General features: G+C 55.9%; 53 protein-coding genes, 4 tRNA genes, 4 pseudogenes and 1 riboswitch (2 of these 62 running past the window's edge). Of the genes and pseudogenes, 29 read left to right on the top strand and 32 right to left on the bottom strand.

Annotation, left to right across the window (positions count from 1 at the left end; genetic code table 11):
* Together ACUTSU_RS07215 and ACUTSU_RS07210 are read left to right on the top strand one after the other, a co-directional pair.
* On the top strand, positions 1–1,106 hold the final stretch of the coding sequence (locus ACUTSU_RS07215) for a glucose/quinate/shikimate family membrane-bound PQQ-dependent dehydrogenase (RefSeq protein ID WP_445650420.1). Its footprint begins 1,270 nt before the window's first position; the window shows 1,106 of its 2,376 coding nt (coding positions 1,271–2,376); its start codon lies off the left edge, out of view; its stop codon occupies positions 1,104–1,106.
* A 292-nt stretch (positions 1,107–1,398) separates the two neighbouring features.
* Positions 1,399–1,593: a hypothetical protein gene (locus ACUTSU_RS07210; RefSeq protein ID WP_445650419.1), complete on the top strand. Its 195-nt coding sequence runs from the start codon at positions 1,399–1,401 to the stop codon at positions 1,591–1,593.
* On the opposite strand, the gene ACUTSU_RS07205 is transcribed toward ACUTSU_RS07210, so the two are convergent.
* From ACUTSU_RS07205 to ACUTSU_RS07195, 3 genes and pseudogenes are all read right to left on the bottom strand, one after another.
* Positions 1,594–1,794 (bottom strand): MFS transporter, encoded by a 201-nt coding sequence (locus tag ACUTSU_RS07205; RefSeq protein ID WP_445654014.1) that lies wholly within the window; start codon positions 1,792–1,794, stop codon positions 1,594–1,596. It abuts the gene before it with no gap.
* A pseudogene (locus ACUTSU_RS07200) lies at positions 1,771–2,238 on the bottom strand (MATE family efflux transporter); the annotation flags it as partial. The gene ACUTSU_RS07205 and the pseudogene ACUTSU_RS07200, both read right to left, overlap by 24 nt.
* Before the next feature lie 104 nt (positions 2,239–2,342).
* Positions 2,343–2,432, bottom strand: a tRNA-Ser gene (locus tag ACUTSU_RS07195).
* A gap of 92 nt (positions 2,433–2,524) precedes the next feature.
* Between ACUTSU_RS07195 and mtfA the strand changes: the two genes are divergently transcribed.
* Both mtfA and ACUTSU_RS07185 read left to right on the top strand, forming a co-directional pair.
* Positions 2,525–3,313, top strand: coding sequence for a DgsA anti-repressor MtfA (gene mtfA, locus ACUTSU_RS07190; RefSeq protein WP_445650418.1), 789 nt, complete (start codon positions 2,525–2,527; stop codon positions 3,311–3,313).
* Between the two features lie 102 nt (positions 3,314–3,415).
* A tRNA-Asn gene (locus ACUTSU_RS07185) sits at positions 3,416–3,491 on the top strand.
* 49 nt (positions 3,492–3,540) lie between these two features.
* On the opposite strand, the gene ACUTSU_RS07180 is transcribed toward ACUTSU_RS07185, so the two are convergent.
* Entirely contained in the window at positions 3,541–4,581 is a 1,041-nt protein-coding gene (locus tag ACUTSU_RS07180; protein ID WP_445650738.1) for a LacI family DNA-binding transcriptional regulator, read from the bottom strand.
* Between the two features lie 218 nt (positions 4,582–4,799).
* Between ACUTSU_RS07180 and ACUTSU_RS07175 the strand changes: the two genes are divergently transcribed.
* The 4 genes from ACUTSU_RS07175 to ACUTSU_RS07160 all read left to right on the top strand — a co-directional run bounded on the left by ACUTSU_RS07175 (position 4,800) and on the right by ACUTSU_RS07160 (position 10,032).
* Positions 4,800–5,828 carry an ABC transporter substrate-binding protein gene (locus ACUTSU_RS07175; RefSeq protein WP_445653961.1) on the top strand — a complete coding sequence of 343 codons (1,029 nt, stop codon included), beginning with the start codon at positions 4,800–4,802 and terminating at the stop codon, positions 5,826–5,828.
* A gap of 107 nt (positions 5,829–5,935) precedes the next feature.
* Positions 5,936–8,161: an ABC transporter permease gene (locus ACUTSU_RS07170; protein WP_445650416.1), complete on the top strand. Its 2,226-nt coding sequence runs from the start codon at positions 5,936–5,938 to the stop codon at positions 8,159–8,161.
* A complete protein-coding gene (locus ACUTSU_RS07165; protein ID WP_261094407.1) occupies positions 8,158–9,219 on the top strand; it encodes an ABC transporter ATP-binding protein in 1,062 nt (353 codons plus the stop codon). Before ACUTSU_RS07170 ends, ACUTSU_RS07165 begins: the two co-directional genes overlap by 4 nt.
* A gap of 24 nt (positions 9,220–9,243) precedes the next feature.
* Positions 9,244–10,032 carry an inositol monophosphatase family protein gene (locus tag ACUTSU_RS07160; RefSeq protein ID WP_261097972.1) on the top strand — a complete coding sequence of 263 codons (789 nt, stop codon included), beginning with the start codon at positions 9,244–9,246 and terminating at the stop codon, positions 10,030–10,032.
* 201 nt (positions 10,033–10,233) lie between these two features.
* Here the strand turns inward: ACUTSU_RS07160 and gap are convergent, their stop codons facing one another.
* From gap to ACUTSU_RS07145, 3 genes are all read right to left on the bottom strand, one after another.
* The gene (gene gap, locus ACUTSU_RS07155; RefSeq protein ID WP_012145839.1) at positions 10,234–11,244 is read right to left on the bottom strand and encodes a type I glyceraldehyde-3-phosphate dehydrogenase; all 1,011 of its coding nucleotides are present in this window, start codon (positions 11,242–11,244) and stop codon (positions 10,234–10,236) included.
* Between the two features lie 78 nt (positions 11,245–11,322).
* Complete coding sequence (locus ACUTSU_RS07150) at positions 11,323–12,297, bottom strand: GlxA family transcriptional regulator (RefSeq protein WP_445653960.1); 975 nt, start codon at positions 12,295–12,297, stop codon at positions 11,323–11,325.
* A 77-nt stretch (positions 12,298–12,374) separates the two neighbouring features.
* Positions 12,375–13,397 (bottom strand): LLM class flavin-dependent oxidoreductase, encoded by a 1,023-nt coding sequence (locus tag ACUTSU_RS07145; RefSeq protein ID WP_445650413.1) that lies wholly within the window; start codon positions 13,395–13,397, stop codon positions 12,375–12,377.
* Positions 13,398–13,567: 170 nt separating this feature from the next.
* Positions 13,568–13,670: riboswitch (TPP riboswitch) on the top strand.
* Positions 13,671–13,732: 62 nt separating this feature from the next.
* On the opposite strand from ACUTSU_RS07145, the gene ACUTSU_RS07140 reads away from it, so the two are divergent.
* The 6 genes from ACUTSU_RS07140 to ACUTSU_RS07115 all read left to right on the top strand — a co-directional run bounded on the left by ACUTSU_RS07140 (position 13,733) and on the right by ACUTSU_RS07115 (position 21,068).
* Positions 13,733–14,413, top strand: a complete 681-nt coding sequence (locus tag ACUTSU_RS07140; RefSeq protein ID WP_445650412.1) for a TenA family protein — start codon at positions 13,733–13,735, stop codon at positions 14,411–14,413.
* Positions 14,410–15,165, top strand: a complete 756-nt coding sequence (locus ACUTSU_RS07135; protein ID WP_445650411.1) for an ABC transporter ATP-binding protein — start codon at positions 14,410–14,412, stop codon at positions 15,163–15,165. The genes ACUTSU_RS07140 and ACUTSU_RS07135 overlap by 4 nt, the downstream gene beginning before the upstream one ends.
* The gene (locus ACUTSU_RS07130; RefSeq protein WP_445653959.1) at positions 15,162–15,932 is read left to right on the top strand and encodes an ABC transporter permease; all 771 of its coding nucleotides are present in this window, start codon (positions 15,162–15,164) and stop codon (positions 15,930–15,932) included. Before ACUTSU_RS07135 ends, ACUTSU_RS07130 begins: the two co-directional genes overlap by 4 nt.
* Before the next feature lie 13 nt (positions 15,933–15,945).
* Entirely contained in the window at positions 15,946–16,881 is a 936-nt protein-coding gene (locus tag ACUTSU_RS07125) for an ABC transporter substrate-binding protein (RefSeq protein ID WP_445653958.1), read from the top strand.
* Between the two features lie 271 nt (positions 16,882–17,152).
* Positions 17,153–19,456: a phosphatidylglycerol--membrane-oligosaccharide glycerophosphotransferase gene (gene opgB, locus ACUTSU_RS07120; protein WP_445653957.1), complete on the top strand. Its 2,304-nt coding sequence runs from the start codon at positions 17,153–17,155 to the stop codon at positions 19,454–19,456.
* Between the two features lie 151 nt (positions 19,457–19,607).
* On the top strand, positions 19,608–21,068 hold the full coding sequence (locus ACUTSU_RS07115; protein ID WP_445653956.1) for an AMP nucleosidase: 1,461 nt from the start codon (positions 19,608–19,610) through the stop codon (positions 21,066–21,068).
* A 57-nt stretch (positions 21,069–21,125) separates the two neighbouring features.
* Here the strand turns inward: ACUTSU_RS07115 and ACUTSU_RS07110 are convergent.
* The 3 genes and pseudogenes from ACUTSU_RS07110 to ACUTSU_RS07100 form a co-directional block, all read right to left on the bottom strand.
* Positions 21,126–21,263 (bottom strand): annotated as a pseudogene (locus ACUTSU_RS07110) (tyrosine-type recombinase/integrase); the annotation flags it as partial.
* Positions 21,264–21,377: 114 nt separating this feature from the next.
* A complete protein-coding gene (gene nac / locus ACUTSU_RS07105) occupies positions 21,378–22,301 on the bottom strand; it encodes a nitrogen assimilation transcriptional regulator NAC (RefSeq protein WP_445650406.1) in 924 nt (307 codons plus the stop codon).
* Between the two features lie 140 nt (positions 22,302–22,441).
* Positions 22,442–22,630 carry a hypothetical protein gene (locus ACUTSU_RS07100; protein ID WP_445653955.1) on the bottom strand — a complete coding sequence of 63 codons (189 nt, stop codon included), beginning with the start codon at positions 22,628–22,630 and terminating at the stop codon, positions 22,442–22,444.
* A 5-nt stretch (positions 22,631–22,635) separates the two neighbouring features.
* On the opposite strand from ACUTSU_RS07100, the gene ACUTSU_RS07095 reads away from it, so the two are divergent.
* A tRNA-Asn gene (locus ACUTSU_RS07095) sits at positions 22,636–22,711 on the top strand.
* Between the two features lie 66 nt (positions 22,712–22,777).
* Here ACUTSU_RS07095 and ACUTSU_RS07090 read toward each other — a convergent pair.
* From ACUTSU_RS07090 to ACUTSU_RS07075, 4 genes and pseudogenes are all read right to left on the bottom strand, one after another.
* On the bottom strand, positions 22,778–23,110 hold the full coding sequence (locus ACUTSU_RS07090; RefSeq protein WP_445653954.1) for a type II toxin-antitoxin system PemK/MazF family toxin: 333 nt from the start codon (positions 23,108–23,110) through the stop codon (positions 22,778–22,780).
* On the bottom strand, positions 23,111–23,368 hold the full coding sequence (locus tag ACUTSU_RS07085) for an AbrB/MazE/SpoVT family DNA-binding domain-containing protein (RefSeq protein ID WP_445650403.1): 258 nt from the start codon (positions 23,366–23,368) through the stop codon (positions 23,111–23,113).
* A 109-nt stretch (positions 23,369–23,477) separates the two neighbouring features.
* On the bottom strand, positions 23,478–23,681 hold the full coding sequence (locus ACUTSU_RS07080; protein ID WP_445653953.1) for a hypothetical protein: 204 nt from the start codon (positions 23,679–23,681) through the stop codon (positions 23,478–23,480).
* 265 nt (positions 23,682–23,946) lie between these two features.
* Positions 23,947–24,174, bottom strand: a pseudogene (locus ACUTSU_RS07075) (efflux RND transporter periplasmic adaptor subunit); the annotation flags it as partial.
* A 321-nt stretch (positions 24,175–24,495) separates the two neighbouring features.
* Here ACUTSU_RS07075 and ACUTSU_RS07070 point away from each other — a divergent pair.
* Complete coding sequence (locus ACUTSU_RS07070; RefSeq protein ID WP_445653952.1) at positions 24,496–26,934, top strand: penicillin acylase family protein; 2,439 nt, start codon at positions 24,496–24,498, stop codon at positions 26,932–26,934.
* 272 nt (positions 26,935–27,206) lie between these two features.
* On the opposite strand, the gene ACUTSU_RS07065 is transcribed toward ACUTSU_RS07070, so the two are convergent.
* The 4 genes from ACUTSU_RS07065 to ACUTSU_RS07050 form a co-directional block, all read right to left on the bottom strand.
* Positions 27,207–27,317 (bottom strand): hypothetical protein, encoded by a 111-nt coding sequence (locus ACUTSU_RS07065; RefSeq protein WP_445650737.1) that lies wholly within the window; start codon positions 27,315–27,317, stop codon positions 27,207–27,209.
* Entirely contained in the window at positions 27,284–27,409 is a 126-nt protein-coding gene (locus ACUTSU_RS07060) for a hypothetical protein (protein WP_445650400.1), read from the bottom strand. Before ACUTSU_RS07060 ends, ACUTSU_RS07065 begins: the two co-directional genes overlap by 34 nt.
* 153 nt (positions 27,410–27,562) lie before the next feature.
* Positions 27,563–28,150: a nitroreductase family protein gene (locus tag ACUTSU_RS07055; RefSeq protein ID WP_445653951.1), complete on the bottom strand. Its 588-nt coding sequence runs from the start codon at positions 28,148–28,150 to the stop codon at positions 27,563–27,565.
* Positions 28,151–28,237: 87 nt separating this feature from the next.
* On the bottom strand, positions 28,238–29,119 hold the full coding sequence (locus ACUTSU_RS07050; RefSeq protein WP_445650398.1) for a LysR substrate-binding domain-containing protein: 882 nt from the start codon (positions 29,117–29,119) through the stop codon (positions 28,238–28,240).
* 121 nt (positions 29,120–29,240) lie between these two features.
* On the opposite strand from ACUTSU_RS07050, the gene ACUTSU_RS07045 reads away from it, so the two are divergent.
* Together ACUTSU_RS07045 and ACUTSU_RS07040 are read left to right on the top strand one after the other, a co-directional pair.
* Positions 29,241–29,876: a flavodoxin family protein gene (locus ACUTSU_RS07045; protein WP_445650397.1), complete on the top strand. Its 636-nt coding sequence runs from the start codon at positions 29,241–29,243 to the stop codon at positions 29,874–29,876.
* Between the two features lie 100 nt (positions 29,877–29,976).
* Positions 29,977–30,180: a hypothetical protein gene (locus tag ACUTSU_RS07040; RefSeq protein ID WP_445650736.1), complete on the top strand. Its 204-nt coding sequence runs from the start codon at positions 29,977–29,979 to the stop codon at positions 30,178–30,180.
* Between the two features lie 17 nt (positions 30,181–30,197).
* On the opposite strand, the gene ACUTSU_RS07035 is transcribed toward ACUTSU_RS07040, so the two are convergent.
* Positions 30,198–30,827, bottom strand: coding sequence for an alanyl-tRNA editing protein (locus tag ACUTSU_RS07035; protein WP_445653950.1), 630 nt, complete (start codon positions 30,825–30,827; stop codon positions 30,198–30,200).
* 84 nt (positions 30,828–30,911) lie between these two features.
* Here ACUTSU_RS07035 and ACUTSU_RS07030 point away from each other — a divergent pair, with 84 nt between their 5' ends.
* Positions 30,912–31,847: a LysR family transcriptional regulator gene (locus ACUTSU_RS07030; protein WP_445650395.1), complete on the top strand. Its 936-nt coding sequence runs from the start codon at positions 30,912–30,914 to the stop codon at positions 31,845–31,847.
* Here the strand turns inward: ACUTSU_RS07030 and alkB are convergent.
* Complete coding sequence (gene alkB, locus ACUTSU_RS07025; RefSeq protein ID WP_012145879.1) at positions 31,830–32,477, bottom strand: DNA oxidative demethylase AlkB; 648 nt, start codon at positions 32,475–32,477, stop codon at positions 31,830–31,832. The two genes, ACUTSU_RS07030 and alkB, sit on opposite strands and share 18 nt — an antisense overlap.
* Before the next feature lie 140 nt (positions 32,478–32,617).
* On the opposite strand from alkB, the gene rarD reads away from it, so the two are divergent.
* Positions 32,618–33,511 (top strand): EamA family transporter RarD, encoded by an 894-nt coding sequence (rarD, locus tag ACUTSU_RS07020; protein WP_445653949.1) that lies wholly within the window; start codon positions 32,618–32,620, stop codon positions 33,509–33,511.
* A gap of 26 nt (positions 33,512–33,537) precedes the next feature.
* Here rarD and ACUTSU_RS07015 read toward each other — a convergent pair whose 3' ends face one another.
* The 9 genes from ACUTSU_RS07015 to citC all read right to left on the bottom strand — a co-directional run bounded on the left by ACUTSU_RS07015 (position 33,538) and on the right by citC (position 42,412).
* A complete protein-coding gene (locus ACUTSU_RS07015) occupies positions 33,538–34,233 on the bottom strand; it encodes a 4'-phosphopantetheinyl transferase family protein (RefSeq protein WP_445650392.1) in 696 nt (231 codons plus the stop codon).
* 103 nt (positions 34,234–34,336) lie between these two features.
* The gene (gene agp / locus ACUTSU_RS07010) at positions 34,337–35,566 is read right to left on the bottom strand and encodes a bifunctional glucose-1-phosphatase/inositol phosphatase (RefSeq protein WP_445653948.1); all 1,230 of its coding nucleotides are present in this window, start codon (positions 35,564–35,566) and stop codon (positions 34,337–34,339) included.
* Between the two features lie 150 nt (positions 35,567–35,716).
* A complete protein-coding gene (locus ACUTSU_RS07005; RefSeq protein ID WP_445650390.1) occupies positions 35,717–37,180 on the bottom strand; it encodes an anion permease in 1,464 nt (487 codons plus the stop codon).
* Positions 37,181–37,209: 29 nt separating this feature from the next.
* Positions 37,210–38,094 carry a triphosphoribosyl-dephospho-CoA synthase CitG gene (citG, locus tag ACUTSU_RS07000; RefSeq protein ID WP_445653947.1) on the bottom strand — a complete coding sequence of 295 codons (885 nt, stop codon included), beginning with the start codon at positions 38,092–38,094 and terminating at the stop codon, positions 37,210–37,212.
* Positions 38,072–38,620, bottom strand: a complete 549-nt coding sequence (citX, locus tag ACUTSU_RS06995) for a citrate lyase holo-[acyl-carrier protein] synthase (protein WP_445653946.1) — start codon at positions 38,618–38,620, stop codon at positions 38,072–38,074. The genes citG and citX overlap by 23 nt, the downstream gene beginning before the upstream one ends.
* A gap of 4 nt (positions 38,621–38,624) precedes the next feature.
* The gene (gene citF, locus ACUTSU_RS06990) at positions 38,625–40,130 is read right to left on the bottom strand and encodes a citrate lyase subunit alpha (RefSeq protein ID WP_445653945.1); all 1,506 of its coding nucleotides are present in this window, start codon (positions 40,128–40,130) and stop codon (positions 38,625–38,627) included.
* Positions 40,130–41,050: an aldolase/citrate lyase family protein gene (locus ACUTSU_RS06985; RefSeq protein ID WP_445650386.1), complete on the bottom strand. Its 921-nt coding sequence runs from the start codon at positions 41,048–41,050 to the stop codon at positions 40,130–40,132. The genes citF and ACUTSU_RS06985 overlap by 1 nt, the downstream gene beginning before the upstream one ends.
* On the bottom strand, positions 41,034–41,342 hold the full coding sequence (gene citD, locus ACUTSU_RS06980) for a citrate lyase acyl carrier protein (RefSeq protein WP_445650385.1): 309 nt from the start codon (positions 41,340–41,342) through the stop codon (positions 41,034–41,036). Before citD ends, ACUTSU_RS06985 begins: the two co-directional genes overlap by 17 nt.
* Complete coding sequence (citC, locus tag ACUTSU_RS06975; RefSeq protein WP_445653944.1) at positions 41,339–42,412, bottom strand: [citrate (pro-3S)-lyase] ligase; 1,074 nt, start codon at positions 42,410–42,412, stop codon at positions 41,339–41,341. Before citC ends, citD begins: the two co-directional genes overlap by 4 nt.
* 320 nt (positions 42,413–42,732) lie before the next feature.
* Between citC and dpiA the strand changes: the two genes are divergently transcribed.
* From dpiA to ACUTSU_RS06930, 9 genes and pseudogenes are all read left to right on the top strand, one after another.
* Positions 42,733–43,419, top strand: a complete 687-nt coding sequence (gene dpiA, locus ACUTSU_RS06970; protein WP_445650383.1) for a two-component response regulator DpiA — start codon at positions 42,733–42,735, stop codon at positions 43,417–43,419.
* A gap of 237 nt (positions 43,420–43,656) precedes the next feature.
* Entirely contained in the window at positions 43,657–46,740 is a 3,084-nt protein-coding gene (locus ACUTSU_RS06965; protein WP_445650382.1) for a beta-galactosidase, read from the top strand.
* A gap of 119 nt (positions 46,741–46,859) precedes the next feature.
* Positions 46,860–46,935 (top strand) — tRNA-Asn (locus tag ACUTSU_RS06960).
* Positions 46,936–47,267: 332 nt separating this feature from the next.
* Positions 47,268–48,158 carry an oxidoreductase gene (locus ACUTSU_RS06955; protein WP_445650381.1) on the top strand — a complete coding sequence of 297 codons (891 nt, stop codon included), beginning with the start codon at positions 47,268–47,270 and terminating at the stop codon, positions 48,156–48,158.
* A gap of 282 nt (positions 48,159–48,440) precedes the next feature.
* Positions 48,441–49,418, top strand: a complete 978-nt coding sequence (locus tag ACUTSU_RS06950) for a DUF1852 domain-containing protein (protein WP_445653943.1) — start codon at positions 48,441–48,443, stop codon at positions 49,416–49,418.
* Between the two features lie 27 nt (positions 49,419–49,445).
* On the top strand, positions 49,446–50,477 hold the full coding sequence (locus tag ACUTSU_RS06945) for a methionine synthase (RefSeq protein ID WP_445653942.1): 1,032 nt from the start codon (positions 49,446–49,448) through the stop codon (positions 50,475–50,477).
* Between the two features lie 197 nt (positions 50,478–50,674).
* Positions 50,675–51,527 (top strand): annotated as a pseudogene (locus tag ACUTSU_RS06940) (LysR substrate-binding domain-containing protein).
* A gap of 305 nt (positions 51,528–51,832) precedes the next feature.
* Positions 51,833–53,128, top strand: a complete 1,296-nt coding sequence (locus tag ACUTSU_RS06935) for an MFS transporter (RefSeq protein ID WP_445650378.1) — start codon at positions 51,833–51,835, stop codon at positions 53,126–53,128.
* Positions 53,129–53,143: 15 nt separating this feature from the next.
* Positions 53,144–53,950 carry a substrate-binding domain-containing protein gene (locus ACUTSU_RS06930; RefSeq protein WP_445650377.1) on the top strand — a complete coding sequence of 269 codons (807 nt, stop codon included), beginning with the start codon at positions 53,144–53,146 and terminating at the stop codon, positions 53,948–53,950.
* Here the strand turns inward: ACUTSU_RS06930 and ACUTSU_RS06925 are convergent.
* From ACUTSU_RS06925 to ACUTSU_RS06915, 3 genes are all read right to left on the bottom strand, one after another.
* Positions 53,925–54,824 carry a LysR family transcriptional regulator gene (locus ACUTSU_RS06925; RefSeq protein WP_445650376.1) on the bottom strand — a complete coding sequence of 300 codons (900 nt, stop codon included), beginning with the start codon at positions 54,822–54,824 and terminating at the stop codon, positions 53,925–53,927. The two genes, ACUTSU_RS06930 and ACUTSU_RS06925, sit on opposite strands and share 26 nt — an antisense overlap.
* Before the next feature lie 95 nt (positions 54,825–54,919).
* Positions 54,920–55,939 (bottom strand): NADP-dependent oxidoreductase, encoded by a 1,020-nt coding sequence (locus ACUTSU_RS06920; RefSeq protein ID WP_445653941.1) that lies wholly within the window; start codon positions 55,937–55,939, stop codon positions 54,920–54,922.
* A gap of 60 nt (positions 55,940–55,999) precedes the next feature.
* Positions 56,000–56,331, bottom strand: partial view of an SDR family NAD(P)-dependent oxidoreductase gene (locus tag ACUTSU_RS06915; protein ID WP_445653940.1) — the 3' end only. The gene runs 451 nt beyond the window's last position; the window shows 332 of its 783 coding nt (coding positions 452–783); its start codon lies off the right edge, out of view — the gene reads right to left on this strand; its stop codon occupies positions 56,000–56,002.

The raw sequence follows: 56,331 nt of genomic DNA, 5'->3' as shown, positions 1-56,331 counted from the left end.
ATATCTGGGGCGGCGATCGCACGCCGAACATGGAGCGTTACGCCAGCGGCCTGCTGGCATTGAACGCTTCTACCGGTAAGCTGGTGTGGTTCTATCAAACGGTGCACCACGACCTGTGGGACATGGACGTACCGGCCCAGCCAACGCTGGCGGATATCACCGACAAGAGCGGCAACAAGGTGCCGGTGATTTATGTGCCGACCAAGACCGGCAACATCTTCGTTCTTAACCGCACCAACGGTGAGCTGGTAGTTCCTGCACCGGAAAAACCGGTTCCGCAAGGCCCAGCCAAGGGCGACCGCCTGTCACCGACTCAGCCTTTCTCTGAGCTGACTTTCCGCCCTGAGAAAAAACTGACCGGCGCGGATATGTGGGGCGCCACCATTTATGACCAACTGGTCTGCCGTGTGATGTTCCACAGCCTGCGTTATGAGGGTACCTTCACCCCACCTTCCGAACAGGGCACTTTGGTATTCCCAGGTAACCTCGGTATGTTCGAATGGGGTGGCCTGTCTGTCGATACTGACCGTCAGGTGGCCATCGCCAACCCTATCGCACTGCCGTTTGTATCAAAACTGATCCCACGCGGCCCAGGCAACCCAATCGAGCCGCCGGTCGGCGATAAAGGCGGCAGCGGTACCGAGTCCGGCGTCCAGCCGCAGTACGGTGTGCCGTTCGGCGTGACCCTGAATCCGTTCCTGTCACCACTTGGCCTGCCGTGCAAACAGCCTGCCTGGGGTTACATTTCTGCGGTGGATCTGAAGACCAACGATATCGTGTGGAAAAAACGCATTGGTACCGTGCGCGACAGCTCTCCGCTGCCGCTGCCGTTCAAAATGGGTATGCCGATGTTGGGCGGACCGGTCTCAACCGCCGGGAATGTGTTCTTCATTGGCGCAACGGCGGACAACTATCTGCGTGCCTTCAGCGTGACCAACGGTGAAAAACTGTGGGAAGCGCGGTTACCGGCCGGTGGCCAGGCGACGCCAATGACCTATGAGGTCAACGGCAAGCAGTACGTGGTCATTTCTGCCGGCGGCCATGGTTCCTTTGGCACCAAGCTGGGCGACTATATCGTTGCTTACGCACTGCCAGATGAAAAATAATCGTCGAGTATAGCCCTATCACAGAGCACGTCATCTGGCGTGCTCTTTCACGATAAGCACCCCGCAAAACCTTTTCCACAATAAATTTCACTTCATGCATTGATAATGGTTATCATTCTCAATATTATAACTGCGTTGGCCCCGGCAGTGGCCGACCATCATCTCGACATTAACAGGCAGTAGACTGGCGGCCGCCTTCGGGCGGCCCTCTTTGGAGACATATGACTGAACACCGCAGCAGACAAAAAATCGCTATCGTCCCCTGCATCCATAAAGGCATGGAGGATTTTGCATGAGCCAACAACCTCTGACCGCCATGCTGATGCTGGTTTATGTGCTGCTGATGGTGCCGGCGCTGTTTGCTCTCGACAACCGCCTGAGCACTACCCGCTGGGGCCAGTGCCGCCTGCTGCGCAAAACGCTGCAAACCGGGTTTATCATTGCCCTGACATTATTGTTCTTTAGCCTCATGACGTTACTGTATTGATTAATTCACCGCCGCCGGCAGTACGCCCTCCTGTTTTACCACCGCGACCTTGCCGCTCAGGGCAAAGGCCGAGATCAGGGTAAACAGCAAGGCAATACAGCCGAGAATCCGATACGAGGTTTTGAAGCCGTAGTTGACGTACATCAGGCCCGCCACATAGGACATGCCGATGGTCGATAATACCCAGGAAGCGGCCCAGATTGGCATAAAGGCGGCGTTGAGCCAGATAAGCACCTTCACCACCTCCTTCACATCGTCCTGTTGGCTATAAAACGAGGCGAATACCCCTGCCAGCGGCGCGGTACCCCAGGCAATGACCGTTAACCCAAGGGTCGCCAGCCAGAATATGTGGCGCAACTGCCGTTCTGCCTGGGCTATCTGCCCTTTCCCCAGGCGCTTTCCGACAATAACGGTCGACGCAGATCCCAGGGCATTGCCCGGCAGGTTAATCAGTGAGGCAATTGAGAAAGCGATAAAATTGCCGGCGATAACGTTGGTGCCCATACCGGCGACAAACATTTGCGTCAGTAATTTACCGCCGTTGAACAGCACCGACTCAATGCTGGCGGGAATGCCGATCCCCAAAACTTCCCACAAAATCGTCAGTTTTAACGGACAAAAATAACTCTTCAGCGTGATATGCAGTACAAAACTTTTGGCAGGGCATGAGTCAGGCAGAGTCTATCACTCTGCGAAATACTATGTGTGACGGGGATCGTTGAAAGAATTTTATCTAAGTGATTGAATAATGGCGGAGAGAGGGGGATTTGAACCCCCGGTAGAGTTGCCCCTACTCCAGTTTTCGAGACTGGTCCGTTCAGCCGCTCCGGCATCTCTCCTTCAAGTGCTTGCTATCATGCCTCTTTTTGCGGCATTTTTACAGAGTTAGCCCCCAGCCGAATGTTCAAGTGACGACTTTACGAGCAATCTGATGATTAAATGGCCGTGGAAAACGCATCAACCGCAGGCGGAAACGCTTGCCCAGTGGCAGGACGCACTGGCAATTCCCCTGCTCTCTCCGCTGGATGAGCGGGAACAACAACGGCTGATCGCCGTTGCCGGGCAGATCTTGCAGCAAAAAAGCATCGTCCCGTTGCAAGGGCTGGAGCTAACCTCGCAAATGCAGGCGCGTATTGCCCTGTTGTTCGCCTTGCCGGTGCTGGAACTGGGTGCCGAGTGCCTCGACGGTTTTAATGAGATCCTGCTCTACCCTACGCCGTTTGTGGTGGAGGATGAATGGCAGGACGACTTTGGCCTGGTACACTCCGGGCCGGTGGTGCAATCCGGCCAAAGCTGGGAACAGGGGCCGATCGTACTCAACTGGCAGGACGTGCAGGACTCTTTTGATCTCTCTGGTTTTAACCTGGTGATCCACGAGGCGGTACACAAGCTGGACATGCGCAACGGCGGCAGGGCCACCGGCATACCGCCGATCCCGCTACGCGATATCGCCGCCTGGGAACATGACCTGCACGCCGCGATGGAGAGCCTGCAGGACGAGATCGACATGGTAGGCGAAGAGGCCGCCAGTATGGACGCCTACGCTGCCACCGATCCGGCCGAGTGTTTCGCGGTCCTGTCGGAGTACTTTTTCAGCGCGCCCGAACTGCTGGCCAACCGTTTTCCGGTGATGTACCAGCATTTTAGTCGCTTCTATAAGCAGGATCCGCTTGCACGTTTACAGCGGCTTCAGGCCGAAAACGGCGCACAATGCCCATAATCCAGCCCGCATTGCTCAGATGCTGAGCAGTCGCACAGAATAGGCGAATTTAGCGTTGACACATTCTGGGTGGCTGGATATGATGCGCCCCGGTCAGACAATTCCTCTGTAGTTCAGTCGGTAGAACGGCGGACTGTTAATCCGTATGTCACTGGTTCGAGTCCAGTCAGAGGAGCCAAATTCGAAAGACCCGCTTAAGGAGACTTAGGCGGGTCTTTTGCCGTTGGTCATGCCCCGCGAATGGTACCGCGCCAGACAAAATCGGCATGGTACAGCCGGGTTTCACCCGGCATCTCCTGCCCCAGTGCCGGCATCATGCTCTCTTCTTTCTTTTCTTCGGCCACCAGCCACGCAACCGAATCCTGAGCAAATATCGCCACCGGCTGGGTAAAAGTGGTGAGATGGTAAGAAGACCAGGCCGCCTGCGGAATATCGTCGTAGCCCGCAACGCAAAGATCTTCTGGAATACGCAGCCCAAAGCGATGGCGCGCCTCATCCATAAAGCCACAGGCCAATAAATCCGTAACGCAAAACACCGCATCAGGCCGCTCGCGCCGGGTCAACAAGCGGTGCGCCAGGATCTGCCCGCTCTCATAGGAGGTGGTACCGAAGCGCTCGACGCTCACCGGCAACCCCGCCGCTTCCGCTGCCTGCAGAAAACCCCGTTCACGCGCCATCAGGCTGGGCGTACCGGCCAACGAGTTGGCAAAGGCGATGCGCTGGCAGCCCGCGCGGGCAAACGCCATTACCACCCTGCCCGCCGCTTCTTCGTTATCCAGCCGGATACTGAGTGAGCCGGGCAAGGTGTCATCACGGTTAATCAGCACCAGCCGCTGGCCGTGCCTGTGACACAGACGGGCAATGGCGCTGTCGGGCATGCCGGATAGCACAAAGGAGGCATCCGCCCGAAAGTTTATCGCCTGTTGCAGCGCCTGGGAGACGCTGTCATCGGAGCGATCGGTGTTAATCAACATGGCTATTTTGCCCGCATCCTGCAAATGTTGAGTCAGCAAACGCACCAGACTGGCCCGGTAAGGGGTCGCCAACTCTGAAACAATCAGGCAAACAATGCCGCTGCGGTTACGTACCAATCCCCGAGCCAAATGATTAACGTGATATCCCAGTTCTTCAGCCGCCCGCATCACCTTCTCGCGGGTCGCCGCCGACACGCTGGCACCAGACGTATAAGTCCGCGAGACCGCCGATCGGGAAACCCCAGCCAATTCCGCCACGTCTTTCGCACTGATCATCGCCTTGTCCGCCGCCATCGTCATATCCATCCATTTTCTGCTCTACGAAAAGTTTGCCGCACTTTGCAAAGCTGTGCAAATTTTTATCGGTTAAAATGTTTCATTTTTGTGACGAGAAGGTTGAATTGTTTCATTTCGCGATTGACAGCACAATTTTTATCCTCTAGTTATTTGCACACACGTGCAAAAAAATAGGCGACAACGTATCGCCACCCTACACAACCAAGGAGAACACCATGCATCGCGTTGCTCTGATAGCGGTCCTCGCCGCTGGCTCTGCACTTTCTGCTTCACCTGCTTTCGCCACTGGGAAATTGAACATGATCTGCTCCGCCGATGTGGTGGTCTGCGAACAGATGACCAACCTGTTCGAAAAACAGCATCCGGATATCAAAGTCAGTATGGTGCGCCTCTCCGCCGGAGAAGCCTACGCACGTATTCGTACCGAAGCACGCAACCCACGCACCGATATTTGGTGGGCAGGCACTGGCGATCCGCATATGCAGGCCGCGGACGAAGGGTTAACCCAGCCTTATAAATCCCCGTTGCTTGATCAACAGCACGACTGGGCGCGTAAACAGGCGGAAAGCGCCGGTTACCGCACCGTGGGTGTTTATGCCGGGGCGCTCGGTTGGGGTTATAACACCAAGCTGTTGGCGGAGAAAAAACTCAAGATGCCCGCCTGCTGGAGTGACCTACTGGACCCGGTCTACAAAAGCGAGATTCAGATGGCTAACCCAAACTCCTCCGGCACTGCTTACAACACCCTCGCCACGCTGGTGCAGATCATGGGCGAAGAGCCGGCCTTCGACTACCTGAAAAAGCTCAACGCCAATATCTCGCAGTACACCAAATCCGGCTCGGCGCCGGTGAAGGCAGCGGCACGCGGCGAAACCACCGTCGGTATCGTGTTTATGCATGATGCCGTCGCGATGCAGGTCGATGGCTTCCCGATCAAAGCCGTTGCCCCGTGCGAAGGCACCGGTTTTGAAATTGGCTCGATGTCGATCGTCAAAGGCGCACGCAACCTCAATGAGGCCAAGGTGTGGTACGACTGGGCGCTCAGCGCTGATGCGCAATCGCACATGAAAGACGCCAAATCCTTCCAGTTGCCGTCGAATCGCAACGCGGCGATTTCCGAATATGCGCCACGCTTTGAGAACATCAAACTGATCGATTACGACTTTAAAACCTACGGCGCGACAGAAAAACGCAAGGCACTGCTCAGCCGCTGGGATAAAGAGATCGGCGCCAGCGCCCAATAATTCACGTCCCTTTCCTCCCTAATGTGACGCGCTCTGCGACAAACCGGGCGAGGTAACTCTCGCCCATGCAAAGTGCGGTGACGGAAATATGAACTCTCGAGGTTACGATGAATGCTCAAAACCGCCGCCTGGACGGGGCCCTCGTGCTGGGCGCACTGGCCGTATTGTTACTGCCCTGGTACAGCCAGGAAGCCGGGTTCTTCGGCTTTGGCTGGCTGAGTACGCTGTGGTGGGATCAGGCCAGTGCGCCCGCGCTGTGGCAAATACTGACCTTTCAACGCCCTTGGCTGCTGATTGCCCTGCTGATGCTGCTGGTTTGCGCGCCGACACGCCTGCTGGCGGTGGGCCGCCTGCGCTCGCAACTGTTGATGTGCGCCAGCGTCGTCGGCATCCTGTTTTTACTGTTTGAAGGCCACGCCATCGGCTACAGCGGCTGGAACTGGCAGTGGAGCGAACAGCTGTTTGGCACGCTCAGCGACGGCCAACCTGCCTTTGGCGCCGGTGCCATTTTGCTGATCACCACCTTTTTACTGCTGTTCTCTTTCGCGTTGGCCGAGCGCGGCGTATTGAAGGGGGATGCCTTTGTGGTGGCAGCCATTGTGCTGCTGGTCGCATTGGTGACCACCTTCGTGCTTTATCCGGTACTGAGCATGTTTGTCTCCTCGGTACAGGACGCGGACGGTTCGTTTAAACCCGATGGCCTGATCGCCAATATGCAGGATCCGGCCATCTGGAGCCTGGGTTGCCTGAAAGGCGGCAGTTGCGGTACCGCCTGGCGCACCCTGACCCTGGCGTTGATGACCGCCAGCGGTTCCACGCTGCTCGGCCTGGCTTTTGCCTTGGCCGCCACCCGCACGCCACTGCCATTTAAAAAAGGGCTGCGCCTGCTGACCGTGCTGCCGATCATCACGCCGCCGTTTGTGATCGGCCTGGCGCTGATGCTACTGTTTGGCCGCGCCGGCGTGGTTACCGAACTGCTCGCCAGCCTGTTTGGCATCGAGCCAGGCCGCTGGCTGTATGGCCTGACCGGCATCTGGATAGCGCAGGTGCTCTCCTTCACCCCGATAGCCTTCCTGGTGCTGATTGGCGTGGTCGAAGGAGTCAGCCCCTCGCTGGAAGAAGCCTCACAGACGCTACGCGCCAACCGTTGGCGCACCTTCCGCTATGTTTCACTGCCGCTGATGGCCCCCGGCCTGGCCAATGCCTTCCTGATCAGCTTTATCGAAAGCATGGCGGACTTCGGCAATCCGATGGTGCTGGGGGGCAGCCACGGCGTGCTGTCGACCGAGATCTTCTTCTCGGTGGTGGGCGCGCAAAACGATCCAAGCCGTGCCGCCGTACTGGCGATCATCCTGCTGTGCTTCACCCTTAGCGCCTTTATTTTGCAGCGTCTGTGGCTGGCGGGGAAAAACTTCGCCACCGTCACCGGCAAAGGGGATTCCGGCACCCACTGCGGGCTGCCACGCGGCTTGCGCTATGGCGTGTACGCGTTAGTAATCCCCTGGGGTCTGTTCACGCTAGTGGTCTACGGCATGATCCTGATCGGCGGTTTTGTCCAGTCCTGGGGGCTGGATAACAGCCTGACGTTGAGTCATTACGCCCGCGCCTTCGGTTTCCAGTGGAACAGCGGCCAGATAGTCTGGACCGGCGTCGCCTGGAACTCGTTCTGGACCACGCTGGAGATCGCCCTGATCGCCGCGCCGCTGACCGCCATTGTTGGCCTGCTCACCGCCTGGCTGATCGTGCGGCAGAAGTTTGCCGGGCGCCAGACCTTCGAGTTTATGTTGATGCTCAGCTTTGCCATTCCCGGCACGGTGATCGGCGTCAGTTACATCATGGCGTATAACCTGCCGCCGCTAGAGATCACCGGCACCGCACTGATCCTGGTGGCCTGTTTCGTGTTCCGTAATATGCCGGTCGGCGTTCGCGGGGGCATCGCCGCCATGAGCCAACTGGATCGCAGCCTGGATGAAGCCTCGCTGACGCTACGCGCCAGCAGTTTCCGCACCCTGCGTAAAGTGATCCTACCGCTGCTGAAACCTGCTATCAGCGCCGCACTGGTTTATGCCTTTGTGCGGGCCATTACCTCGATCAGCGCGGTGATTTTCCTGGTCAGCGCCCAGTACAACATGGCCACCTCCTACATCGTCGGGCTGGTCGAAAACGGGGAATACGGCGTGGCTATCGCTTACTCCTCGGTGCTTATCGTGGTGATGCTTGCGGTGATCCTCAGCTTCCAGTTGCTGGTGGGCGAACGTCGTCTGCGCCGCGCAATAACTGCTACCCCGCCGGTGACGCCACCCGCGGCCTTACCTCAGGAGAATGCCTTATGACTGCCATTCGCTCCGGTTCGGTGGTGTTTGAGAACGTCACCAAACAGTTTGCCGACTTCACCGCCCTGCCCGGCCTTTCGCTCACCGTCGAACCCGGCACGCTGGTGACGCTGCTCGGCCCTTCGGGCTGTGGCAAAACCACCACCCTGCGCCTGCTGGCCGGCCTGGAACACCCCACTTCAGGGCGTATTCTGATAGGCGGTAAAGACGTCACGCATCTGCCGGCCAATGAGCGCGACGTCGCCATGGTGTTCCAATCCTACGCGCTGTTCCCGCACATGAGTGCGCTGGACAACGTAATGTACGGCCTGCTCGCCAGCGGCCTGCCGCGTAAAGAAGCGCAGGATCGGGCGCGTGAGGGCTTAAAACTGGTCGGCCTGGAAAACATGGGCCAACGCCTGCCCGCCGAACTCTCTGGCGGCCAGCAGCAGCGCATTGCCGTGTCGCGTGCGCTGGTTTTGGAACCCCAGGTGCTGCTGCTCGACGAGCCACTGTCCAATCTTGACGAACGGCTGCGCCGCAGGGTACGTACCGAGATCCGCGACTTGCAGCAGCGCCTTGGCTTTACCGCCGTGTATGTCACGCACGATCAGGAAGAGGCTTTGGCGGTCTCCGATAAGATTATCGTCATGAAAGAAGGGCATATTGCCCAACAGGGGGCGCCACAGGAGCTCTATCACTCGCCAGCGTCGGTATTTATCGCCGACTTTATGGGCGAAGCCAACATTCTACCTTGTGACATTGAGCGGGTGGATGACGGCGAAGCGCTGATCACCCTCGGCAGCCGTCAATATCGGGTGCCGGGCGCTAAAGCCCGCCCCGGTGCCGCACAGCTTTCGGTACGGCCACAGTTTATTACCCTGCAGCCAGAGCAAACCGGGGCATTAAACGGCGAAGTGACCCACAGCGCCTGGCTGGGCGACCATATCGAGTATGAAGTGAAAACCGACCTCGGCGCGCTGTTTATTGTCGATGTGCAGATGGAACGCCAACTGACGCCGACCACCCGCGTGGCCATTGATTTCAAATCTCAGGGACTGGCGCTGATTGCCCAGTGAGCCTCAAAATATTAAGGATCTAAAATGAATGAGCTGATTTCCCAACGCCTGACGCTAGCCGAACAGGCTGCGCGAGCGGCCGGCGACAAAGCGCTGGACTACTTCAATCGCCGCGAAAGCCTGGTGATTGAAACCAAACGCGATGCGCAGGACGTGGTATCGATAGCCGATCGCGAAGTTGAATTACTGATCCGCGAGAAAATCGCCCAGCAGTTCCCGAACGACGGTTTTTTGGGGGAGGAGTTTGGCCTGCAGCCGGGTGACTCTGGCTACACCTGGGTGGTAGATCCGATCGACGGCACCAGCCCTTTCGTTAACGGTATGCCGAACTGGTGTGTGTCGATTGCGGTTATTCATCAGGGTGAGCCGGTGATCGGGGTGATCGTCGCCCCTTGTCAGCAAGAGTGCTTTGTTGCGGCACGCGGTGCAGGTGCCACGCTTAATGGCAAACCGCTGCGGGTGGATCCACAGCGCACCATGCAAAACCACGTCACCGGTTTTGGTGCCAACAGCTATGTCACGCCCGAGCGCGTTGGCGAAATAGCCGCCGCGATCACCGCGGTGGGCGGCAATTTCTTCCGTAACGGTTCCGGTGCCATGATGCTGGCCTGGGTTGCCGCAGGAAGACTGGTGGGTTATTACGAGCCTTATATGCACGCCTGGGATTGTCTGGCGGGTTACTGCCTGGTCAATGAAGCCGGTGGCTGGACCCATCCGTTTAATACCGACGGGGAACATCTGCTGCGCGGCGGGCCGGTGCTGGCGGTCGCGCCAGGGGCCAAACAAGATTTAATGCAGATCGCGCAACTGTAATTTGGCTGGGTTCAGCATAGGGGCGCAGCATGCAGCGCCCCTGAAACTGCTGACAAAGTCCATTGCGGTTAAAAGCTCTGATCTGAGGGCTAATAAAAACAAAGGATTATATCTTCTGATTTACCCCAAACATCCGAAAACCACGTTTTTCGGGTGTTTGTCATCAATCTGAGGGGCGCAGCATGCAGCGCCCCTACTCTTCTACAAACCGCGTTTTTCCATCAAAACCGCCAGATCGACCAGACGGTTAGAGAACCCCCACTCGTTGTCGTACCAGGCGAGGATCTTGACCAAATTACCGCCAATCACCAGCGTGGAAAGTCCATCAATTACCGACGAACGCGGGTCGCCTCTATAATCACTGGACACCAAAGGCTCATCGCTGTAGCCAAGAATATCCTTGAGAGGGCCGGATTCGGCAGCCTGGCGGAAAGCCGCGTTGATCTCTTCGGCCGTCACTTCACGTTTCAGCGTGACCGTTAAGTCCACGATAGACACTACCGGTACCGGCACCCGCAGCGAGTAACCGGTCAGGCGACCGTCCAGCTCTGGGATCACCTTGCCGAGCGCTTTGGCGGCGCCGCTGGAATAAGGCACAATCGACTCCGCTGCGGCACGGGCACCGCGCAGGTCTTTTTCCGGTTGGTCATGCAGCGCCTGGCTATTGGTGTAGGCATGGGTGGTATTCATCAAACCGTATTCAATACCGAATGCCTGATGCAATACCTGGGCGGCAGGGGCCAGGCCGTTAGTGGTACAGCTGCCGTTGCTGACCACAAAATGTTTGGCCGGATCGTATTGCTGATGGTTAACACCCAGCACCAGCGTAATATCATCGTCCTTGCCCGGTGCCGAGATAATGACTCGCTTTGCACCGCCTTGGGTGATGTGCACTTCGGCCTTGGCTTTGTCGGTGAAGAAGCCCGTCGCCTCAATCACCACCTCAACCCCCACGCTGCTCCATGGGATAGCAGCCGGATCTCTTTCGGAGAAAACATGAATCGGCCGACCATCGAGCAGCAACTGGTTCTCACCGGCTTCGACGCTGGCTGCCAGAGTGCCTGAAAGCGAATCGTATTTCAGCAGGTGCGCCAGGGTTTTGCTGTCGGTCAAATCATTGATTGCCACCACCTGAAAATCACTGCGCCCTAACGCCGCACGCAACACGTTCCTGCCGATCCTGCCGAATCCATTAATGCCCACTTTGACCATGATCTACTCCTTCATTATTGGCTCTGTCACCAATTTAAACCGGGAGAGAAATGACGAAAAGGACGTTCATAGATCAATTTAGGCCAATGTGCGGGAATGAAAACGCTCGCGGTACTCGGTAGGTGAGAGCTGCAAATGCCGCTCAAAAACGCGCCGCAGATTGAGGCCATTACCAAACCCACAGTTGATGGCGATTTGCTCAATACCTTCCGCACTCTGCTCCAGGCGTTGCCGGGCCAGATATAAACGCCCTTCTTCGACAAATTTGGCAGGAGAGAGCCCGGTCTCACGCGTGAACACCCGGGTAAAATTTCGCGGACTCATGGCGACCCGTTCCGCCAATTTATCTACGGAAAGATCTTCCGCCAGGTTTTCCAGGATCCACGACTGGAGATCGCGGATTGGGCCAGGGGTTTTAGCCTGATTTAAAGGGTAACGGCTGAACTGCGCCTGGCCGCCGGGCCGACGAAGGAACATCACCAGATCTTGCGCCACTTCGCGCGCCTGAACAAAACCATAGTCGTCTTCCACCAGCGCCAGAGTGAGATCGAAGCCGGAACTGACCCCGCCGGAAGTCCAGACAGAGCCATCCTGCACGTACAACGGCCCATTTTCGACCTGCACTTTTGGGAAACGCGTCTGCAAGGTTTCCAGCAAGCGCCAATGGGTGGTCGCCCGGCGTCCATCCAGTAAACCGGCTTCGGCCAGCAGCAACGCCCCACCGCACACCGACGCAATACGTCGCGCCTGGGGTGCGGCACGCCGCAGCCAGTCGACAACGTAGGCACTTTCTTCTTCGGTCGCGCCTTTTCCGGTCACTATGATGGTGTCGCGTTCCTGCTCAGGGTCGAGATCCGAGAGACGATGGTCGGCCAGCAGATTCAAACCGGACGAACCATGGACTACCCGGTGAGATTGCGTGGTGGCCAGCGACATCCGGTAGAGCGGAGCATCGTTGGGCCTCAAGCGATTGGCTTGCATCAGAATGTCGGCGATGCCTGCCGACTCAAATAACATGCCCCCTTCGGGGACGATAATCAGAAAGTTATGCATGTCCTTAAAATACAAAATGAGCAAAATAAGTCAATCCCGCCTCCATAGAGGCTGGCAGGCTTTGGGTTAGCAACCTATCAGCGCCAGTCCAGCGCCGGTGCAATATGCTTGAGGATCGACTCAATCACATGGGCGTTATAGTCCACACCCAACTGGTTTGGCACGGTCAATAGCAAGGTGTCCGCTTCGGCAATGGCTTCGTCCTGCGCCAGCTGTTTGATCAACAGTTCCGGCTCGGCGGCATAACTGCGGCCGAATATCGCCCGGGTCTGATCGCCGATGTAGCCCACCTGATCGCCCTCCTGCCCGCTGTTGCCAAAATAGTTGCGATCCCGCTGATCCATCAGCGCAAAGATGCTGCGGCTGACCGACACCCGTGGCTCTCGTTTATGCCCTGCCAGCTTCCAGGCCTCGCGGTAAGCGCGGATCTGTTTGGCCTGCTGCACATGGAACGGCTCGCCGGTTTCGTCGTTTTTCAGCGTCGAACTTTGCAGGTTCATCCCCAGTTTCGCGGCCCAAACTGCCGTGGCGTCTGAGCTGGCCCCCCACCAGATGCGATCCCGCAGGCCGGCGGAGAAAGGTTCAACGCGCAGTAGGCCGGGAGGATTAGGGAACATCGGTTGCGGGCTGGGTTCGGCAAAGCCTTCGCCACGCAGCGCGTCCAGCAGCACTTCGGTATGTCGACGGGCCATATCGGCTTCGGTCTCGCCGTCGGCAGGCGTGTAGCCAAAGTATCGCCAGCCATCAATCACCTGCTCGGGAGAACCGCGACTGATGCCAAGCTGCAAACGTCCACCTGAAATCAGGTCGGCGGCTCCGGCATCTTCAACCATATACAGCGGGTTTTCATAGCGCATGTCGATCACACCGGTACCAATCTCAATACGCTGGGTTTTGGCACCGATGGCAGCCAACAGCGGGAATGGCGAGCCAAGCTGGCGGGCAAAGTGATGCACGCGGAAATAGGCTCCATCCGCCCCCAGTTCTTCTGCCGCGACGGCAAGATCGATCGATTGCAGCAACGCATCGCTGGCCGAGCGGGTGCCCGACTGTGACGAAGGCGTCCAGTGGCCAAAAGAGAGAAATCCAATTTTCTTCATGGGTAGTGTCCTTAGGTTCAATTATGACCGGATTACAGTGACAAATATGCCCCCTGTCAGGCCAGAAAAATTGTCTTCGACCGCACTAAACGAACCGTTTTTGGCAGAGAAATCCCTCCGGACTTCCCCCCGCCCAAGCATTGTAATCAAAAAGTAAATATCGTATAACAGGCTCCTCCGAGGGGTGTCCTGTAATGGGCTGAGATGGCGCAAGCCGAACCCTTTGAACCTGATCTGGGTCATGCCAGCGAAGGGACGGGTCGGCAATCACGCTATCAGTCATTGCCTGTTCATACCTCAGCGCGCCCGGATCTCCACTTACTTTTGGAGGTCCCATGTTTACTCCCCAATTCAACGACGGTCTTTACGGACAACTGCGCCTGCACGCCGGTAGCCACTGGCAGGACTATGTCGCTCACCCCTTTATTCAGCAACTGGCCGCCGGTACGCTGCCCGAACCTGCTTTCCGCCGCTATCTGACCCAGGACTATCTGTTCCTGATCCACTTTGCCCGCGCCTACGCCCTGCTGGTCAGCAAACTGCGCACCCTGCCGGAGATGCGCACGGCCACCGCTTCGCTCAATGCAATCGTGGCCGAGCTGCCTTTGCATCTGGCCTATTGCGCCGACTGGGGCCTCAGCGAGCCGCAGATTGCCGCCGAGCCAGAAGCCGCGGAAACCCTCAATTACACCCGCTATGTGCTCGATATCGGCCATTCCGGGGATGCGCTCGACCTGCTGGCGGCGCTGTTGCCCTGCGTCGCTGGCTATGCCGAGATTGGCCTGCGACTGCTGAACGATCCTGCCACGATGATGGCAGGCAACCCCTACGCTTCGTGGATCCGCAACTATGGCGATCCGGGCTACCTGGCCGGGGTGCAGGCCGCACTCGATCTGCTGGAAAACGTCGGCCGCCAGCGCGGTGCAGAAAGCCGCCTGGGTGAACTGTCAGCGATTTTCACCACCGCCACACGGCTGGAATCCGCCTTCTGGCAAATGGGGCTGAATGCCCAATGAGTATAGTCAACGCACAGCACCATGGCGTGCGGCCAGGTATTCAGGTGCGGGATTTAACCCTGCGTTTTGGCCAACAGGTGATTTTCGACCGACTTAGTTTCGATATCGCAGGCGGCAACTTTGTTGCCCTGCTCGGTGCCAGCGGTGCGGGCAAAACCAGCCTGTTGAAGATTATTGCCGGGCTGGTAAAACCCACCTCCGGCTCGGTTGCCGGCAGCGATGGCCTGCCGATTGCCGGGCGCATCGCTTATATGGGGCAAAAGGATTTTCTCTACCCGTGGCTGACCATTGACCAAAACATCAGTCTCGGCGCGCGGCTGCGCGGTGAAAAGGTCGACCGGTCCTGGGCCGAGCACCTGCGGGAACGCGTGGGGCTGAGTGGTTATGGCAATGCCTTGCCTGCTGCGCTGTCCGGTGGCATGCGCCAGCGTGCCGCCATCGCCCGAACCCTGTATGAACGCCAGCCGATTGTGCTGATGGATGAGCCTTTCTCGGCGCTGGATACCATCACCCGCGCCATGATCCAGCAACTGGCCGCCGAACTGCTGGCGCAGCACACCGTATTGCTGATTACCCACGACCCAATGGAAGCCTGCCGTCTCAGCCATCATCTGCTGGTACTGTCCCGCTATCCCGCCGGTATTGACGATAGCCATGTTATCGAAGGGTTTCCGCCGCGCGCACCGGACGATCCTCAACTGCTGAAAAGCCAGAGCGAGCTGTTGTTGCAGCTGGTGAGGGCCGCCGGATGAAACCCCAGATTGAAAGCCGTCTATCGCGGATGCGTCGCAGCCTGACGGTGTTTGCCGGCCTACTATTGCTGTGGGGACTGGTCACGCTGGGCGATATTCCGGCCTTTCTGCTGCCTTCCCCCTCTTCAGTAGCGCAGGCGCTGTGGAACGACCGGGCTTATCTCGGTTACCACACGCTGATCACCGCCGCTGAAATTGCCTGCGGCCTGCTGGCCGGGGTATTGCTCGGCACCGTACTGGCGCTGTGCATGATTTATTCCCCGCAGCTGCAACGCTGGCTAATGCCGCTGGTGCTGACCAGCCAGGCAATCCCGGTGTTTGCACTGGCCCCGCTGTTGGTGCTGTGGTTCGGTTTTGGCATCAGCGCCAAGGTGGTGATGGCCGTGTTGGTGATCTTCTTCCCGGTCACCTCAGCCTTCTTCGACGGACTGCGTCGGGTCAATAACGATTATCTCGATTTGGCCCGCACCCTGCGCGCTTCTCCCTGGGCGCAACTGCGGCACGTGCGGCTGATGGCGGCGCTGCCGGCCTTGGGTTCCGGGCTGCGCATGGCCGCCGCCGTCGCCCCGATCGGCGCGATCATCGGTGAATGGGTCGGCTCGGCGGAAGGGCTGGGGTACGTAATGCTGAACGCCAACGCGCGCATGCAGACCGACGTCTGTTTTGCCGCGCTGTTTATTCTGGTGCTGATGACCGTCCTGCTTTGGCTAACGGTGGACGCGCTGCTGCTGCGCCTGATTGACTGGGCGCCGGAAAATGACTGTTAACAAGGGATCGACAATGATTAAAAACACCCTGTGCGGACTGATGCTCTGCACTACGCTGGCCGGGCAAGCCACCGCCGCAGAAAAACTGACGCTGGTGCTTGACTGGTATATCAACCCCGATCACGCGCCGATTATGGTGGCCGAGCAGATCGGCGCCTTCAAGGCAGAAGGCCTGGACGTTAAGATTGTACCGCCTTCCGATCCGGCGCTACCACCACGGTTGGTGGCGGCAAAACAGGCCGATCTGGCCATCACCTATCAGCCGCAGTTGCATTTCTTTGCCGATCAGGGCCTGCCGCTGATGCGCGTGGGTACCCTGATTGATTCACCGCTCAATACTGTGATCACGCTGGATAAAAGCATCACCAGCCCCGCGGGGCTGAAGGGCAAGAAAATCGGTTACTCGGTCAGTGGTATCGAGCAGGCCACGCTGGCAACCATGTTCAAGCATGAACACCTCAACCCTGATGACGGTAAGTTGCTCAACGTTAATTTCCAGCTGACCAGCGCCCTGCTGGCAGGTCAGGTTGATGCAGTGATTGGCGGATACCGTAATATCGAGGCGCTGGAGCTAAAGTTGCAAGGCAAGGATCCGGTGGTGTTTAACGTGGAAGACTACGGCGTTCCGGTGTACGACGAACTGATTATCGTCGCCAATCGCGACGCGGTAGGCGAGCCGAAAATCAAAAAATTCCTCACGGCGCTGAAAAAAGGCAATGATTACCTACAGGCTCACCCACAGGAAAGCTGGCTGGCATTCGCCAAGGCACACCCGGAACTGAATACCGCGTTGAACAAACAGGCCTGGCAAGTCAGCCTGCCGCTGTTCGCCCGCGATCCGGCCAGGCTGGATAAAACGCGCTATCAGGCCTATGAACAGTTCCTGTTCGACAATAAGCTGATTAAGAAAATCACCCCGGTAGAGCAGTATGCGGTGGAGCTGAATTAAGGGAGCGCATTATTGGTCTGCTTCCCCTCCCCCTGACCCTCTCCCCAAGGAGAGGGCATATTTCGCGTACTGCTGCTCACAGACGTGATTGGTGTCACAGTAATGTCACAAAAAAACACCAATCGCACTCCGCCGCTGCTGGGCAGTACAAACACGCATTGACCCTGATGCTTTCAATGCGCTATACCCTTCCTCTTTCGCGCTGTGCGCGGATCAACGACGTTTGTCAGAGCAGCTAAGTTTTTCTTTTTAATCAGACAGGGTACGGTGGATGGTTTCAGCATTAATTTCGTTTGCACTTTTTTTAGCCTCAATTCTCATCTACCGGACCCGGGCCGCCGCCAACCGCTGGTGGCTTGCCGCCCTGCTGACGCTGCTGGGCAGCTATCTGATCCTTAACGTGGTGCTGATCGCCAGTAACTACTTTACCGGCGATGGTATTACCGATGCGGTACTCTACACCCTGACCAGCAGCCTGAAAGGCGCCGGCGTCGGTAAATACCTGCTGCCGTTTATCGGCCTGTTGGCGGTGCTGACGCTAATCTTCGCCGTGCTGACCTGGAGCCTGGTGCGGCGCAAGGCAAAAAGCAGCAGCAGGGTTTATAGTGTGATCGCCGTGCTGCTGGCGCTGTTTTCCGTTGGCACCACCCCGGCCTTTCAGGATATCTCCTTGCTGGTCAGAAGTCAGATTAGCGGTGATACCGCCGATTTTGATACCTATTACAAAGCGCCAAAAAAGAGCGTTCAGGGTAAAGCGCCGAACCTGGTGTATATCTATGCCGAAAGCCTGGAAAGAACCTACCTGGATGCGGATCTCTTCCCCGGCCTGACCGACGAGCTGAACCAACACCGCGCAAACAGTATCGATTTCAGCAACACCCAACAGTTGCCCGGCACCGGCTATACCATCGCCGGTATGGTGTCCTCACAGTGCGGTATCCCGCTGTTTGCGCCGTTTGACGGCAATGCCTCCAGCGCCGTATCCACCTTTTATCCGGAAAACGTCTGCCTGGGCGACGTGCTGAAATCCGCCGGCTACGACAACTACTTTTATCAGGGGGCCGAACTGGCCTTCGCTGGCAAAGATACCTTCCTGAAATCGCATGGCTTTGACCATGCTTACGGCTTTAAAGAATTGCGTGGGCAGGTCAGCGACCCGAGCTACAAAAATGACTGGGGCTGGTACGACGATACCGTGCTGGATCTGGTGTTCGACAAGTTTGTCGAGTTGTCCAAACAGAATAAAAAGTTTTCGCTGTTTGCGCTGACCGTCGACACCCATCACCCGGACGGTTTTATCTCCGCCAGTTGCAGCAAAAAGTCGTTCAGTTGGCAGAACAAAGAAAACCGCTCGCTAAGCGCGGTGGCCTGCAGCCAGCAACACATCGCGGCGCTGATCGACAAAATCAAAGCGTCCGAGTACTTCAAAAACACCGTTATCGTGGTGTCTTCGGACCATCTGGCGATGAATAACACCGCCTATGACATTCTGACCAAACAAAAACGCCGCAACCTGTTCTTTATTATCGACGGCACTCACCCGCAGACCGCGCTGCATAACGAGAAACGCAGCACGCTGGACAACGGTGCCACGGTGCTGGACGTGATGGGCGGCGATAACTACATTGGCCTTGGCCGCAGCAGCCTGTCCAGCCCAACGCTGGCCACCGTGTTCCTGAATATCGATGAGAAAATCAACGGCTGGAAACCGGCGGTGGTGAAGCAATGGGGCTTCCCGAACAGCATCAGCAACTTTAATCTGGATAATCAGGGTAGCCGTTTTAGCTTCTCGGGTATCACCTTTAAGGTGCCGTTTATCCTGAAGGTGACGGACAACAAAATTGAGCCGATGTTTAACGTTTATCTGTCCACACCGCTGAAAAAACAGCTCGCCGGTTTGGGGGCAGGAGAAAAATTCGTCTGGGTCGACAAGTGCTATGAAATTGGCCGGGTGTGGGCGCCTGAACTGGCGCTGAGCACCGAAACCTGCGTGGCCTCAGGCAATCTGGCCGCCCCACCGCAGATTGTGCAGGCCAAAGGGGGCAACTACCGTGGCAAGGTCAACTTTAGCGGCCCAGAGGCGGACAGCGTGGCCGCTTATCAAAATGCCGTCGAGCGGCTGAAAGTGGATGATGCCGCTGTTAAATATCACGCGGATGCCATCGCCTTTATGCTACCGGGCATGCCGGAGCAGGTTAAGGCGATCACCGGTGTTGCCGCCATCGAGGATTGGGGCCGCTGGTCGGACGCCAATCTGGCCCCGACGGTAAGCATCGACTACGTCGACCCACTGCCTTCGGCCTTTGATCTGGTGCTACGCGCACGCGCCTACGGCAAAAACATCGGCGAACCGATTTCGGTACGCGTCGGTGATCAGGAGCAGTTTGTGACGCTCAGCAAACAGGACACCACCGTGACGTTGCGTTTTGATAACCCTGGCGGCGCGCAGAACATCAGCATCACCCCTCCGGCACCGACCGAGCCGCAGGAAGGGGCCAGCGGCGGCTTTACGCCGAAAAAACTGGGTATTGGCCTGGTCTCGCTGAAGGTCGAACAGGCTTCGCCTTCCTCCTGATAACCACATCGCCGCAGCAGGCATCCTGTTGCGGCGTTTTCTTTTGCTTCAACAAAGCTTTTGCGCTCATCTTCGGCTAACCTGTTGCTGTGAATTGATTTCGGCATCCGCCTGCCTCCCGCCGCGTAATCGGGAGAACCAAGGAGAAAGTATGAGCAGTCAGCAATCCGGCACCGGCCTTACCCCCACGCAGGCGATCGATAAACTGGAAGCGCTGTATGACGCCTCGGTTGAAGCGCTGCGTCAGGCCGTGGGCGACTTTATCAGTCATGGCGGCCTGCCCGACATGCAAGCTCGCACCAGCGGGCTGTTTGTTTATCCGGAACTACGCGTCAGCTGGGACGGCACCTCGCCCGGGCAGACCAAAACTCGCGCCTACGGCCGTTTCACTCATACCGGCTGTTACACCACCACCATTACCCGCCCGCAGCTGTTTCGCCACTATCTGACCGAACAATTGACTCTGCTGGCGAATGAGTACAATGCGCATATCGAAGTGCGGCCGTCACAACAGGAAATTCCTTTCCCCTACGTGATCGATGGCTCCAACCTGATGCTGGATCGTTCGATGAGTGCCAGTCTGGCACAACATTTCCCTACCACCGAATTGGCGCAAATTGGTGACGAAACCGCTGACGGTCTGTTCAACGCCACCAGCACCTTCCCGCTTTCGCATTTTGACGCACTGCGGGCCGATTTTTCACTGGCGCGGCTGCGGCATTACACCGGCACCCCGGTAGAACATTTTCAACCCTTCGTGCTGTTCACCAACTACACCCGCTACGTGGATGAGTTTGTGCGCTGGGCCTGTGCCGAGATAGCCGATCCGGCCAGCCCCTATATTGCACTGTCCAGTGCCGGTGGCATCTATATCACGCCGGAAACCACCGCGCCGGATCAGGCAGTGTCTGACTTGGCCTGGAAGAACCACCAGATGCCGGCCTACCATCTGATTTCTCGCACCGGCCAGGGCATCACTTTGATCAATATCGGCGTCGGCCCGTCCAACGCCAAGACCATCTGCGACCATCTGGCGGTGTTGCGCCCCAGTGCCTGGCTGATGATCGGCCACTGCGGCGGCCTGCGCGAAAGTCAGTCGATTGGCGACTACGTGCTGGCCCACGCCTACCTGCGTGACGATCATGTGCTGGATTCGGTGCTGCCGCCGGACATCCCAATCCCCAGCATTGCCGAAGTGCAGCGCGCGCTGTACGACGCCACCAAAATGGTCAGTGGCATGCCAGGTGAAGAGGTCAAACAACGCCTGCGTACCGGGACCGTGGTCACCACCGACGATCGCAACTGGGAACTGCGCTATTCCGCCTCGGCGCTGCGCTTTAACCTCAGCCGCGCAGTGGCGGTAGATATGGAAAGCGCTACCATCGCCGCTCAGGGTTACCGGTTCCGGGTGCCTTACGGCACATTGCTGTGCGTGTCCGACAAACCGCTGCACGGCGAAATTAAACTGCCTGGGCAGGCCAACCGCTTCTATGAAGGCGCGATCTCGGAACACCTGCAGATAGGCATTTGCGCTATCGACCTGCTGCGCGCAGAAGGCGATCGCCTGCATTCCCGCAAACTGCGCACCTTTAACGAGCCGCCGTTCCGCTAGCGGCAAGCCCCGCCGCACCCTCGGTCATTTCTTGGCCGCTCGCGGTGGGGGCAAGCCTTATCGCTGCGAATTGCTGGCGGTGTAGATCACCGTATGGTTGATATTACGGTGGCCCAAATAATCCTGTATCAGGCGCGTATCCGCCCCCAAATCAGCCAGTGCAAACCCGCAGGCGTGGCGTAGAATATGCAGGTGGGTGGTCAAATCCTCTGCTGTCAAATGACGAGACGGATTTACCCACCGCCACCCAGCCGGACAGCCGTTACCAACTCAACTCAACTCAACTCAGCTAATCGAATCCGACCTGATTTATTGCACCAACGCCAGCACGCGTTTTTCCTGACTGCGGCTGGCGGCAATTGACAGCAGGATCTCTTTCACCACCAGCGCCGGGGCCGACAGAGATTGCTGGCCGGAAATGCACAGCGAAAGCGGCACGTTCAATGAAGGTACATTGATACGCGCCATCCATGCCTTGGCCGGACCAATCATCGCGCGCGCCACCGACTCGGGCAAAATGGTGGCCCCCAACCCACTGGCGATGGCCGCACTCAAGGTGCCAGGTGATTCAATTTCGCCAATCACGTTGGCCGTTAATTTGCGTATCGCCATGGCTTCGTCCACCTGACTGCGCACCACGTCCCCTTCACGCGGCAGAAATAAATTCAGCCGCGCAACGTCCAGCAGCTCAACGCTGTTGCCGGGATTTGGCACCGCACGCGTCGCGACCAGATAGAGATCTTCGTGCATTAACGCCGTGGCCTGCAAACCTGCGGGCATTTTAGCGCCGTAGATCACCGCCATATCCAGATTCTGGTTGGCGACCTGGCCGGCCAGCGCCGAGCCGATATTCTCATTCAGACTGAGCAAAATGCCCGGATGCTGCTCGCGCACTGCCTGCAACAGCGGCAACGCCAATTGTGATGCCAGGCTGCCCGGCGCCAGCCCGACGGAGACCTGTCCGCTCATCGCCTGCCCGGCACTATTGACCGCACTCTGCGCCTGTTCGCACTGGCGCAAAATGGTCTGGGCATGAGCATAAAGAATATTACCGGCCTCGGTAGGCTGTACGCCGCGTTTGGTGCGGATCAGCAACTGCTGTTTCAGTTCCCCTTCCAGCGTCGCCAATTGTTGGCTGAGTGCCGGTTGGGCGATATGCAGCACTTCTGCCGCCTGGGTCAGGCTGCCGATGTCGACGATTTTCACGAAATACTTAAGACGTCTGAAATTCATACTGCCTCCGTCATGCCACTTGGCTGGGTTGAGGCAAACCACAGCAATATCCGGGCCAGACAGGCGCGATAAGAGAAAGCGGAAACTAATCGACGGAAAAATAAGAAAAAATGATATTGGTTTTGGTAATGACGCTCCCCTCAGCGGCGGAGCCCCCCAAAGCCTGCACCAACATAAAGCATGATGGCAAAGCCTGAACCACTGCGCAGCAGTGCAGCAATAAAAGCCATAAAAAGCAGCAGGTTGAATAATCTTGCAGCAAACGAAACATCAAGGCGTTTTCTGACTTTACAAGCCTGGGCCACCTCGTTATTATTCGCCCCGTTCAAACGATTCCTCTGTAGTTCAGTCGGTAGAACGGCGGACTGTTAATCCGTATGTCACTGGTTCGAGTCCAGTCAGAGGAGCCAAATTTAGAAAAGCCTGCTTTCGAGCGGGCTTTTTGCTTTTATGGATTTATCAATCACATCCAGACATCAGCTCAGAATGGCTTCCAGTCGGGCCAGCACTTCATTTACGACAGCGTCGGGTATACGTTCCAGTCGCCTACCGCTCCTGGCTCCCATATCAATGGTTCTGGGCTGGTCGCAGCGAATAACACCCGTTGTTTTTGTTCCCGAGTCGTCCAGTGAGACGGCAAAACCCGCTGTGCGGGCGAAGCTTCCACCGCTGGTGACGGGAACAACAACGGGTAGCCGGGTCAACTTGTTAAACGATGCCTTCGATACGATAAGTACCGGACGTTTTCCACTTTGCTCATGACCGGCGATCGGATCCAGTGAAACGAGCCAGATTTCCCCTCTGTCCATTTACAGGATCTCCTTGCCCATCGCGGGGGCATCAATCCATTCCCGATCCTCTTCGCTCATGTCGTCGTGCGGTTCGCACTGCGCCAACAGTTCCTCAAGCGAATAATGGGGCCGTTTCTGGGGTTCAATAATCAGGCAGCCATTATCAATGGTCATACCCACTTCGCTGTCCGTCGACAGCGCCAGTGTTTTCAACACCGCGGGAGGGACCGCCAGCATGACGGATCCGCCGACCTTTTTCAGGCGAGTTGTATACATAGAGCACCTCCGAATATTATATTTTAATATAACATCAACAGCAGGCGATGCACAATTATTCATCAGATTCATTGTGGTTTCCTTAGCGTAATAATACGTGAAGAAAGCCTTAATCCATTCGTGCAAGCAGGAGCTTAGTTCGTTGCAAGAAGGTCGATAATAGAAAGCTGTTTTTGCGGTTCAAAGGATTATGACGGATCGGATACACGAAATGCGGCGCAGCTTCCGCAATGGTGGCAAAGACGGTGAAATCCGTGGCGACATTAAAAGAAACAGCAAGTAATGGATGTATATGAGTAGGAATCGTAGCCATAATGGCAGCCTCCTGTAACGGGTTTAAAACCCACCACCAGAGCTTCCAATCTCATGGTGATGGACTGAAGGGGTTGGAACTACCGGCGTTACAGGCAATCGGCGCACCTTAGGGGGCACGGCTCCTTAATTTCTCAGTCGATACTGGAAAAACCACAGACCATTTCCCAATGACAACGATCTGTGGTGAGACTAAGTGACAAAAACGCGGTTCATTCGTTCTCGCCAGAAACAGACCTAGCCGAAGGCAAGCTTTTCACTCTGCGGCTGATTATCAGGCCGTATCCTGTCGCATTTTGTGCCACATTCGCCTGTGCCTGTGCAGCACTGAGTTCCGCTTTGGCCGTATCGGCTGCGGCCTTTATCTGACCGTAGGCCGATGCCGACACGGCACCCGTAGTGACCAGACTGCGCTAACGCGCCTCGTCATCAGCAGCTTGTCTTGTACGGGCCCTTGCAGCCGCGACGGCCTGTTGCTGAGCCTGTGACTGCAGCCACCTCAGTAACTATGTTTAATTCATGATTTACTCTTCAAGATAAAAAACAAAACAAAGTATCCCTTCTACTCTAAATCACCCCCGCCCATCACAACCCCCCGACATACATCAGCAAATTAATAATTATATTAATGACCCACTCCATAAATAGAGCATTCATTGAACAGTGACTTTGGACACACAAAACAACATTAAAGTTAAAATTATGTATCACTTCGTTAGTTTTATGTAGCAAGCTAACTGAACTCTCACGGCAGGCTCGCCCCCCTGAGCTAACAAACCACCGCCGCGATCACCACGAGTTAACGAGGAAACTGCATGAAATTGTTATTTCAACCGCGTTCTGCTTTGTTACTGGCCCTCGGGTTGGGCTGCAATCTGGTTATGGCCCAAACTTTTGCCGCCGATGTGACGATCAAACGAGACACCTACGGCACCCCTCACATTTACGCCAAAGACGTTTACGGACTGTTTTATGGCTATGGTTATGCCATCGCTCAGGACCGTCTATACCAGTTGGAAATGTCCCGGCGCAGTACCGAGGGGCGTGTCGCCGAAGTGTTGGGTAAAGACTATCTGCCGTTTGATATAGGCATTCGCCAGCAGTATTTCCCTGCCAGAATCAAAGCTCAACTGGCCGCGTTACCCCAGAGCGATCGCGATATTCTCGATGGTTATGCCCAGGGTATTAATGCATGGCTGAAGAAAATCGATGCCAATCCGCAGCAATTAATGCCAAAACAGTTTATTGACCATGATTTTAAACCGGCCCCCTGGACCGACTTCGATGTGGCCATGGTATTCATCGGCTCCATGGTCAACCGATTCGGAGACTACAACACCGAGTTGGAAAACCAGCAATTGCTCGCCGGGCTGATAAAAAAGGATGGCGAGACGCAAGGCAAAGCAATATTTAACCTGTTGCTTTCTCAAGACAACCCCGGCTCACCTACCACCGTCCCCAAGGGTGAATGGCAACCTTCGGTACGCAATGGCGCCTACGTTTCTGCCCCGTCGGCTGTATCCCCCCTGAACCATGCCACTCTCCCGACAGAGGCAACGACCAACGAACAAACGCCTCGCTGGAAACCACCGAAGGAAAAAGCCTTCAGTAACATCATCGTCCTGGGCTCCCGTAAATCTAAAGGTGCCAAGAGCATTCTGCTAAATGGGCCTCAGTTTGGTTTCTATCAGCCTGCTTATACCTATTCTGTTGGGCTACATGGCGCGGGTTATGACGCGGTGGGAAACAGTCCATTTGGCTATCCGATGGTGGAGTTCGGCTACAACCGCGATATCAGTTGGGGAAGTACCTGGGGGGCCGGCGATAATGTCGATATATACCAATTGAAATTGAACCCTAAAAACCCTGAAGAGTATTTCTATCAGGGAAAATATCGCCCACTGGAAAAACGCGTTGAGACCATCGCGGTGAAGGACGGCGAAACCCGGCATTTGACGGTGTACCGAAGCGTGCAAGGTGCCGTCATCGACTACAATCCCAAACAGGGTCTGGCCTATGCCAAACGTCGTGGCTGGGAAGGCGAGGAAGTCGCCACTTTACTGGCCTGGAATAAGGTCGGCAAAGCGAAAAACCATCAACAATGGCTCGATCAGGTCCAGCATTCCGCCATCAACGTCAACTGGTACTACGCCGATAATAAAGGCAACATCGGTTATGCCCTGGGCGGGCGTTATCCAATACGCCTTAAAGGGCACGATAACCGGCTGCCTATGCCGGGCGATGGCAGCTCCGAATGGCAAGGTTTCATGCCATTTGCCACCAATCCTCAGGTCTACAATCCCAAAACGGGTTATATCGCCAACTGGAACAACCGCCCGGCGGAAGGCTTCCCCAACCCGGATGAATGGTGGTACTCCTGGAATACCGCCGACCGTATCCAGTCGTTATTCACCCGCATTGATAGTCAGCCGCGTTTTACCCCCACACAGTTATGGGATTTGCTGATGGATGCGGCATTCGAAGATCCTAACGCGCGCTTTTTTGTGCCCCGCCTGGTCAAGGTCGCCGGCAAAAGTGATAACCCGCAACTGCGCGAAGCTGCCGCCATCCTCGGCAAGTGGGACTATGAGGAACGGGATCTGAATAACGACGGTTATTACGATACCCCGGCGACACCGATCTTCCGCGCCTGGCTGCAACATATGCTGACTCTGTCGCTGGGCGGAATATTACCTGCGGAACAGGCTTCGTGGTTCCTTGATCCCGGCTACATGACACCGGGAGAGAGCACCTCGGGCAGCCAAAATATTTCGGTGGGTACCAAAATTCTTTATCAGGGCATGACCGCCGGCAGCAAGACCTCGGGCTTTGATATCTTCAAAGGCAGGGATGTCGATAGCCTGATGATGGAAGCACTGCAGCTCGCCATTAACGATCTGAAAAAATCGCAAGGCGATAAGATGACTGCGTGGCATACCAAGGTGTCAAACACCACTTATCAAACCAAAAACTTCCTGAACGTTCCGCAGGCTGGCTCAGACGAACACATACAGAATCCTCTTGCCATGAACCGTGGCACCGAAAATAACATGGTGGCATTTACCCATCAGGGAGTCACCGGTGTAGAGGTGACACCTCCTGGCCAGTCCGGTTTTATCGCTCCAGACGGGAAACGCTCGAAGCACTTTGACGATCAATTGTCATTGTTCGGTGATTTGAAAAACAAACGTACATGGCTCAGCGACAGGGATGTCCAGGCCAATTCGGTCTCACAGGAAACCATCAGTTATTAAAGCCCGATAGTGTTTGAAGCCCGGTTCATGGTTGAGCTGGGCTGTCGTCAGCCTTCCGACTGAGTATGCTGGAAGGTGCCCGTTACATTAGTCTGCGAGGCATCCCGCCTTTTCATATTTTTCTCCGGTTTTTCCCCCACATTGCTTGGCTGCCCTACCGGTGCAGGAGAAAAACCTGGGGATTTTGCCGGAGCTACGCAATGTCGCCGCCTTATCCTGAAGCTTGCATTTGCCCCAGAGCGGAATAAGGTCTGAGCCCGTCAGGCCTGGTTTTACTGCTCGCGGTTATATCCGGCGCAGAAAAATTTTTCAGCCAGACGATTAGCGCCACCAGAAAAGAACTCGCTCATCACTTCCCCATTGAGACTGCACGCCCGACACAGTAACCCAGCTTCGAATGCGGCCCGGTTCTCATCTTCCAGGCGTTCAGCGCGACCAAACCGGCCATCAGCCCCTTGCCGAAGTGATTATTCATAACATCCCCTCTTTTAATAATCGATATATAAAACATTATATAACGATCGTTATGCTCATGGACATACTCACAAAGTTTTACCCCTCATACCTGACGTATAAAAAAGCCCACAGAGGGAAACTCTGTGGGCTGGAAACCATCAAGCCAGGATAATTACAGGGTAAAGTTCAGCCCTTCCACCACCGTTTTTTCCAGCGGCAAGCGCCCTGAAGGGATCTCTTTTTGCTGCAGAAACTCCGGCAGCAGGGATTTATCACCCGCTTTGCCGATCGCCACCATGCCATGCACCTGGTAGTCGTCCGGCAGTTTCAACGCAGCCTTGATTTTATCGTGGTGAACGCCGCCCATGCAGTGGGTCAGCCAACCTTTCAGATGCGCCTGCAGCGCCAGGTTGGCCCAGGCAGCCCCGGCATCAAAGGCATGGCTCGGGTTACTGACTTCCTTCTCACCGTTCAAACTGGTGGTTTTGGAGATAACCACCACCAGCGCTGAAGCATGCTGCGCCCAACCGCGATTGAACTCAACCAGGAAATCCAGATAGCTGTCCCAACTGGCCGAACCCTGCTTGCTGTAGGCAAAACGCCACGGCTGAATGTTATAGGCCGAAGGTGACCAGCGCGCTGCTTCAAAGAAGCTCAGCAGGGTCTCATCGTCGATTGCATCATTTGCCAGCGCGCGCGGCGACCAACGTTCAATAAACTGTGCATCAATGGGGTAATCAGAAACTCTTGGCTGGCTCATGGACATCTCTCTCATGGGAAGGGAATAACAACGTTATCTGATATTCCCATGCCCCACGCCAGAAGAATTTCTATTTTGTGCTGTGGCTCAGCGCAAGATTTCCAGTTGCAGCCAGGCCAGAAACGCCCGTACCGGCGGATGCCGTTCGCGCCCAGGCACGCACAGCGCGGTATATGCTGCACCCGGTACGCAAATTTCCGGCCTATAGGATGCCAGCAACCCGTTACGCACCAGGTCCGACACCATCACCGAACTGGCCAGCACCAGCCCCTGCCCGGCCACCGCTGCCTGCAAAGCATAATGCTCTTCGTCATAAGCCCGCAACGCGCTATGCCGTTGCCACCAGTCGACACCCGCAGCCTGGCACCACTGGCGCCAGCCGGTTTCATAAAGGGTGGAGTCATGCCAGTGAACGGTGATCAGCGTAGGCGCTTGTTGCTCCGTTGCACACAAATTCGGCGCGCCGTAGACGCCAAAGCTCTCTTCCAGCCGAGCGGCCTGATGCAACTTCGGGTAGTCAGTACTGCTGTAGCGAATAGCAATGTCCACGCTGGCGTCCTGCTGTAGATCAATCACTTCACCGCAGGCCTCCAGGCGTACCAGATAGTGCGGGTAGGCCTGATAAAAGCGCCCCAGGCGCGGGACTAGCCACAACGCGGCGAAAGAATGGGTGACGGAGACACACAGTGAACCGGTACTGGGTACCGGGCGTAGCGCATCCAGCGTGGTTGCCACATCGAGCAAAGCGGTGTGTACCCCAGCGAACAAACGCTCACCCTTATGGGTTAATCGCACACCGCGCGGCACCCGATCGAACAAGGCAAAGCCCAACTGCTGCTCAAGCGCCTTGATCTGATGCGACACCGCCGTCGGGGTGACCGCCAGCTCCAGTGCAGCCTGTTTAAAACTGCGCAGGCGGGCAGCGGATTCAAAGGTACGCAATGCAGTAACCGGAAGCGTGGCAAACATGATCAACCCCCATAAAGATGAATTTAACTCATCCTGAAAGAATAACCGTCATTTGTCACTGACTCTTTGAGCACCGTAAATTGGCAATCGTATATCCATGGTCAATAAAACGGAGAGTGACATGAATTCATCTCAGCACCCCAAGCGCCTTATCGTCCTGGTCGGCAGCCCACGGCGTGACGGCAACAGCGCAGCATTGGCGCAGGCCGTGATGGCAGGAGCCGCCGAGGCGGGTACCGAAGCCAGCATGCATTTTTTGGATGATTACATTAGCGGTTTTCTGGTGGACGGACGCCATGCCGCGCCCCCTGCAGACCGCTATGGCGAACTGTTTCTGGAGCACTTCTTGCCCGCGGATGCGGCGGTATTTTGCACCCCGCTATACTGGTACGGCATGTCGGCGCAAACCAAAGCTTTTTTCGATCGCTCTTTCAGTTATTACTCCAACGCCTACCCTGATGCCGAACAGGTACATCAGCGTATGAGTGGCAAACGCATCGGGCTGACGGTAGCCTCGGAGGAAACCTACCCCGGCGGAGCTATGGGGATCGTGCATCAAATTCAGGAATTCAGCCGTTACTCGCATTGCGAGTTCGTCGGGATGGTTCAGGGGACGGGCAACAATCGGGGTGAAGTCAGCCGTGATCCACGTAATCCGCTACAGGCCGCCCGCGATCTGGGCCGTGAAATTTTCACGCGTCATTATTCTGACTACCGGATGGATACGCCGCGCAGCACACAGGTTTGGCGAGATTGACTCTGCAAATGGGGTGGCTCGCTGCCCCTTTATCAAGGTTGCGCAAGCATATGTAGCAAACTATTGCCGACCATTGGCCCATCGGGACCAACATCATATGATGCAGATGCCAGACCGGCGCGCCAATTACCTCAAAGCGAAACAAGATGTCGAAACAGTGGAAAATAACATTGAAAATAAGTTTTACGGCTTCCATGCGCTGGAAGCGCAAGCGGTCAATATCGGCACCTGTGCGGCCCTGCCGCAGGCCGGATGCCAATGTGCTTTCTACACCATGCTGCGACAGGCCGGGCCGACGAAATAACCGGCCTGGATCAAACCTCAGCCCAGTTCATACTGCACAATCAACTGCCCTTTTTTCATCTTTAACCCAGTAATCTTTACCGCACCCAGCTCGCCCAGCGAATGGACATGGGTACCGCCGCAGCCATAGGCGGGCAATTCGCCGAACCCTACCTGGCGCAGGCCGTCAACCGTCAGTTGTTTGCGTGGGAAATCTGCCGCAATCAGCCGCGCCAACTCCGCATGCAGGAAATCTTCATCCAGGGTTTGAGGTTCAGCGCCCGGCACGAAGGTAATGCGTCCTTCACCCGGCCAGTGGTGCGCCTTTACCGGCTGCCAGCCGCGCGTTTCACCCAACCAGCCAATCAGATGCCCGGCAGAATGCCAACGGGTGTGCAAGCGGCGCAGTTCGCCATCCACTTGCACGCTCACCGGCCCTTCTGGCAGCGGCTCAGCGGTAAAGTGCAGCACTTTTTCGCCCTGCTGCGCCACGCGCAGCACCGGGACAGTACCGAGCAGGCCGCCGTCGGCCGGTTGCCCGCCGCCCTGCGGGTGAAACACCGTGGCGTTCAGTTCTATCACGTATCCTCCTTCTTCAACCGGGGTACAGGCCAGCACCTGTGCCTCGCCCTGTAAGTCATCGCTGTAATAATAAAGCCGTTCGGTCATGATTTTTCTCCTGGTTAGTGGCTCCATTATATTCATGCCATAATCAAAGCATAATTCATCAAAGATACAATGGACCTTTGCGCTGTGAGCACAAATCTCTCTCATGCACTGCTGGCCGAAATGGCCGTTTTTGTTCAGGTCGTGGAGAGCGGCAGTTTTTCCGCCGCTGCCCGTCGACTGGGCACTTCCCCTTCTGCTGCCAGCCGTAGCGTGGCCAAACTCGAACAGGCGTTGGCGCTGCAACTGCTGCACCGCACCACGCGTAAGCTACGCCTGAGTGAACAAGGTGAAGAGGTGTTTCTGCGCTGTCGCAGCATGTTAGACGCGGCGAACTCGGTCATGGCGTTCAGCGGCTGCGGGGCGGTGGAACCTGAAGGACTGGTCAGCGTCAGCGTCCCCAAGGCGGTGGGTCGCTTTGTGTTACACCCGCACATACCGGCGTTTTTACGCCGTTACCCCAAGGTAGACGTTCGCCTGCGGCTGGAAGATCGTTATATGGACCTGATTGACGATAGGGTCGATCTGGCGCTGCGTATTACCGAACGCCCTTCTCCCGGCTTGATCGGCCGCCAATTGATGACTATCGAACACCTGCTGTGCGCCACCCCCGGGTATCTGGCGCAACACGGCACGCCGCAGTACCCGCAGGATTTGGCGCAGCACAGCTGTATCTATCTGGGGGAAACGCCCAGCGACGCCCGCTGGAAATTCCGACGAGACGGTAAATCGGTGACGGTAAACGTACACGGGCGTTATGCCGCCAATCATACCGGCGTGCGGCTGGATGCGGTGAAACAACACATTGGCATTGGCAGCCTGCCATACTTTACAGCCAGACAGGCGCTGGACAGCGGTGAAGTAGTGCAAGTGCTGCCGGAATGGGACTTTCTCAGTAGCTACCACGGCGGCCTGTGGTTGCTGTATGGCCCCAACCAGCACTTGCCGCCCAAGCTGCGGGTGTTTATCGACTATCTGGTTGCCTGTTTGGCAAAAGAGCCTCAGTTAAAGCGCCTTACGTAGCGTGATGTTAATGCGGTGTGGCCCCACCAGCGAATGATAACCCTCTTTGATCGGCATAATACCGTGAAAACACAGCCGTGACGGGCCGCCCCACACCACCACGTCGCCGTGTGCCAAGGGGATGCGCTGGGCGCGATCGCTGCGCTGCATACCACCAAACTGAAATACCGCCGGTAGCCCCAGTGACACTGACACGATCGGTGAACCAAAATCATGCTCGTCCTTATCCTGATGCAGCGATAGCTTGCTGCCCGGATCGTAGCGGTTCATCAGGCAGGAATCCGGCACGAAAGGAGCAAAACCCGCCTGTTGCGCCGCCTCATCCGCCAGCGCCATCAGAATAGCCGGGATCGGCGGCCAGCGTTTTCCGCTGCGCGAGTCGCGTTCGGAATAACGGTAACCCCGGCTGTCACTACTCCAGCCGTTGCCGCACCAGCTCATTGCCACCGACATCACGTGACCGCCCGGCGTGGTCATATGCCGCCACGGCACCTGGGCGATCACGCCATTCACTGCCGCCAGCAGCTCCGGGCCGTGATCGCGCACAAAGCCGTGCATCACCACCGCACCAGGGGCGATCTGCTCCCGCCACGGCGGCGGCACCGAGTCTTCAAAAAGATCGAGGGTCATCGCATAATACCTGTATTAATACACAGTATTTATTTTAACCCGCCACTGCCGATTGTCCAGTGTGATACGCGGCATTGTTGTCAGCACCAAACTTCACTAGAGTGGACGGCAATAAAATCAATAACTTTTCAGGACAGTCTGTGATTAAAGGAATAGCGCTTTCCGTTATCGCCTCGATATTGTTCGGCGTGATGTATTACTACACTTCCACTCTTACGCCGCTCGACGGCGAGCAGGTGTTTGGCTGGCGCACTCTACTGACGGTGCCGTTTTTGACCCTGTTTATGCTGTATTCCGCCGACTGGCGCAAAGTCTGTGAAACGCTGCACTGGATAAAACAACGGCCGCGCCGCCTGCTGTTTCTGCCGTTGAGTTCGGCGCTGTTGGGGGTTCAGCTGTGGTTGTTCCTGTGGGCGCCGCTGCACGGCAAAGCGTTGGAAGTGTCACTGGGCTATTTCCTGCTGCCGCTTACCATGGTGCTGGCGGGGCGATTGATCTTCCGTGATCGGCTTTCACTGCTGCAAAAACTGGCGGTCAGCTGCGCGATTATCGGCGTTGGTAATGAGCTGTATCAGGTAGGCGGCGTCTCCTGGGCCACGCTGGTGGTGGCGCTGGGTTACCCGGTTTACTTTATTTTGCGTCGACGCTTCGGCACCGATAATCTCGGCGGACTATGGTGTGAACTGACATTAATGATACCCGTGGCCGCCTGGTTCGCCTTCGGTGGTGATGGGCCGCTGGCCGCGCTGAGCATCAGCCCGGCTCTCTATTGGCAAGTTCCGCTATTGGGAGTGCTCAGCGCCGCTGCGCTGGTGTGCTATATCCTGGCCAGTCGTCTGCTGCCATTCAGCCTGTTTGGCCTGTTGAGCTATGTGGAACCGGTACTGTTGGTGATAGTGGCGCTGTTACTCGGCGAAAGCATCGGCCGGGACGAATGGCTGACCTATATTCCGATCTGGCTGGCGGTGCTGTTGCTGGTATCGGAAGGTGCGCGCCATCTGTTGCGTCGGCGGCGGGATTTGTTAGGGAAGTGACAGTGTCATTTATTTATTATATTGATTTATAAAAAGATAAATGTTGTGACATCGTCACCTTGCTGCCAGTAGCGGCCGTTAAAACGGCGTCCGGCGTAGCAATGCGGCGTGAGTTGTTTTAGCAGTTCCAAGGCAAAGGTCTGTTGCTGTGGATCAATCGCCACGACACGCGCGTCGAGAAAATCAAAATAGCTGCGCACCTGCGGATACAAGGCTTTGAACAGACTTTCTTTGGCGGAGAATACCAGCGTCAACAACTGGTTAAATGCCTGTGGTTGAGCACGCAATTGATCACACTCCGCCTCGCTGACAATAGCGCCCCACAGTTCCTCGGCCCGTGCGCTGGGGATTAACGTTTCAACGTCCAGCCCCACGCCACCCAGCCCGTTCTCCCGATGCACGGCACAGAGCGCGGTATCCGCATTATGGCTGATCGCCCCTGCAATACCCTGCGGCCATTGCGGCGCACGGTCTTCCCCGCGTAACAAAGTGAAATCCGCAAACCCCAGCGGCGCCAGCAACTCCCGCGCCAGGTAACGCCCGGCCAGATACTCCGCCCGCCGCTTTGACACCGCCCGAGCCAAATGTTCAGGCAGTGTCATGCCGATTTCGTCGAAACAGCTGTCCTGATAATCGGCCAAAGAAAAACGGCAACGGGCAATCTGCCCTGAGTAGTCATCCAGGTTCAGCCATTCAATAGTAGGAATAAAGGAAGAGAACACTTGTCGTCCATGTTGGATTTGTAAGCGGTAATTTTAGACGCCGTATCCATGGACAACAATGATTATTCCTCTCCCACGCAATCGAGGGAGAGGAATGACAAGATTACAGAATGCCTTTCATGGTCTTTTCGAAGTCGCTCCAGGCGCAGTAGCCCTGTTTATCGACTGGACAGCCCTTCAGCGCCAGCGTCACGCGCTGTGGCGGGGTTTTCAGCGTCAACGGGCTGGCATTACGCAACTGATCGGTGGATTGATAGACGTACTCAATCTTCAGCAGGTCGCGAGCGTTTTTCTTGTCGTGCCAGCGCTGGAACACCAGCTTGCCGCCAATCGGCGTTTTCTCGTATTGATGCGGCAGTAGGTATGGTTGGAATTCCATCGCCGACAGCAAGGACGCAATATTGGAATCATGGCCCACCAGCACCGTCACTTTGGGTGAGTCTGGCTTGCGCTCGCCGATCAATACGCCGTTGATGTAGGTCAGCAGTGGCTTGGCCACGTTCTGCGCCACTACCGGCGAGGTAAACAGCGAGTCTTGATAGCCGTCTTTCAACTGCGCCAACTGTTTCCATTGCTGCGGCGTGGTGATTTTCCCCCAGGCCACGTCTTTCATCGGGAAACCTTCGTAATATTGCAGCATAAAGGCGTCCACCAGCGAGTTCCCCACCCGCAGCGGGCCGGCGACCCCCGGTTCTTTGCCCGGCACCGCGCTCATTTTGCTGGCCTCTTTGGTAAGGTCACAGTGCTTGTCGGTTTTACAACTGCTGGAATCTTTGTAATCGATGATTTTTTCCAACTGTTTATAGGCCACATCCAGTTTCAGCGAGGCCAGCTCCTGGTTCATCGCCCCCAGTGCCTGCTGATTAAAGGCGTCGCTGTTGTCGGTGATAATTGGGTTGAAGGTCGGATCCATCTCCCCCATTTTGTCCTGATGATGCACGCTGATGTCACAGCCGGGGAAAGCGCCGTTGGTAAAGAACTGCGCGGTGGCCACCGTGCGCTGCAGGCTGTTGGCATAAACATAAACGCTGCCGGCCGTCGGGCAACCCTCCTGTGGAAGAACCCCGGTCTGTTTCAGCCAGGCGTTAAAATAGTGGCCCATATACACTTCCAGCACCCCGCCCTTGGTGGTCAGCAGGCCACCCTGCGTGTCCCAGGCCGGCCAGGTTTTGGGGGTGGACTGTGCCAGCACGCTGCCGTTATTGGCCAGCGGCGCACGCAAGTTATGGCGACTCATCACCAGTACCTGATCTAATTGATAGTCGTTGGTTTCCGCCAGGGCAGTCCCGGTGATTAATAACGGCAAACACAGCAATAAGGCTTTTCTTTTCATCCGCAGAGACTCCAGGAATATGATTATTTTTAATGTGTTAGCTTTGGCGTGGTTATGATGGCGAGGTTAACGAGGAAAGTGTGTGATGGGTATCACAAGGAGAGGTCTGCCCAGCGACCATCCGCAGATGGCCGCCGTTAACCCAAGAACTTACAGCCACAAACGCATGATTGGCCAGCCGATCAACAGCAACGCGGCGATATACACCACGCCGAGAATACCGCCCATCCGCCAGTAATCTTTCGACTTCACGTAGCCGCAGCCGTAGATGATCACCCCCGGCCCAGTGGCGTAAGGCGTCAACACGCCCATGATACCGATCGACAGCACCAGCAGCATCGAGAGTTCTTCCATCGGCACCCCTGGCAACCCTTTACCCACCGCCAGGATCACCGGCAGCATGGTGGCGGTGTGCGCCGACAGGCTGGCAAACAGGTAGTGGGCAAAGTAGAACACCAGCACCAGCGCCATCACCGTCATATTCGGCGAGTAACCGTCCAGATGGGTGCTCATGGTCTGGGCGAACCAGTCGATAAAGCCGGAACGGGTCAGACCATTAGCCATCACCACCAGCGTCGCCAGATTAACCAGCGTGTTCCAGGCGCTGGAATATTGGGTGATCGCCTTCCACGACACCACGTTCATCGCCAGCATCAATGAGACCGCCAACAGGCAAACCGTAGTGGCGTTCACCACCTTGCCGCCAAACACCCATAGACAAAGGCTGAGCAGCACCAGGCTAATCAGTTTGTATTCCTTGCCCGTCAGCTTGCCCATCTCCCCCAGCGCGGTATTGGCCCAGGTCGCCACTTCGCTGCTGTGGGTCACGCCCGGTTTGTACAGGTAATAGGAGATCAACGGCGCGATAATCAACAGCAGCAGACCGACCGGCAGAAAGGCCAGGAACCACTGCATCCAACTGATATGCACCCCGGCGATTTTACTGACGAATTCGATCCCCAGCACGTTAGGCGCGGCACCGGTGACGAACATCGAGGAACTGATACTGGTACCGACCACCATCATCCACATCAGGTAACCACCGATACGGCGCGAGGACGGGTCGTTGGGGAACGAGTCAAACAGCGGCGGCAGGTTTTTCACCACCGGAAATACAGTACCGCCGGTACGCGCGGTATTTGAAGGGGTAAATGGCGCCAGCAGGATATCGATGATCACCACCGCATAACCCAGCGTCAGGGTACGCTTGCCCATAAACTTCACCAGGAACAGGGCGATACGCCGCCCCAGCCCGGTAGCTTCGTAGCCGAGCGCGAAGATAAAGGCACCGAATACCAGCCACACGGTGGTGCTGGAGAACCCCGCCAGCCCCCACTTCAAAGCTTCTTTACCGGCCTTAAAGCCCGGCTCCGCCAGTTCCTGTGCGCCAAAAAGTACCCAGTTGGCACTCAGCACGCTGAGGGTTACGGCGATAAAGCTGATCGCCGTCGCCGGGATCGGCTCCAGGATCATGCCGACAATCATCGCCACAAAGATGGCGAAATAGCGCCAGGCCTGCGGCGGCATGCCGTCGGGCGTGGGTATCCACAGTAGGATCACCAACACCAGCAACGGTGCCAGCGCTTTCCAGATTTTTTCCTTGGTTTCGGACATAAAATTCTCCTGAAGACGGGTTATTGTTTTTAGTTGGGTAATTGCGCCAGCAGCCAGGTGACGATTAACAGGTCGGCGCTACCGCCTGGGCTAAGATTGCGCGTGATGCATTCGGCGTCGAACTGCCGAAGGCGATCCATACCCCATTCGCCCTGCACCCCGCCCTGGGACAACAATTCTGCGGCGCGTTGCTGCAACCAGTGCAATCCTTTGATGCCGCCGCGCGAAGCGACGTTAGTGTCGTCGTTGTGCGCCATCAACCACAGCAGGCTGTCCATCAGCGCCGTCTGCTCATCACAACCGGCGTTCAGCCGTTGTCGATACAGCGGCAGCGCACCGTTAATCACCAGTGCGAAACCGGACTCAGCCTCACCGCGAGCGCCGCTCAGGCCATATTCGGCGAACAGTCGCTGCCCGGCAGTCTGCAACGCGTTGTGTTGATACAGTTCCCTCGCCACCAGCCCGTGACACATGCTTGCCACCTCGGCGCACAAGGTTTTGGCGTCAATGGGTTGTTGTTGCTGGTAACGACGGCCGAAGGCAGTACACAGCAGGCCGAGAGAAAACACGCTGCCTTTGTGGGTGTTGATGCCGCCGGTGGCCTGGAACATGTGGTTTTCGCAGGCCAGCCCCAGCGGTCGCAACCGCAATAGCTGTTCGGCTGCCGGACGGAAGGCATCGTCACGCCCCTGGCGGACAAAACGTGGCAACCAGATGCCGATGGCGCGGGCGCTACGGTAAAAATGACCGAGGTTCATATCCCGATGAGCCCCGTTGTTGTGGCGATCCACCAGTCCCGGTTTTGGGGTGAGATTCACTTCCACCAGCAGCGAGCGGTAGGCAGCATGGGCAAAGTCACCGACTACTGTTTGCGGGGCAAACTTGACGGGTTCAGCGGGGAGTGAGTGCATCATTGAGCATCCTTTCCATTTCCTGCAGTAGCTGTTCACTGCTGTGCTGCCGTTGGCGGGCGCAGAGTTTGGCCGGTTGGCTGCACAGCAGACAGCGACGTTCCGCCAACCCCAGATCGCGGCGCGACAAAATGCGTCCATGAGAGTCCAGCACGTCGATATCCCACAGTCGGCCAATCGGCTGCTGCACTTCCAACTCGATGGCGCAGTCTTTCACCCGCTGGGCGTCGGCCTGCAGCGCCACAAAACCCTCGCAGCCGGTCGACAGCGCCAGCGTTTCTGCCTGCAGGCAGTACCAACCCTGTTCGCCCCACATTTGCTGCAGCGCCTGCCAGCCCAGGTTGAAGATATTGCGCGTCAGCGCGCTGTCTTTTACCGCGCCGGGCACCACCAGCGTCAGCACCAGCAAGGTGGACTGATGCTGCGCCAGCCATGCCTGCTGGCGTGCCTGACGGCATTCACGGCTGGTGAGCAATTCCGGCAGGCTGACTGCGCGGTTGGCGGCCAGTTCGGGAAGGACGCTAGCCATAGGATTACTCCGCCACCTGATGCACCACGTCGATCACCGACCCATCGCGATAGCGCACTACCGCCACCACCTTGTCGGTAAAGACGATCGGTGCCGGTTCACCGGTCAGCAGCAGCGCCCGCTGACGCAGCCAGTCGATGCTGACCACCGGCAAACCAGCCTCTTGCAGCCTTTGCGCCAGCTCCGGCCGCGCAGGGTTAACGGCAATACCATGATCGGTAACCAGAATGTCGATGCTGGAGCCAGGCGTGACACAGGTGGTGACCTGCTCGACCAGCGTTGGGATGCGCCCACGCACCAGCGGCGCCACGATGATCGCCAGCCGCGCCGCCGCTGCAGTATCGCAGTGACCACCGGAAGCTCCGCGCAGCAGGCCGTCAGAGCCGGTCAGCACGTTTACGTTAAAACCGGTGTCGATTTCCAACGCGCTCAAGACCACCACGTCAAGCCTGTCGACCGAAGCGCCCTTCGAACTGAAGTTGGCGTACTGATTGGCGCTGATTTCTATGTGATTGGGGTTACGCGCCAGTGACATCGCCGCCGCACGGTCAAAGCTCTGCACGTCCAGCAAGCGGGCGATCAGCCCTTTTTCATGCAAATCCACCATGGTTGAGGTGATGCCGCCCAGCGCAAAACCGGCGCGAATGCCGCGCGCGCGCATTTTGTCCTCCAGAAAACGCGTCACCGCCAGTGAAGCGCCACCGGTGCCGGTTTGCAGCGAGAAGCCTTCGGTAAAGTAGCCGGAACCGGCGATCACTTCGGCGGCCCGGCGTGCAATCAGCAGTTCACGCGGGTTGGAGGTCATACGCGTGGCATCGGCACCAATCTTGTCGGCGTCGCCCACTCGCTCCAGTTGAACAATCAGATCCACCCGATCCTGTGCCAGACTGGCCGGATGATGCGGATAAGGCACAATCGCCTCGGTCAACACCACCACGGTGCCTGCCGCATCGGCATCCACTCTGGCATAACCCAGTGAGCCGCAGCAGGCTTCGCCGCTGTAGCCATTGGCATTACCGAACTCATCGCAGGCAGGTACCCCGAGGAAAGCAACGTCGATGCTCAATTCACCGGACTCGATCAGATTGACCCGACCACCGTGGGAGTGGATTTGCACCGGTTCGGCCAACAGCCCACGTGAGATGGCGTCCGCCAGTGGTCCGCGCATGCCGGAGGTATAAATACGACTCACCACCCCGTTGCGGATATGGCCGACCAGCGGCGCATGGCATTCGCTGAGCGAGCTGGAAGCCAGCGTCAGGTTGCGGAACCCCATCGCCGCCAGCGTTTCCATCACCTGATTCAGCGCCAGATCGCCACCGCGAAACGCATGGTGGAAAGAAATGGTCATGCCGTCCTGCAACCCGCTGCGGCGCACCGCCTGTTCCAGCGTGTCACAGCGTTTGATATCACGGGGTTTGCTCGCCTGCTGGTTAGCCTTGGAGGACGCCTGATAGCAGCGCAAATCCGCCAGGTTCTTCAGGGTCATCAGTCGTTGTTGGCGTTTCATTATGCTTCCTCTCCATGCTGAACCGAGGCTTCGCGGATACCGGAAAGCGCCGCACGCTGCAGCACCAGCCGTGCGCGTTCAATCACCGGGCTGTCGACCATCTTGCCGTTGAGCGACACCACGCCGCGCCCCTCCTGCTCCGCCGCCGCCGCGGCATCCACCACCCGTTGAGCGTGAGCCACCTCTTTGGCGGTGGGTGCATACAAGTTGTGCAACAGTTCAATCTGCCGGGGATTAATCAGGGATTTGCCGTCGAAACCGAGCTGTTTGATCAGCGCCGCTTCCTGCAGGAACCCGGCTTCGTTATTGGCGTCGGAATAGACCGTGTCGAACGCCTGAATGCCCGCCGCCCGCGCCGCCTGCAGCAACGAACAGCGTGCAAACAACAGTTCTATGCCTTCCGGGGAACGCTCGGTACGCAGGTTGCGCACGTAGTCTTCCGCCCCCAGCGCAATACCGATCAGCCGTGGTGAGGCATGGGCAATAGCCACCGCTTGGGTAATACCCGCCGCCGACTCAATCGCCGCCAGCAGGCCGGTGCTACCGACCGGGCGCCCGCAGTCGGCTTCGATGACGGCAATCTCACGGGCCATATCCACCACGTCCTGCGCGCTGTCGGTTTTCGGCAGGCGCACAATGTCCGCCCCACCACGGACTACCGCCTGTAAATCTGCCAGGCCATAAGCGGAATCCAGCGCGTTAACCCGCACAATGGTTTCCACTTCCTGATACAGCGGATGTTGCAACGCGTGATACACCAGACGCCGCGCCGCATCTTTCTCACGCAGGATCACCGAGTCTTCCAGATCGAACATCAGCGCATCGGCCTGATAAATAAAGGCGTTGCTCACCATCGCCGCATTGGCACCGGGCACGAACAGCATGCTGCGGCGCAGACGATGTTTATTCAGCGCTTTCATTAGGCGCCCCCCACGGCAGTTGGCCATTGTCGCTGGCACGCATCAGCGCGGTTTCCAGCCGGGCCCGCAGTACGCAGTCGAGCGCCCCTTTGTCGTCCACCATCACCTGCACCGGCTCCACCTGGTAGTGCTCCAGCACCTGCAACAGCGTCTGACGGATGGCTTCGCCAAACTGTTTTTCCACGCTGCTGGCGATCAGCAGATCGTGTTCCGGCCCCTCGGCGGGGGCGATGCGCACCATGACATCGCTGGATTCCAGCGTGCCGGCCATTGCTTCTCGGATAATTTTCATCTTTCACCTGATTGTGCGGATTCAAAGGGGGTAGCCGCCGGTTTGGTCCGGCGCTGCGTTTGCAAATCTTGCAGGTAATACAGGGTGCCCGGTGGCACCAGCGGCGCGGCGGAGTGAAAATCACCCGCGGCCAACAGCTTGCGCACCCAGGAGGCGGAGATCGCCGTGCCCTGATATTGCAAACGCTCAATTTCTACCAGCGCGACTGGCGGGCTGGATAACGTCGGGGTTTCCAGCCAATAACGCATATCACGGTTGTACTTCGCGGTGACCGCGCAGAACGGCTCGTTGCCGACAAAACGGTGGGTGATGCCCAGTGCAGGGGCCAGATACTGACGAAAGATCTTCAGATCGATTTCGGTGTAGCAGTCATCGGCAATACCCTGATCTTTAATGAAGTAACAAGGGAAAGTGGCGCGGGAAATGACGTATTGCGAGCCTTCATGCACCCTCAGGTTGGCAATGTCTGCCGTACCCGCCAGCACCAGCCGCCGCCGGTCTTCATAGCTGAAACGCGAGGTGTTTTCCTTGACCAAAAACAGGTGCAGCCAGTCGCACTTTTCTGCCGCCTGGCGCACCAGATATTGGTGACCACGGGTAAAGGGATTGGCATTCATCACAATGCTGCCAATGCGCTGGCCCGGCTGCCGCTGGCTCGCCAGTTGGGCGGCATAGCGCTTCAGGCGGCACGGGCTGTTTTCCATCAGCACCACGATGCCCGGCACCTGGGCTATCGGATAAAAACCACACTGGCGGAACAGCGGTTCATTTTGGATTTTGGTGTAGATAAATAGCTGGGTGTGGTGGCGTTCATAAGCCAGATTCACCAGTTCGGTCGCCAGTTGCAGTGCCAGGCCTTCGCCACGCATTTGTGGGCTGATGGCAACGCATTTGATAATATTGTCCGCAATACCGCCGCAGGCGACCAATTTATCGTTCTGTGTAACGGTAATAAATATTTCAACCGTAGTATCAATATTCAGATCGTTACTCCGCAGGAAGGCATTAATCTGCGCAATACTTTTATGATCTGATCTTTTCACTCGGTCAAATATGGCATCGCCCAACATATCACGCTCTCTGGTTTAACTAACAAACAACAAAAAAAACATAAAACAAACATCAATTAACATTTCATGGGGGATTAACACTTTAAAAACCATGAATATAAAAACGAAAGACCATTGCTAAAACTTAATGAAACAATAGTAATAAGAAAAAAATAGCCAATTATTGACCTGTTTCACAAACACCTTTCGGTTAATAAGTTATTTAATGTTCTTTATTTACTTAATTATTTTTATGGCGTTTATTACTAAGATATTCTTTATTAGATAGTGCAATTTACTTACATTTATTTAGCATATTCATTGCAACAGGAAACGGTCCTATGGAATGGTTGAACATACTGATCGTCGAAGATGAGACGCCGCTGGCGGAGATGCATGCGGAATTTATCCGGCAGAACGGCGGTTGCCGGCAAATCTGGCTGGCCGGCACCTTGGCACAGGCGCGCATGATGACTGACCGCTTCAAACCGGATCTGATCCTGCTGGATAACTTTCTGCCCGACGGCCAGGGCATTGAGCTACTGCGTGAATTGACCTTGAGTGGCTATGCCGGTGGCGTCGTGTTTATCACCGCCGCCAGCGATATGGACACCGTGGCCGAAGCGCTGCGTTACGGGGTGTTCGACTACCTGATCAAACCGCTGGCTTATAATCGTCTGGCCCACACGCTGCTGCGCTTTAGCCAGCGGCGCCAGGCGCTGAAAGACAAAGCGCAACTTAGCCAGCAGCGCATCGACCAGATGTTCAATACCTATGCACGCAGTGAACAGCAGGCAGCGCTACCTGCGGGCATTGATGAACTGACGCTGGTAAAAATCCGCGCCCTGTTCGAGCACGCTTCCACCAGCCACACTGCTGAAAGCGTTGCGCAAAAGATGGGGTTAAGCCGCACCACCACACGCCGTTATCTGGAGTTTTGCACCGCCGCCCAGCAACTGCGTGCAGAAATAATTTACGGCAAAGTGGGCCGTCCGCAGCGGATTTATCGCCCCAACCTGCCAGAATAAGCGGTTATTTGATCGGCCCTGCAAGGTTGCATGTATACCCTATAGCTTTCAAGTTGCAGCTAGGCGCCCAGCTCGCTCATCCCCAGGCGCTTACTCGAGTAAGTAACTGGGGTGAGCAAGTGCAGGTAACAACGCTGCGGCTTGAAAGATGACGGGTATAACCGCTTTACTTTTTGGGGACTCATCAGCATCTTATTCGGCATGAAGCCCTATAATCTGCCGACAGGACGATCGCCGATGAGTAGCCTGCCCCATCCTTCCCTGAAAGACCTCCTCGCCCGCCGGGACTGGCAAAATCCGACCTGTACCCACTATCAACGACTGGCCGCACATCCGCCTTTCTCAAGCTGGCGCAGCCTGAATGCCGCACGTGATGATGAGAGCAGCGGGAGTCGGCAAATCTTGAACGGCGACTGGCAGTTCAGCTATTTCGACAAGCCGCAGGCGGTGCCCGACAGTTGGTTGCAACAGGACCTGGCCGACGCTGATACCCTCGCAGTGCCGTCCAACTGGCAACTTGCCGGTTATGACGCGCCAATCTACACCAACGTCCGCTACCCGATCCCGGTCGATCCGCCGCGGGTGCCGGAGCATAACCCGACCGGTTGCTATTCGCGGCAGTTTACCGTCGACCCTGCCTGGCTGGCTGAAGGTCAGACGCGCATTATTTTTGACGGCGTCAACTCGGCGTTTTATCTGTGGTGCAACGGTCACTGGGTCGGTTATTCACAGGACAGCCGTCTGCCCGCTGAGTTTGATCTCAGTCCCTGGTTGCAGCCCGGTGAAAACCGACTGGCGGTGATGGTGCTACGCTGGTGCGATGGCAGCTATCTGGAAGATCAGGATATGTGGCGTATGAGCGGTATTTTCCGCGATGTCAGCCTGCTGCATAAACCCGCCGCGCACCTGAGCGATATTCGTATCACCACCCCGCTGTATGACAGTTTCCGCCGTGGCGAACTGGTGGCGGAAGTGCACGTCAAGCAGCCCGCGCAGCACCGGGTACGGTTGCAGCTATGGCGCGGTAGCCAGTTGCTGGGGGAAAAAAACCAGGCATTCGGCAGTGCGATTATCGACGAACGCGGTGCCTATGAGGATCGCACTACCCTGCGCCTGCCAGTGGAACACCCGGCCCTGTGGAGCGCGGAAATGCCCACGCTGTACCGCGCCACCGTCACACTGCTGTCGCCGGAAGGGGAAATTATTGAGGTGGAGGCCTATGACGTCGGCTTCCGTCAGGTGGAAATCAGCAATGGACTACTGAAGCTTAACGGCCAGCCGTTGTTGATCCGCGGGACCAACCGTCACGAACATCATCCGCAGCACGGTCAGGTCATGGACGAGGCCACTATGCGCCATGACATCCTGCTGATGAAGCAACACAACTTCAACGCCGTGCGCTGCTCACACTACCCGAACCATCCATTGTGGTACCGGTTATGCGACCGCTACGGGCTGTATGTGGTGGATGAAGCCAATATTGAAACCCACGGCATGCAGCCGATGAACCGGTTGTCTGACGATCCGCTGTGGTTGCCGGCAATGAGCGAACGTGTAACACGCATGGTGCAGCGTGACCGCAACCACCCTTGCATTATTATCTGGTCGCTGGGCAACGAGTCCGGTCACGGCTGCAACCACGACGCGTTGTATCGCTGGGTGAAAAGTCAGGATCCTACCCGCCCGGTTCAGTACGAAGGCGGGGGTGCCAACAGCGCCGCCACCGATATTATCTGCCCGATGTATGCGCGGGTGGATCAGGATCAGCCATTCCCCGCCGTGCCCAAGTGGTCAATCAAAAAGTGGATCGGCCTGCCGGATGAACATCGCCCGCTGATCCTGTGCGAATACGCTCATGCTATGGGTAACAGCTTCGGGGGTTTTGACCGCTACTGGCAGGCATTTCGTCAGTATCCGCGTCTGCAGGGTGGCTTCGTCTGGGACTGGGTCGATCAGGCACTGACCCGCCGTGACGAAAACGGCAACCCATACTGGGCTTACGGTGGCGACTTTGGCGACACGCCGAACGATCGGCAATTCTGCCTTAACGGTCTGGTATTCCCCGACCGCACGCCCCACCCTGCACTGTTTGAAGCACAACGCGCACAACAATTTTTCCAGTTTGCCTTCGACGCCGAGACGCTGACGTTGACCGTCAACAGCGAGTATCTGTTCCGCCAAACCGACAATGAGCGGCTGAACTGGCGGCTGGAGCTCGATGGCACAGAGCGCGCCAGCGGCAGCTTCGATCTCAACCTGCCGCCGCAGGGCAGCGCCAGCTTCCCACTGCTAGAACGCTTGCCGATGCTCCATCAACCCGGCGAACTGTGGCTGAATGTCGAAATGGTGCAACCGCAGGCTACCGACTGGTCCGAGGCCAACCATCGCTGCGCATGGGACCAATGGTTGGTGCCACGCACGCTGCATTTTGCACCAGCGACAGCGGCCGGTTCAGCACCACAGCTGAGCCAAAATGAGCAAACGATCGACATCACCCATGGCCATCAACGCTGGCAGTTTACGCGCCACGACGGCTGTCTGAGCCAATGGTGGCAACATGAGCGCCCTCAACTGCTGACATCACTGCGCGATAACTTTATCCGTGCGCCGCTGGATAACGACATCGGCATCAGCGAAGTCGAGCGCATCGATCCCAACGCCTGGATAGAACGCTGGAAGCTGGCAGGCATGTACCGGCTGGAAGAGCGCTGCACGCTGTTGCAGGCCGACTTGCTTGGTGATGGCGTACGGGTGGTGAGTGAACACCTGTTCGGAGCCGATGGGCAAACGCTGTTACGCAGCCGCAAGCAGTGGCTGTTCGACAGCCAGGGCGCAGCCAGCATCAGCGTTGACGTCGATATCGCCGCCAGTCTACCGCCACTGGCACGTATTGGCCTGAACTGCCAACTGAAAGAAATTCATCCACAGGCGCAATGGTTGGGGCTTGGCCCGCATGAGAACTACCCGGACCGCCGCCTCGCCGCGCAATTCGGGCGCTGGCAACTGCCGCTGGAAGAGTTGCACACGCCGTATATATTCCCCGGCGAGAACGGCCTGCGCTGCGAGACCCGCAGCCTGCAGTACGGTGACTGGCACATTGACGGACGGTTCCACTTCTCGCTCAGCCGCTACGGCCTGCGCCAGCTGATGGAATGCAGCCACCAGCACCTGCTGCAACCGGAGGCCGGCACCTGGCTCAGCCTGGACGGCTTCCATATGGGGGTGGGCGGTGACGACTCCTGGAGCCCGAGCGTTAATCAGGACTACCTGCTCAGTCGCAGCCATTACCATTATCAACTGCGTCTAAAACGCGCAGAATAGAGCTAAATCTGCCAAAAGCTCAACGGGTTGCGCATTCTGTAAGCAAACAGTCACAGAATGCGTAATCCGCCTTTGACATGCTGCCAACACCCCGTTATGATTCCGGCCGTTCAAACGATTCCTCTGTAGTTCAGTCGGTAGAACGGCGGACTGTTAATCCGTATGTCACTGGTTCGAGTCCAGTCAGAGGAGCCATATTAGAGAAGCCCGCTTAAGGAAACTTAAGCGGGCTTTTTGCTTTTCTGAATATCGCACATGCCAGGCAAAAGCATGCTCATCTCCTGGCCCTAAGCGATTTTTCCCCCCTATTCTCAATACATCCCAAAGCAACGATTCTGTGAGGCTCTCCTGTGGACTACCAGAGGCGTTCAGTGCCGTCTCGGTGCGACACGAAATCAGCTTGCGGTTTGCCACATTCCTGGGTTATCTGTTTCCCGGTGAAATACACACGTTGAGCAAATTCTGGCGCGTACGGTGGGTGCTACCGGCACGCTGTTGATGGATTGATGACAACAGGAGGACTTGAAATGCCTAACCCCCCTACTATTGCTCTGATTGGTCCCGGCGCGATTGGTTCCACTATCGCTGCTGCACTGCATGAAGTTGGCCGCACGCCACTGCTTTGCGGGCGCACCGCGCACCCCCAATTAATGCTGCGTCACGATGAAGGTGAAGTGGTGGTTCCTGGTCCGGTATTGAGCAGGCCGCCGACCGATACCCAACCCTTTGATCTGGTCTTTGTGGCGGTGAAAACGACCCAGGTGGCAGAGAGCGTCAATTGGCTTGCCGCGTTGTGCGATGAAAACACGGTCGTGTGTGCACTGCAAAACGGCGTCGAACAGAAAACCCTGTTGGAACCCTATGTTAACGGAGCAACGGTACTGCCTTCGGTCGTATGGTTCCCGGCGCAGCGCGAGTCGGATTCGTCTGTCCGCCTGCGGGCTAAACCGCGCTTGACACTCCCGGATGTGCCACAGGTAAAAAGGGTCGTTGATGCGCTCAGCGGTACCCGCTGCAGCGTCGAACTGTCATCCGATTTCCTCTCGATCGCCTGGCGCAAACTCTTGCAGAATGCGGTCGCGGGCCTGATGGTTCTTGCAAACCGCCGTGCGGGAATGTTCTCACGCGGGGATATCACGAAACTGGCACTGGCTTATCTGCATGAATGTCTGGCTGTCGCACGTGCCGAAGGTGCGGTACTTAGCGATAACGTTCCCCAGGAGATCGTTGACGGTTTTCATCGTGTGCCTGCGGACTTGGGTACCTCCATTCTCGCCGATCGCCAGGCCAATCGCCCGCTGGAATGGGAAATACGCAATGGCGTCGTGCAGCGTTATGGCCATTCACAAGGTATTCCTACCCCTATTAGCGACATCCTGGTTCCTTTACTGGCGGCAGGAAGCGAGGGGCCGGGTTGAGGTGGTAAACACCAAAGGCGTTTGTAGGGGGCGTTTCTCCAAGCTTTTTGCCCCGTCACTGCCCCCACTAACGACATCTCCCCCGCCGCTCCCCAGATCATGAATATGCCTCATGTGGTAATGAAATTAAGTCGCTTTCACTCATTCCGTGGCTCTGGCATAAAAGATGCAATGTTAACTTACTGACAACATGAAGACTGACGAACGAGAAAGCCAGTGGTTTCTGGAAAATCAAAAAGTTGGATTCAGGTTTCATGCCAGAACTCAGGGTGCAAGATCACGATGAACAAAGATTTTACATTTACCATCAAGAGCAGTAGTTTCGATGAAAATTATAACCCTTCCGAAAATACGCGCATCACTACCAACTTTGCCAATTTGGCCAGAGGCAAGAACCGTCAGGAAAACCTGCGCAACACTCTGGTGATGATTGACAATCGTTTCAATAGCCTGGCGCATTGGGATAACCCCAAAGGCGATCGTTATGCTGTCGAACTTGAAATCATTTCTGTTGAGATGAATATTAAAGACAATAACAATAGCTTCCCCGTCATTGAGATATTAAAAACCAACATTTTTGATAAAAAAACCAATAAACGCACTGAGGGTATTGTAGGCAATAACTTTTCTTCTTACGTGCGAGATTATGACTTTAGCGTATTACTGTTGGAACACAACAATAACCAATCCGGCTTTAGCATTCCAGATGACTTTGGTAAATTGCATGGGAATATATTTAAATATTTCGTCAACTCAGATGAGTACAAAGATAATTTTACAAAGTCGCCGGTAATCTGCCTGAGCGTTTCAAGTAAAGACACCTATTATCGGACAGGGAATGATCACCCTGTATTAGGCATTGAATACCAGCAGAATGATTCTTCTTTGACTGAAAAATACTTCAGCAAAATGGGCTTGCAGGTTCGCTATTTCATGCCAAAAAATAGCGTTGCGCCTTTGGCCTTTTATTTTTCTGGTGATTTACTCGGTGATTACACCGAGCTTGAACTTATCAGTACCATCAGCACGATGGAGACGTTCCAAAAGATTTACCGCCCTGAGATTTACAATGCAAACTCTGCAGCCGGACAATACTATCAGCCGGCCCTGAATCACCAGGATCATTCATTAACAAAAATTGTTTATGACCGTGAAGAGCGTAGCCAGTTGGCTATTGAGCAGGGGAAATTTACTGAAGAACACTTTATCAAACCCTATAAGACTATTTTTGAGCAATGGTCTGCTCACTGCGCGCTTTGATTAACCCAAAATAAAAGGTCATCCATTATGAAAATATTATTACCTACTTCGACTGCTGGTAGCTTACCCAAGCCGTCCTGGCTTGCACAACCTGAGACACTTTGGTCACCCTGGAAATTGCAGGATGAGGAACTGATTGAGGGTAAACAAGATGCTCTGCGCTTGTCCCTGGAAGATCAACAACGCGCAGGTATTGATATTGTCAGTGATGGCGAGCAAACGCGCCAACACTTTGTCACGACCTTTATTGAGCACCTGAGCGGCGTTGATTTTGAAAAACGGCAGACGGTTAGAATTCGTAACCGCTATGATGCCAGTGTGCCGACAGTCGTCGGTGCAGTCACCCGTCAAAAGCCGGTTTTTGTTGAAGACGCCCGATTTTTACGTCAACTGACCAAGCAGCCGATTAAATGGGCCCTGCCAGGCCCGATGACGATGATAGATACGCTTTATGATAACCACTATAAAAGCCGTGAAAAACTGGCCTGGGAATTCGCAAAAATTCTCAACCAGGAAGCCCGGGAGTTAGAGGCGGCCGGGGTCGATATTATCCAGTTTGATGAGCCGGCATTTAATGTTTTCTTTGATGAAGTGAATGATTGGGGCATCGCCGCTTTAGAAAGAGCCATCGAAGGGCTTAAATGTGAAACGGCCGTGCATATCTGCTATGGATATGGCATCAAAGCCAATACCGATTGGAAAAAGACGTTGGGGTCAGAATGGCGGCAATATGAAGAAGCTTTCCCCAAACTGCAGACATCCAATATCGATATAATCTCACTAGAATGTCATAACTCGCATGTTCCAATGGACCTGCTTGAACTGATTCGCGGTAAAAAAGTGATGGTAGGTGCCATTGACGTGGCCACCAACACCATAGAAACCCCCGAAGAAGTCGCCAATACTTTACGCAAGGCACTGCAGTTTGTGGACGCCGACAAACTCTATCCTTCAACCAACTGCGGTATGGCCCCGTTGTCTCGTCGGGTCGCCACGGGCAAGCTCAATGCGTTAAGCGCAGGCGCTGAGATCATCCGCAGAGAGCTCACCACTCAATAACCTCGCCAAATTAGAAAAGCAGGCTTCCCCGGAAGTCTGCTTTTTGCATTTTAACCCGGCGTTAGTACTCAGGCTCCGCTGGTTTCTCTCAGAGAACTGACAACCTCACGCGCCTCGGCGAACAATTTCTGGTAGTGGGCCTCGCCGTCGGTAACCCCCTCCTCCACGCCAATCGTGTTATTGAGAGAAATTCACTAATACGGCCGAACTTTTCAGACTTTGCTTCGTTTATTGCCGTCGCTCGCTACAAAAGTTTTCGCGAAGCGGGCGATGAACTGGGGCTATCCCCCTCCGCCATGAGTCACTCTATCAAGCCGTTGGAACAGCGATTAAAGGTCCGTTTATTTAATCGCACCACTCGCAGCGTGGCGCAGACTGAAGCGGGGTTAACCCTTTTTGAACGGCTGCGCCCGGTATTTGATGAAATCAATACCATACTCGACGAGATGAATTGTTTCCGCGATGCCCCGATGGGTACCCTCAAAATCAATACTTCACGCCTGGCCTCACGTCTCTTTCTGCTGCCGCTAATAGCCGGGTTTAGCCGCAAATATCCGGACATCAAAGTGGAGATCACCACCGAGGACAAGCTGGTGGACATTGTCCGACAGGAATTCGATGCCGGGATCCGCCTGAATACCTTAAAGATCACCCTGCACCGAAACATCCGTGCGAGCTGATTCATCACCAAAGCGTCGTTTTTCGCTTCCAGAGCGGCCGCCCCTACCTCTGGGAATTTGAAAACCCTTCAGGGAAACTTGAAGTAGCTCCAGTGGGTAATATCATGCTCGACGATATGGATTCAGCGATCGAGACGGTTCTGTGCGGAGCCGAGCCGGGCTGGGCTATCTCTATTACGAACAGGTGAAAGAACATCTGCAAAGCGGCAAGCTCGTCAAGGTTCTTGACGACTGGCTCCCCGAACGCCCCTCCCTGCAACTTTATTATCCCAATCGCCAATATATGTCCGGCCCATTACGCGCATTTATTAACTACATGAAACAGACGCAGAGAACGACTGAAAATAGTCATCAGGAGAACCAAAAATGATCGCGGCAGTGAGTTTGCCAACCCATGAACTCCTTCCTGTATCTCCCTTTAAGCATTTTTCTGTCCTTTCCCCTGTATGAGGCTTGTCACAAAATGCGCATGAAGTTTTAGCGTCCAGCGAACAACTCAGCACAGGGGAATCATTGTTAATGACCCGTTACGGCTTATCGCATTAAATTGTTAACGTTGATTCATGCGGCAAACGCATCAGTTGATGAGTTTATTGCGCTTATTTACTTTATTGACCTGATCCAGTCTGCAGCAACAGGCGCAGTAAAAGCGCCGATGACAAACTGGAGATTAAGATGCATTCCTCTAACGCCCCCATGACCCACAGGGCCAGAATCAGCGCGATACTGCGAGTTACCTCCGGCAACTTTCTGGAGCAGTTTGATTTTTTCCTGTTCGGGTTCTATGCCACCTACATTGCCCATACCTTTTTTCCGGCCAGCAGTGAATTTGCCTCACTGATGATGACCTTCGCGGTCTTTGGCGCGGGCTTTTTGATGCGCCCTATCGGTGCAATCGTGTTGGGTGCGTACATTGATAAAGTCGGCAGACGTAAAGGGCTGATTGTGACTCTGTCGATCATGGCGGCCGGGACCTTCCTGATTGTGCTTATCCCGTCTTATCAAACGATCGGGATCTGGGCGCCGTTGCTGGTGCTTGGCGGCCGTTTATTGCAAGGTTTCTCAGCCGGTGCTGAACTGGGTGGCGTATCCGTTTACCTGGCCGAAATTGCCACCCCAGGCCGTAAAGGCTTTTACACCAGTTGGCAGTCTGGCAGCCAGCAAGTGGCCATTATGGTGGCCGCGGCGATGGGTTTTGCCCTGAATGCCGTTATGGAAGAAAGCGCCATTCGCGAATGGGGCTGGCGTCTGCCTTTCCTGTTCGGCTGCCTGATTGTCCCTTTCATCTTTTTACTGCGCCGTAAACTGGAAGAAACCCAGGAGTTTAACGCCCGTCGCAACCACCTGGCGATGCGCGAGGTGTTTAAAACCCTCTTGGCGAACTGGCAGGTGGTTATTGCCGGCATGCTGATGGTCGCTATGACCACCACCGCATTTTATTTGATCACCGTCTATGCACCGACGTTCGGTAAAAAAGTCCTGATGCTGAGCGCCTCTGACAGCCTGCTGGTGACCTTGCTGGTAGCAATATCCAACTTCCTTTGGCTACCGGTAGGGGGCGCTCTGTCAGACCATTTTGGTCGTAAACCTGTCCTGATCACCATGGCCCTGCTGGCACTGGTCACTGCGTATCCGGCTCTTAGCCTGCTGGCCGAAGCCCCCAGCTTCTCCATGATGCTCACGGTGCTGTTATGGCTCTCCTTTATCTATGGCCTCTACAACGGTGCCATGATCCCGGCGTTAACCGAGATCATGCCGACGGAGGTGCGGGTTGCCGGTTTCTCACTGGCCTACAGCCTGGCGACCGCTGTGTTTGGCGGATTTACACCGGTCATTTCTACCGCACTGATTGAGTACACCGGCGACAAGGCATCCCCCGGCTACTGGATGAGTTTTGCTGCGTTATGCGCATTGCTGGCGACCTTCTATCTGTACCGTCGCAGCACATTAACTTTACAAACAGCAGGTTAAATCAGGGATTACGCTATGCAAAAAATCTACCGTTCACTCCTCGCCACCTTGGTGATTTTCTCTGCCAGTACAGGAGTGCAAGCTAAAGAAGTGACCGTCATGATTTCAGGGGGCTTTAAAGCCGCACTGGAAAAACTGGCCCCACAGTTCGAAGCAACGAGTGGCGACAAAATCATTTTGGTCTCCGGCCCCTCGATGGGGAATACGCCCCAGGCGATACCGGCACGCCTGGCTCGCGGCGAAAATGCCGACGTGGTGATTATGGTGGGCGATGCACTGAAAAAGCTGGAAAAGGATAACTGGATACAGCCGGGTTCGCGCGTTGAACTGGCCGATTCGCCGATTGGCATGGTGGTCAAACAAGGTGACCCTAAACCCAATATCAAAAATGATGCAGAGCTGCGCAATACCCTGCTGCAGGCTAAATCCATTGCCTATTCTGACAGTGCCAGCGGCAGATATGTCAGCAGCCAGCTTTTCCAAAAACTGGGTCTTGAAGACCAGTTGAAGGAGAAAGCGCATAAGGTTGAACGCATTCCAGTGGCATCGGAAGTGGCGAAAGGAAAATATGCGGTAGGTTTCCAGCAGGTCAGTGAACTGCTCCCTGTCCCGGGTGTCACCTTTATTGGCGAACTGCCTGACAATGTCCAGTACATTACCCGTTTTGCCGGTGCGGTCACCGCCAAAGCCGAACACCCTCAGGAAGGCAAAGCGCTACTGGATTTCCTGTCTTCCCCGCAGGCGCAAAAAACCATTCACGCCACCGGGATGAGGGCCGTGAAGGCTGAACAACCGGCTAGGCAGAGTGATACTGTTCAGTGATCAGTTTTTCCAACTCAGCGGCAAGGTAGGATTGCATACGTCCGCTGCGCCTGATCAGGCCGACGGTGCGCTTTACAACCGGGTCTGTCAGTGGCAGGTGAGTCAGCACCGAATGATCTGCTCCCGGCATCGACATAGCGGGTACGGCGGCAATGCCGATACCCGCCTCAACCATGCCCAGCATGGTCGTCACATGGCGCGTTTCGCAGAGGCTGGCACGCTCAGGGATGATGTGTGCCAGCATCTGATCGAGCAAATTGCGGTTGCCGGAGGTCTTATCCAGCCCCACATAATCCTGCTGATAAAACTCGCGCCAGGTCAGGCTTTTTTTACCGGCCAGAGGGTGATCGCGCCTGCAGGCAGCCACGTAAACATCCCCAATCAACGGCAGAAATTCGATATTGGGTTGCAGGTTTCTCGCAAAACAGATGCCGAAGTCGGCCTGGCCGCTGGTCACCACTTCGATGACATTGCCGGCACTGCTATCGATAAGCTTAACGCGTACGCGTGGATAGCGAGCCTGGAAGCGGCGAATCACGTCGGGCATAAAGTAATAAGCCGCTGAAGGCACCGTGGCGACGGTGACCAGACCCGTTCTGTCCTGACTGACCTTATCGATATCGGCTAATACCAACTCAACGTTCATCAAGAGTTGATCTGAACGCTCGGCAAAGGTCTGTCCATACAGGGTTAGCGTGACGCGCCTGGTGGTTCTGTCGAACAGCTTAATCCCCAGAGCGGATTCCAGCTTCTCTATCCTGCGGCTCAATGCTGACTGCGAAAGGCAGATGGACTCCGCGGCAAGCCGAAAATTACCGTATTCAACCAACGCGCGGAAGGCGTAGAGATCGTTGAGGTCAAAATTCACGGGCATAGTGGCAGGCAATCCTTTCAGCAGCGGCAAGGGTTTAAAGGAAAGATAATAGCCACTTATCCGACAACGGCAACACGGCAGCATAGAATAAGGAATTAATCCTGCATCTTGATAACCACTTTTCCCTTCGCATGCCCCTGGGCAAGGTAGCCAAGAGCCTCCTTTGTTTGAGCAAAGGGGAATACCTTGTCGATCACGGGTTTGATTTGTTCGGTTTCGACCAGTTTTCCTATTTGGCTGAGTTGAACACCTTCAGGCCGAACGAATAGAAAGGTATAGGTTAAGCCCCGTTTTTTTGAAAGACGCATAATATTGCGGCTCATAAGCCTGAAGATAAAAGTCAGAAAGAAATTTAACCCTCTAGCCCGCGCAAACCTGACATCTAGCGGCCCGATGAGAGAAACAATCTTGCCTCCAGGCTTTAGGATCTGGGTGGATTTTTCAATCGTATCTCCCCTGATGGTACCAAGAACCACATCATAGCCAACCAATGCCTTTTCGAACGCTTCTTTTTTATAGTCAACGATTTCGTCAGCCCCCAGGCTCCTCACCCATTCGATATTGCCCGTACTGGTTGTCGTCCCCACGGTTGCGCCCAGTTGCTTCGCCAGTTGGATGGCAAAGGAGCCTATCCCCCCAGAACCCGCCGGGATGAAAACCTTCTGACCAGGCCGCAGCCTGACTCGCTCTGTCAGTGCTTGCCAGGACGTGAGGCTTACCATAGGGAGCGAAGCCGCCTGCACAAAATCCAGGTTTGCCGGTTTTATAGCTGCAGCGCTCTCAGGCACCACCGCAAATTCGGCAAGAGCCCCCGTTCCCGTATCGAAGAGGCTGGCGAAGATTTCATCACCAGGGGAAAAACGAGTCACGCGACTTCCCACGGCAATAACAACCCCAGACAGATCGCTACCCAAGGTTGCAGGAAGCTTAAAATGCAGAACCGGCTTAAATATTCCGGTTGGGATCATATTGTCGATTGGATTTAGACCCGCAGCGTAAACTTTAACCAAGACTTCATTAGCCTTGAGCGAAGGATAATCTACGTCATCAAACCCTAATTCAGGAGATTTACCGTAACGCTTAAACGTGAAGACTTTCATCGTCTTATTATTCATTTGTTTTTCCCCTGCCGTGCAGGCAGCTGAACGATTGTTCTGGGCAAGCCCCTTTTTTGTCTAAAGAGTTTTATATCGCTCTGCGGCTTCATCTTGTTTGATGTCCGATAGCAGAGTCTGACGCACAGCATCGAGGTTGTCCCAGCGTGCGGCGTTCTGCAAAGGTGGGATGGTAACGAGTTCACGCCGATCAAACCCAACCAGGGCCGCATCAACCAATTCGCCCACTGCCATCATTTGGGGCAAAGTGTTGGTGTCGATACCTGCACGTTGCCAAATATCCGTGTAAGTCCCGGCAGGGAGCACCGCCTGAACATAAATCCCCTTCTGCGACAGCTCAATATTCATGCCCTGAGACAGGAACAGAACAAAGGCTTTGGTTGCGCCATAAA

Source organism: Serratia sp. NA_13, from assembly GCF_052691735.1.
Note: the sequence above shows the minus strand (reverse complement) of the source record. Positions and strands in the feature narration are given on the sequence as shown.

Excerpts from the sequence above, each read along its gene's own strand:
- ACUTSU_RS07210 (WP_445650419.1), top strand. The coding sequence starts at position 1,399 with ATGAGCCAACAACCTCTGACCGCCATGCTGATGCTGGTTTATGTGCTG.
- mtfA (WP_445650418.1), top strand. The coding sequence starts at position 2,525 with ATGATTAAATGGCCGTGGAAAACGCATCAACCGCAGGCGGAAACGCTT.
- ACUTSU_RS07180 (WP_445650738.1), bottom strand. The coding sequence starts at position 4,581 with ATGGCGGCGGACAAGGCGATGATCAGTGCGAAAGACGTGGCGGAATTG.
- ACUTSU_RS07175 (WP_445653961.1), top strand. The coding sequence starts at position 4,800 with ATGCATCGCGTTGCTCTGATAGCGGTCCTCGCCGCTGGCTCTGCACTT.
- ACUTSU_RS07170 (WP_445650416.1), top strand. The coding sequence starts at position 5,936 with ATGAATGCTCAAAACCGCCGCCTGGACGGGGCCCTCGTGCTGGGCGCA.
- ACUTSU_RS07165 (WP_261094407.1), top strand. The coding sequence starts at position 8,158 with ATGACTGCCATTCGCTCCGGTTCGGTGGTGTTTGAGAACGTCACCAAA.
- ACUTSU_RS07160 (WP_261097972.1), top strand. The coding sequence starts at position 9,244 with ATGAATGAGCTGATTTCCCAACGCCTGACGCTAGCCGAACAGGCTGCG.
- gap (WP_012145839.1), bottom strand. The coding sequence starts at position 11,244 with ATGGTCAAAGTGGGCATTAATGGATTCGGCAGGATCGGCAGGAACGTG.
- ACUTSU_RS07150 (WP_445653960.1), bottom strand. The coding sequence starts at position 12,297 with ATGCATAACTTTCTGATTATCGTCCCCGAAGGGGGCATGTTATTTGAG.
- ACUTSU_RS07145 (WP_445650413.1), bottom strand. The coding sequence starts at position 13,397 with ATGAAGAAAATTGGATTTCTCTCTTTTGGCCACTGGACGCCTTCGTCA.
- ACUTSU_RS07140 (WP_445650412.1), top strand. The coding sequence starts at position 13,733 with ATGTTTACTCCCCAATTCAACGACGGTCTTTACGGACAACTGCGCCTG.
- ACUTSU_RS07135 (WP_445650411.1), top strand. The coding sequence starts at position 14,410 with ATGAGTATAGTCAACGCACAGCACCATGGCGTGCGGCCAGGTATTCAG.
- ACUTSU_RS07130 (WP_445653959.1), top strand. The coding sequence starts at position 15,162 with ATGAAACCCCAGATTGAAAGCCGTCTATCGCGGATGCGTCGCAGCCTG.
- ACUTSU_RS07125 (WP_445653958.1), top strand. The coding sequence starts at position 15,946 with ATGATTAAAAACACCCTGTGCGGACTGATGCTCTGCACTACGCTGGCC.
- opgB (WP_445653957.1), top strand. The coding sequence starts at position 17,153 with ATGGTTTCAGCATTAATTTCGTTTGCACTTTTTTTAGCCTCAATTCTC.
- ACUTSU_RS07115 (WP_445653956.1), top strand. The coding sequence starts at position 19,608 with ATGAGCAGTCAGCAATCCGGCACCGGCCTTACCCCCACGCAGGCGATC.
- nac (WP_445650406.1), bottom strand. The coding sequence starts at position 22,301 with ATGAATTTCAGACGTCTTAAGTATTTCGTGAAAATCGTCGACATCGGC.
- ACUTSU_RS07090 (WP_445653954.1), bottom strand. The coding sequence starts at position 23,110 with ATGGACAGAGGGGAAATCTGGCTCGTTTCACTGGATCCGATCGCCGGT.
- ACUTSU_RS07085 (WP_445650403.1), bottom strand. The coding sequence starts at position 23,368 with ATGTATACAACTCGCCTGAAAAAGGTCGGCGGATCCGTCATGCTGGCG.
- ACUTSU_RS07080 (WP_445653953.1), bottom strand. The coding sequence starts at position 23,681 with ATGGCTACGATTCCTACTCATATACATCCATTACTTGCTGTTTCTTTT.
- ACUTSU_RS07070 (WP_445653952.1), top strand. The coding sequence starts at position 24,496 with ATGAAATTGTTATTTCAACCGCGTTCTGCTTTGTTACTGGCCCTCGGG.
- ACUTSU_RS07060 (WP_445650400.1), bottom strand. The coding sequence starts at position 27,409 with ATGAATAATCACTTCGGCAAGGGGCTGATGGCCGGTTTGGTCGCGCTG.
- ACUTSU_RS07055 (WP_445653951.1), bottom strand. The coding sequence starts at position 28,150 with ATGAGCCAGCCAAGAGTTTCTGATTACCCCATTGATGCACAGTTTATT.
- ACUTSU_RS07050 (WP_445650398.1), bottom strand. The coding sequence starts at position 29,119 with ATGTTTGCCACGCTTCCGGTTACTGCATTGCGTACCTTTGAATCCGCT.
- ACUTSU_RS07045 (WP_445650397.1), top strand. The coding sequence starts at position 29,241 with ATGAATTCATCTCAGCACCCCAAGCGCCTTATCGTCCTGGTCGGCAGC.
- ACUTSU_RS07040 (WP_445650736.1), top strand. The coding sequence starts at position 29,977 with ATGCAGATGCCAGACCGGCGCGCCAATTACCTCAAAGCGAAACAAGAT.
- ACUTSU_RS07035 (WP_445653950.1), bottom strand. The coding sequence starts at position 30,827 with ATGACCGAACGGCTTTATTATTACAGCGATGACTTACAGGGCGAGGCA.
- alkB (WP_012145879.1), bottom strand. The coding sequence starts at position 32,477 with ATGACCCTCGATCTTTTTGAAGACTCGGTGCCGCCGCCGTGGCGGGAG.
- agp (WP_445653948.1), bottom strand. The coding sequence starts at position 35,566 with ATGAAAAGAAAAGCCTTATTGCTGTGTTTGCCGTTATTAATCACCGGG.
- ACUTSU_RS07005 (WP_445650390.1), bottom strand. The coding sequence starts at position 37,180 with ATGTCCGAAACCAAGGAAAAAATCTGGAAAGCGCTGGCACCGTTGCTG.
- citG (WP_445653947.1), bottom strand. The coding sequence starts at position 38,094 with ATGATGCACTCACTCCCCGCTGAACCCGTCAAGTTTGCCCCGCAAACA.
- citX (WP_445653946.1), bottom strand. The coding sequence starts at position 38,620 with ATGGCTAGCGTCCTTCCCGAACTGGCCGCCAACCGCGCAGTCAGCCTG.
- citF (WP_445653945.1), bottom strand. The coding sequence starts at position 40,130 with ATGAAACGCCAACAACGACTGATGACCCTGAAGAACCTGGCGGATTTG.
- ACUTSU_RS06985 (WP_445650386.1), bottom strand. The coding sequence starts at position 41,050 with ATGAAAGCGCTGAATAAACATCGTCTGCGCCGCAGCATGCTGTTCGTG.
- citD (WP_445650385.1), bottom strand. The coding sequence starts at position 41,342 with ATGAAAATTATCCGAGAAGCAATGGCCGGCACGCTGGAATCCAGCGAT.
- citC (WP_445653944.1), bottom strand. The coding sequence starts at position 42,412 with ATGTTGGGCGATGCCATATTTGACCGAGTGAAAAGATCAGATCATAAA.
- dpiA (WP_445650383.1), top strand. The coding sequence starts at position 42,733 with ATGGAATGGTTGAACATACTGATCGTCGAAGATGAGACGCCGCTGGCG.
- ACUTSU_RS06965 (WP_445650382.1), top strand. The coding sequence starts at position 43,657 with ATGAGTAGCCTGCCCCATCCTTCCCTGAAAGACCTCCTCGCCCGCCGG.
- ACUTSU_RS06955 (WP_445650381.1), top strand. The coding sequence starts at position 47,268 with ATGCCTAACCCCCCTACTATTGCTCTGATTGGTCCCGGCGCGATTGGT.
- ACUTSU_RS06950 (WP_445653943.1), top strand. The coding sequence starts at position 48,441 with ATGAACAAAGATTTTACATTTACCATCAAGAGCAGTAGTTTCGATGAA.
- ACUTSU_RS06945 (WP_445653942.1), top strand. The coding sequence starts at position 49,446 with ATGAAAATATTATTACCTACTTCGACTGCTGGTAGCTTACCCAAGCCG.
- ACUTSU_RS06935 (WP_445650378.1), top strand. The coding sequence starts at position 51,833 with ATGCATTCCTCTAACGCCCCCATGACCCACAGGGCCAGAATCAGCGCG.
- ACUTSU_RS06930 (WP_445650377.1), top strand. The coding sequence starts at position 53,144 with ATGCAAAAAATCTACCGTTCACTCCTCGCCACCTTGGTGATTTTCTCT.
- ACUTSU_RS06925 (WP_445650376.1), bottom strand. The coding sequence starts at position 54,824 with ATGCCCGTGAATTTTGACCTCAACGATCTCTACGCCTTCCGCGCGTTG.
- ACUTSU_RS06920 (WP_445653941.1), bottom strand. The coding sequence starts at position 55,939 with ATGAATAATAAGACGATGAAAGTCTTCACGTTTAAGCGTTACGGTAAA.